Genomic DNA, 56,255 nt, shown 5'->3' with positions numbered 1-56,255 from the left:
GAATCGAGAAGCCGGCACGCCCCTCGAGGAAGCCGAAGCCGGTCTGGATACCGCGGGCTTCGAGGTTGTTCAAGGTGTTGTGGATAAGATAACCGATGAAGAGCGCCAGGATCAGAAACAGCACGGCCTGGACGATCAGCGCACGAATGGTGGGATTCCGCCACAGCGGCCCCTGCCCTCGGCGAGGTAGCGAGGTGGATGGACGCAGCATGAGAAGTCGGGTCTCTACTCGAGCGGTGAGCGGCAACGGCTCCCGGCGCACAGGCCGGGAGACGACGTCGGGAAACGTCTGCTGGCCGCCCGCCGCAAGCGCCCTATCGGGCACGCGCGGCGGGCGGCTTCACGCACTCAGCGAACCGGCGGCGCGTACTGGATACCGCCCTGGTTCCACAGCGCGTTGATGCCACGCTCGAGACCCATCGGCGAGTCCTTGCCCACGGTGCGATCGAACATCTCGCCGTAGTTGCCCACCATCTTGACGATGTTGTAGGCCCAGTCGTTACCGATGCCCATCTGCTCGCCGAAGTTGCCATCCTTGCCCAGCAGGCGGGCGACATCCGGGTTGGGCGGGTTGTCGCGCATCTGATCGACGTTCTGGCTGGTTACCCCCAGCTCCTCGGCGTCGAGCATCGCGAACAGCGTCCACTTCACGATATCGAACCACTGATCGTCGCCCTGGCGCACTACCGGGCCCAGCGGCTCCTTGGAGATACGCTCGGGCAGAATCTCCACGCTGGAGGGGTCGGCGAGCTGCAGGCGCAGCGCCGCCAGCTGCGAGGAGTCGGAGGTGAGCACGTCACAGCGGCCGCTGTCGAAGCCCTGGGCGGTCTGGTCGGAGGTATCGAAAGCGACCTGCTGGAACTGCATGTCGTTGGCCTTGAAGTAGTCGGCCATGTTGAGTTCGGTGGTGGTGCCGGACTGCACGCAGATCGAGGCCCCATCCAGCTCCTTGGCGCTCTTGATGCCGAGGTCCTTGCGCACCAGGAAGCCCTGGCCGTCGTAGAAGTTGACCCCGGTGAAGTTGAGGCCCAGCGAGTTGTCACGGGTCGCGGTCCAGGTGGTATTGCGCGAGAGCACATCGATCTCGCCGGACTGCAACGCGGTGAAACGCTCCTTAGCGGTCAGCGGCGCGAACACCACCTTGGTCGGGTCGCCCAGCACGGCGGCGGCGATGGCACGGCACACTTCGACATCGATGCCGGTCCACTTGCCGTTCTCGTCGGGGGAGGAGAAACCGGTGAGCCCGGTGCTGACACCGCACTTGAACTCGCCGTTGCTTTTCACGTTGTCCAGGGTGGCAGCCTGAGCCTGCGACGCCGCCAGGGCAGTCAGTGCAGCGGCGGAGAGAAGAGACAGGCTTTTGTTCTTGTGGCGCATGGTGGAATCCACTCCCTTGCGTTGTCATTTGAGTGCATGTCGAAGCATGCCCAGATGAAATTAGCAAAGTCCGTTCCACTTTCGCGCTAGCGCCTGAAAATCCTGGATTCAACGCTCGCCTAGGAGGCTTACGATCTCCACCTGCACTCACCACGTGGCGCAAACTGCGAAAACACGGGCAACATTCTGTTTCAAAAGCGTGCGTGAGATACCGCCGCGCACCAAAAGGAGGCGCCGCACCATGGCGCTAGCGTTGAATCGAGCCACCGGTGGCGAAGACGATGCCACCAATGGATAAGGAAAAAACGATCGACTCGTGGGAAGCCGATGATCGTCGGCCATAGCGTCGGCGGTCGGCCCCGTCGCGACAAAGCATGGACGCGCAAAGCGTGGACGGGAAAAGGCGAAGCGTGCAGGACGACACGGCGCGCAGGAAAAACGCACGCCGGACTCGGGAAGACAAAGGCGAGAGCGAGCGCACGAACGGATGGATAAGTGTACGGACGGATGGGTAAGTGTACGGGCGAGTGAGCAGGTGAAAGATCGCAGCGCCGCGGCCCCCCGGTTCAGGCCGCGCCAGCGCGCCGCCGGGCGAGCCAGGTCGCACCCAGGCCCACCGCCAGCGCGCCCAACGTATTGGCCAGGATATCGGCCCAGTCACCGCCGGCGCGGCCGGGCACCCCCAACTGCAGATACTCGATGAGAATTCCGTAGGCCAGCGCCGCCAGCGCCGACCACCACCAGCGCCGGCTGGCCAGGCCCAGCCACAGGGTCAAACCGGCGTAGCCGAGCAGGTGGTTGAACTTGTCCCACGGCAGGTGCGAGGGCATCTCGGCCGCCGGCGTCAGGCTGCCCCAGGCCACCGCGCCGGCCCAGATCAGCGCGGCCAGTGCCGCCAGGGCCCGCCACGTCGCGAGCCGACGCCCGTTCGCTGGCCGAGTCATCGCGCCCCCTCGGCCAGCGTCGTCGGCAATCCCAGACATGTGCAGAGGCCGGCATCGAGACGTTCGCGCCAGCGTGGGTCATCCTCAAGTCGCGCGTCGTTATCCGGTGCCAGACGCCGACGGTAGCGTCCGATACCGCGGTAGACGGCGTTGCGCAGCGGCGCCGGCACCCAGCGCAGCCACGCCAGTAGCCGCCAGCCTGCTCGCAGCCGGCATCCCAGCCGCCACAGCGCCTCGCTCTCCTCGTAAAGCTCACCGCCGGTGACATAACGGATCGTATCGCAGCGCGCGAGCTCGCGGCCCAAGTGGCGCGCCACGCACTGCCCCAGCGCGCTATCGAGACCGCTCAGCGCCAGCGTCGCACCCGCATCACGCTCATGCGCCAGCAGCCAGCGCACCGCACGTCGGCAGAACGGGCAGTCGGCATCGAACAGCAGCAGGCCGTCGATGCCGCGGGCGCCTGCTTCAGCGGTGATAGGCCGGGCTCGCGGCATGCAAGGCGTCGAAGAAGGCCGTGACGTGATCGGGATTGGTGAACTGGCTGATACCGTGACCCAGGTTGAAGACGTGGCCTGGGCCATGACCGTAGCTGGCCAGCACCCGCTCGACCTCGGCACCGATCCGCTCGGGCGGCGCGAACAGCACGTTGGGGTCGAGATTGCCCTGCAGCGCCACGCGCTCGCCGACCCGCCGCCGCGCATCGCCCAGCTCGGTGGTCCAGTCGAGACCGACGGCATCGCAGCCGCTGTCGGCGATCGACTCCAGCCACTGCCCGCCGTTCTTGGTGAACAGGATCACCGGCACCCGGCGGCCGTCGTGCTCGCGGATCAGCCCACCCACGATGCGCCGCATGTAGGCCAGCGAGAACGCCTCATAGGCCGGGGTCGACAGCGCCCCACCCCAGGTGTCGAAGATCTGCACCACCTGGGCGCCAGCACGGATCTGGGCATTGAGGTAGTCGGTCACCGCGGTGGCGAGCAGGCCCAGCAGGGTGTGCAGCGTCTGCGGGTCGCCGTAGAGCATCGCCTTGATATGGCGGAAATCCTTGCTCGACCCGCCCTCGACCATGTAGGTCGCCAGGGTCCAGGGGCTGCCGGAGAAGCCGATCAGCGGCACCCGGCCATCGAGCTCGCGGCGGATGGTGCGCACCGCATTCATCACGTAGTCGAGATCGTGCTCGGCATCCGGCGCGCTGAGCGCCGCGACCTCGGCAGCGGTGCGCACCGGATGGCGGAACTTGGGCCCCTCGCCGGTCTCGAAATAGAGCCCCAGCCCCATGGCGTCGGGGATGGTGAGAATATCGGAGAACAGGATCGCGGCATCGAGCGGGTAGCGCGCCAGCGGCTGCAGCGTCACCTCGCAGGCCAGGTCGGCGTTGCGGCACAGGTCCATGAAGCTGCCGGCATCGGCGCGGGTGGCGCGGTACTCCGGCAGATAGCGGCCGGCCTGACGCATCATCCAGACCGGCGTGCGGTCCACCGGTTGGCGAGCCAGGGCCCGCAGCAGGCGATCGTTTTGCAGTGTCATAGCGCTCTTCGCACGGGAGATTTGCCTGCAGTGTAACGGATACACGCGCAAGCCTGATATAATGCCGCCCCTCAACGTCCTAGGGGTGAGCCCGCGCCTTACCCGCAGGGCCCGTTTCGCGAGGTCAACGTGTCGATCCGTTTCATCGCCGCATCGCAGCTGCCCACACCCTGGGCGACCTTCACGCTGCACGGCTTCCAGGAAGAGTCCACCGGCAAGGAGCACGTGGTGCTCACGCTCGGCGATGTCACCACGCCGGAGCCGGTGCTGGCTCGCGTCCACTCCGAGTGCCTGACCGGCGATGCCCTGTTCTCGATGCGCTGCGACTGCGGCTACCAGCTGCAGGAAGCGCTCAAGCGCATCGCCGACGAGGGGCGCGGTGCACTGCTCTACCTGCGCCAGGAGGGGCGCGGCATCGGCCTGCTCAACAAGATCCGCGCCTATGCCCTGCAGGACACCGGCGCCGACACCGTGGAGGCCAACGAGCGCCTCGGCTTCGGCGCCGACCAGCGCCGCTACGATATCTGCGTGCCCATGCTCGACCACCTCGGCATCTCCGCGCTGCGCCTGATGACCAACAATCCGCGCAAGGTCGAGGCGCTCAGCCGCGATGGCGTGCGTATTGACGAGCGTCTCGCGATCACCACCGGGCGCAACCCCTTCAACGAGCACTACCTGACCACCAAGGTCGGCAAGCTCGGCCACATGATGGCGCTCGACGACTTCACCCCCGCCAGCGACGTCGACATCGAGCGCGATGCCTGACCCGGCGCCGCCGGGCCTTCCGGCGGCGTCATCGTTGCGTCATCATGACTCGGGAGACTGAACGTCGTCCCGGCGTGCGGGTCCAACCCACGTCTATGCTCACGATCCTGCCACGCATCCCGCAGGAGGCTCAGCCGTCATGCCCGATTCCGCTTCGCGCCCTCTCACGTCTTCTCGATATCCGACATCACACCCCGAGCACGCCTCGCCGTCCCAACCCGCAGAGGAGGAAGAGTACACCCGGCTGGAGGAGTGGCTGCACAGCATCAGCCACGGCATCGGCGCCGCGCTGAGTCTCGCCGGCATGATCGTGCTGATCGTGCTGGCCAGCATCGCCGCCGAGGTCGACCCGTGGAAGATCGTCAGCGTCTCGCTCTACGGCAGCTGCCTGCTGGCGCTCTACACCGCCTCGACGCTCTATCACGGCTTTCGCAGCCAGCGCCTGAAGCGCGCCTTCCAGGCCTTCGATCACTGCGCCATCTATCTGCTCATCGCCGGCACCTACACCCCCTTTTTGCTGGTCAACCTGCGCGGGCCCATGGGCTGGGCGCTGTTCGGCGTGATCTGGGGGCTGGCTCTGGGCGGCATCGCCCTGCGCCTGATCTGGCCGCAGCGCTTCAACCTGCTGCGCGTGTTCATCTACCTGATCATGGGCTGGCTGATCGTGATCGCCTCTGACAGCCTGACCACGCAGCTATCCCCCACCGGCCTCGCGCTGCTGGTCGCCGGCGGCATCACCTACACGGTCGGCGTGCTGTTCTACGCCCTGCGCGCAATCCCCTTCCACCACGCCATCTGGCACCTGTTCGTGATCGGCGGCAGCGTCTGCCACTTCCTCGCCATCTATAACGCGGTGCTGCCGTTCGAGACATGATCCGAGCCCAGCCGCTGCGCGCCTTCGCCGTCGCCGCCGAGCACGTCACCGGGGTTGCGTAGCGGGCACTGCGCCAGAGACAGACAGCCGCAGCCGATACAGCCATCGAGCTGGTCGCGCAGCAAAGTGAGCTGAGTGATGCGCTCGTCCAGGGCCGCTCGCCAGCGCTCGGACAAGCGCCGCCAATCCGCCGCCGTCGGCGTGCGCGAATCGGGCAGCGTGGCCAGCGCCTGCTGGATCTCCGCCAGCGGCACCCCGGTGCGCTGGGCGATCTTGATCACCGCGACCCGGCGCAGCACGTCGCGGGTATAGCGGCGCTGATTGCCGGCGTTGCGCCAGCTATGGATCAAGCCCTTGGTCTCGTAGAAATGCAGCGTCGAGACCGCCACGCCGCAGCGCCGGGCGACATCGCCCACGCTGAGCGCCTGCTTGGTCGCGGCGAGCCGGCGGGGCCGGGTGTTGGAACTCTCCATTGGGCTTTACCTCAACCATACTCGAGGTCTTACGCTGGCGGAAAACGTCCGCCGCGGCAAGCACCGACGGCGGTACTCGCGACGACACCGACGTACAATGAGCTCAGGCTTCCACCGGCCAGCGCCACGCGTCGCCGGTACCGCCACGCTCTTCCTCAGTGATTGCAGGTTTGCCATGTTCCAATGGTTCGAAAAACGTCTCGACCCCTTCCCGTCGGCGGAGCCGCAGCGCCCGCCGGATACCCTGATCGCCTTCTGCCTGCACTATACCCGTGGGGCCTGGCCCTACCTGCTGGCGGCGACCACGCTGATGGCGCTGATCGCCGGCGTCGAGGTGTGGATGTTCGGCTTCCTCGGCAATATCGTCGACTGGCTCGCCGACCAGAATCGCGCCACCTTCCTCGCCGACCAGGGCTGGAAGCTCGCCGGCATGGCGCTGGTGGTGCTGGTGGCGCTGCCGGGGATGGTATGGCTGCACTCGCTGTTCCAGCAGCAGACGATGATGGGCAACTATCCCATGCGTATCCGCTGGCAGGCGCACCGCTATCTGCTGCGCCAGTCGATGGGCTTCTATCAGGACGAGTTCGCCGGACGCATCGCGACCAAGGTGATGCAGACGTCATTGGCCGTGCGCGAGTGCGTGATCAAGCTGTTCGACGTGCTCAACTACGTCAGCGTCTACTTCCTGGGCACGCTGTTGCTGGTGGGCAGCGCCGACTGGCGTCTGGCCATACCGCTGGTGGTGTGGCTGGCCGGCTATCTGGTGCTGCTGCGGGTGTTCGTGCCAGTCATGGGCCGGGTGTCGGAGTCCCAGGCCGACGCCCGCTCGCGCATGACCGGGCGCATCGTCGACAGCTACAGCAATATCCAGACGGTCAAGCTGTTCTCCCACGCCAGCCGCGAGGCGGCTTTCGCGCGTGAAGGCATGGCCGGCTTCCTGGTCACGGTCTACCGCCAGATGCGCCTGGTCACCGGTCTCTACGGGCTGCTCTATCTGCTCAATGCGCTGCTGCTGTTCAGCGTCGGCTGGCTGTCGCTGTCGCTGTGGCTCGACGAGGCGGTGAGCGTGGGCGCGGTCGCCGTGGCGCTGGGCCTGGTGATGCGTCTGTGGGGCATGTCGCAGTGGATCATGTGGGAGGTCTCGGCGCTGTTCGAGAACATCGGCACGGTGCAGGACGGCATGTCGACGCTGTCACTGCCGCATCAGATCGAGGATCGCGACGACGCCACCCCGCTCGAGGTCTCTCGCGGCGAAATCGTGTTCGACCATATTCGCTTCCACTACGGCAAGGGCAGCGGTGTGATCGACGATCTGGCGCTGACCATCCGCCCGGGCGAGAAGATCGGCCTGATCGGCCCCTCCGGCGCGGGCAAGTCGACCCTGGTCAACCTGCTGCTGCGCTTCTACGAGCTGGAGGATGGGGCCATCCGCATCGATGGCCAGGACATCGCCACGGTCACCCAGGAGAGTCTGCGCGCCAAGATCGGCATGGTCACCCAGGATACCTCGCTGCTGCATCGCTCGGTGCGCGACAACCTGCTCTACGGCCGCCCGGACGCCAGTGACGAGATGGCCTGGCGCGCCGCCCGCGAAGCCCACGTGGCCGAGTTCATCGAGGGGCTGAGCGATATCCAGGGGCGCACGGGCTTCGATGCGCATGTCGGCGAGCGCGGGGTCAAACTCTCCGGCGGCCAGCGCCAGCGTCTGGCGATCGCCCGGGTGATGCTCAAGGACGCGCCGATCCTGATTCTCGACGAGGCGACCTCGGCGCTGGACTCCGACGTCGAGGCTGCCATTCAGGAGAATCTGGACCGGCTGATGCAGGGCAAGACGGTGATCGCCATCGCCCACCGCCTCTCCACCATCGCCGCCATGGACCGGCTGGTGGTGATGGAGCAGGGGCACATCGTCGAGCAGGGCACCCACGCCGAGCTGATCCGCGCCAACGGCCTCTACGCCCGGCTGTGGCAGCGCCAGTCCGGCGGTTTCCTGGAGAGCGAGGCGCTCGACGCCGAGGCGTGATCGAGGCTCAGCGCGACGGCACACCCTCGACGCCGGCCAGCGCCGAATCGCTGCTCCCGGCGTCGGGGATCACGCTGAAAGTGCCGTCGGTCTCCAGCACCACGGCGTGCACGCTCTCGATGTCGGCGATGCCGCGCTCGCGCAGCGCGGCCAGGATCTCCACCGCCACCACCCGCTCACGGGCCATCGCCGCGTGGCGCAGGGTGCCGTCGTAGAGCAGCAGGGTCGGGCGCGACTTGACCAGATCCTCGACCCGCTTCGAGCGCACCGAGGTGAAGGTGATCACGAACTGCAGCGCGACGATCAGCACGAACGCCACAACGCTCTGCGCCAGCGACACCGTCGGCGTGATCAGCGCCGTGGAGAGGGTCGAGCCCAGGGCGATGGTGATCACGAAGTCGAAGGCGTTCCACTTCGACAGCGTGCGCTTGCCGGAAAGCCGGATGATCACGACCAGCGCGACGAAACTCAGAAAGCCGACGATGAGGGTATGGGCAATCGGGGACAAGGGCAGGCTCCGCTGAAGACAAGAACCCTCAGGCTAGGCGCCAGAATGGCGCCGCGCGAACCGCCCCGCCCCTAGCTCGCCAGCTTCAACCCGATCACCGCGACCACGATCAGGCCGACGAAGGCGAGCCGCAGCGGCCGGCGCGACTCTCCCCACAGCCACATGCCCAGAAGCGTGCTGCCGAGGGTGCCGATACCGGTGAAAATGGCGTAGGCCACGCCCATATCGATCGAGCGCATGGCGATGGATAGCAGCCCCAGCGAGCAGCCGAAACCCATCACGAGCAGCGCCACACCGCTGGCACGCTGGCCGCGATGCAGGCGTGCGAAGCCGCTCACGCCGACGATCTCGCAAGCGCCGGAGGCGAGCAGCGCCAGCCAGTGCCAGGTGGTGATATCGAGCGTCATGCGCTCACCTGCTGCAGCCCGATCACGCCCACCATCAGCAACACCAGAAAGCCCAGCACCGGCCACTGGAACGCCACCCCGAACAGCAGCCAGTCGGCGATCACGGTACCCGCCGCGCCCATGCCGACGAACACCGTGTAGACGGTGCTGGTGGGGAGATAGCGCACGGCGCGGGAGGCCAGCCACAGACTGGCCACCGCCAGGCCGACCGTGAGCCCCCACTCGAGGCGGCTGTCGGCGTGCTTGAGCCCGCTGGCCCAGCCCACCTCGGCGAGCCCGGCCAGCGGCAGAAGCCCCCAGCGGGCGCGCAGACGGAAACGTCGAGTTCGATGTGTTCGGCTCATGCTGGCTCTTCCCTGCTCGTCTCGGTCGGGTGACCGGACCAAGAACACCTTTCACAACCGCTATACGACGTGGGCTTATCCGGCGGCAGGGCGTCGCGAGGGCGCTGTGAACCCCTCCCTGGGCGCTACCTTTGCCATCCCTGGCAAAGGACCCTCGCTTAGCCCTGCCCCCGGCGCCCATCGTCAGATGGGTTTGGAAACGGGTTCTAACCGTGGATCGGCGATACAGTCTTTGTCGCTGTCGCCGTCGTCGCTATAGCCTTACTAACTAACGGTCGTTAGTTTATTGATACCCATCAACTCTGGCAAGCTCTCGCTTTTCCTCGCCCCCTCGCCCAGGAGTGCCGCTTGGACACCCGCAGCCATCTCAAGCAGATCGCCCTGACGCGCTTCGCCCGCCACGGCTACGAGGGCGTCAGCCTGGCCCAGATCGCCACCGATGCGGGAATCAAGAAGCCCTCGATCTACAACCACTTCGAGAGCAAGGCCGCACTCTTTCTCGAACTCGCCGACGACGCCGAGAACACCCTCCTGGCGCTGGTGACGGAGAGCCTGGCCAGCCAGCGCCAGGCGCCCTTCGAGCAGCGCCTGCGCCATCTGGTGGAGTGCTGCTGCACCATCTCCTACCGTGAGCACCAGGGGGTGTTCTACAAGCGCTTTCTGCTCTTTCCCCCCAGGAGCTCAGCCGCGAGGCGCGCGACATCAGCGCCCGTGCCGAGCAGCGTCTCGACCAGCGTCTGGGCGAGATCTTCCACGCCGGCCAGGCGGATGCCGCCCTCGACCCGACGCTGGACGAGGCGGCCTTCATAGCCGCCTTCTACTGCCTGGTGGATGGGCTGCTATCGGAGACCTTCATGTACGACAAGGCCGCGCTGGCGCGGCGCTTCGAGAGCATATGGCAGGTCTTCTGGCGCGGCGTGCGCGCGGGCTGAACGGCGCCGCTCACGCCGCCAGCGGTTTGCGCCAGGCCTGATAGCAGTGGCGGTTGCGCGCCTGGGCCACCACCGAGTGGGCGCGCAGGCCGGGAATATCGATGGCTTCCAAGCCGTCGAGCGCGGCGATGGTACCCGGCGGGCAGGCGTTGCGCGGGGCGATGTCGTTCCAGCCGAGCAGGAACAGCCCACCCGGGCGCAGGCATCGGCTGGCACCGATGAAGGCGGCTTCGATCGCCGCCGGGTCGTCGAGCCCCCAGCCCAGCACGCCGTTGCAGATCACCGCATCCAGCGAGGCGGGGGCGAGATGCGCTTCCAGATGAGCCATGTCAGCGACGATATGGCGAGCGCCGCCGAAGACCGCCTTGGCCGGGTCGATCTCCATGGTGATCACCTCGGCCGAGGGCAGTAGCGCGGGGTAGTGACGGGTGTACCAGGCGCAGCCGACCAGCAGCACGTCTGCCACCGCCGGGTCGGCGTCGAGCGCCGGCAGCACGCACTCCTCGAGCAGGCGACGATCGCCGTAGCGGTAACGCAGGACCAGGCCGCGCCGGTCGATGGCGCCGAGCAGTCTGGCGGTGGTGCGATAGAAACCGGCTTTCCCTGGCATGCAGGACGTCCTGTGAGCGCAGATCCGGTTCGATCCTATCCAAGCCGGGGCACGGCGTCGATGCCGGCCGCGGCGGGCGGTGTCAGGCGCGACTCTCGCGCTGCTTGCGGATCACTTCGTAGGCGTTGCTGATCTCGGCGGTGCGCTCCTTGGCCATCTCGCGCATGCTCTCCGGCAGCCCCTTGCCGGCCAGCTTGTCCGGGTGGTTCTCGCTCATCAGCTTGCGATAGGCGCGCTTGACCTCGGCATCGCTGGCCTCCTCAGAAATGCCCAGCACCCGGTAGGCGTCCTCCAGGCTCTGGCCGCTGCTCGCCTGGCTGCCACCGGCCTGGTGCGGGCCGCCGCGCAGCATCGCCTCGATCTGCTGGATCTCGGCCTCCGAGAAGCCCAGACCGCGGGCCACCCGCAGCAGCATGGTGTGCTCGGCTTCGTGCATCTGGCCGTCGGCGGCGATCGCCGCCAGCTGCACCTGCAAAAAGACCTGCAGCAGCGCGCGCTGGCCGCCGGTGACCCGGCGGATGGTGGCGACCTCGGCGTCGAGATCGAACTCGGGGCTCTTGCCCCGGTTGAACGCCGCCTTGGCCCGCTCGCGCATTTCGCCATTGAGGTGCAGGCGATCGAACAGCATCTCCGCGGTGCGAATCTCGTCGCGGGTGATATGGCCGTCGGCCTTGCAGATACAGCCCATCACCGCAAAGGTGGATTCGAGAAACTGGTGCTGGATGCCCACCACCCGCCCCACCACGGACTGGCGCAGCTTGCGGCTGATCCACCAGCCGATACCGGCCCCGATCAGAAGGCCCGGCAGCTTGCCGGCGAGGTAGCCGATGAAGGCGCCGATCAGAATGGCAATAGACATGGAAGTCCCATCAGTTGTCGTTGAGGTTCAGGCGAGCGCGGATCGCCGCCTCGATCCCGGCGGCATCCAGGCCGCAGTCGCGCAGCAGTTCGGCGGGCTTGCCGTGCTCGATGAAGGCATCGGGGATGCCCAGATTGAGCACCGCCGGCGTCAGCCCCTCCGCCGCCAGCAGCTCGTTGACCCCGCTGCCGGCGCCGCCGGCGACCACGTTCTCTTCCAGGGTGACCAGCAGCTCGTGGGTCTGCGCCGCGGCGACGATGGCGTCGCGATCCAGCGGCTTGACCGAGCGCATGTTGAGGTGTGTCGCCCCGAGCCGCTCGGCGACCTCGGCCGCTGGCGTGTTCAGGCTGCCGAAGGCGAGCAGCGCCACACGCTCGCCCTCGCGCCGGGTCTGCGCGCGGCCGATCGGCACCTGCGCCTCGAGGTCCTGGGGCAGCTCACTGCCGGGGCCGGTACCCCGGGGGTAGCGCACTGCCGCCGGGCCGGAGTGGTGATAGGCGGTGGTGAGCATGGCGCGACACTCGGCCTCGTCCGCCGGCGCCAGAACCACCAGACCGGGCACACAGCGCAGGAAGGAGAGATCCAGCGCGCCGTGGTGGGTCGGGCCGTCTTCGCCCACTAGCCCGGCACGGTCGATGGCGAAGGTGACATCCAGGTGCTGCACCGCGACGTCGTGCACCAGCTGATCATAGCCGCGCTGCAGGAAGGTCGAGTAGATCGCCACCACCGGCTTCATCGCCTCGCAGGCCATGCCGGCGGCCAGGGTCACCGCGTGCTGCTCGGCGATCGCCACGTCGTAGTAGCGCTCGGGATAGGTCTGCGAGAAACGGATCAGGTCGGAGCCTTCGCGCATCGCCGGCGTGATACCGATCAGGCGCGTGTCCACCGCCGCCATGTCGCACAGCCAGTCGCCGAAGACGTTGCAATATTTGCGCGGCTTCGGGCGCAACATCTCTTCGCTGCGCGGCTTCGGGCGCAACATCTCTTCGCTGCGCGGCTGCGGGCGCGATGCATCGTCGGGCTTGGACGTCGAGGCTGCCGCGGCGGGCGGGCGCTCGGCGTCGACCCGCGGCGGCGCCGACGGCTTGCGCTCGAGCTTGGTGATGGCATGAAAACCGATCGGGTCGGCCTCGGCGGGCCGGAAGCCGCGCCCCTTGCGCGTGCGCACGTGAAGAAACTGCGGCCCCTCCTGATCACGCAGCGCCTCCAGCGCCTGGTTGAGCGCCGCCAGGTCGTGGCCGTCAATGGGGCCGATGTAGTGAAAGCCCATCTCCTCGAACAGCGTGGCCGGGCTGATCATGCCCTTGACGTGTTCCTCGGTGCGCCGCGCCAGCTCCAGCGCCCCGGGCAGGTGCGAGAGTACCCGCTTGCCGTTCTCGCGCACCGCCGCATACGGCTTGCTGGTGAGAATGCGGGTCAGGTAGCTGGCCATGCCGCCGACGTTCTCGGAGATCGACATCTCGTTGTCGTTGAGCACCACCAGAAGGTTGGCCTTGACGTGGCCGGCGTGCGCCAGCGCCTCGAAGGCCATCCCGGCGGTCAGCGCGCCGTCGCCGATCACCGCGCAGGCGCGGCGCTTCTCGCCCTTGGCACGCGCACTCAGGGCCATGCCCAGCGCGGCCGAGATCGAGGTGCTCGAGTGGCCCACGCCGAAGGTGTCGTAAGGTGACTCCTCGCGCCGCGGAAAGGCCGCCAGGCCGCCGTACTGACGAATCCCGGTGAGCGCGTCGCGGCGCCCGGTGAGGATCTTGTGCGGATAGGCCTGGTGGCCGACATCCCACACCAGGCGGTCGTGGGGGGTCTGCAGCGCGCGGTGCAGCGCCACCGTGAGTTCGACCACGCCGAGCCCGGCGCCGAAATGGCCGCCGCTGACACCGACGCTGTAGAGCAGGTAGGCGCGCAGCTCGTCGGCGACCTGGCGCAGCTGCGCCAGCGTCATCCGGCGCAGCCCGGCCGGCGCATCGAGCGTGTCGAGCAGCGGCGTCAGCGGGCGCTGCGTGGGGATCTCGTCGAACAGCTTCATAGAATAGGTCGTTACCGGTCAGTGATCGCGATCGATCATGAAACGGGCCAGCCACGCCAGCGGCGCGCCCGCGTCACCCAGCGGCGCCAGCGCCGCGAGGGCTTCGTCGAGGAGCTCGCGGGCCCGCGCCTGGGCACGCTCAAGCCCCAGCAGCGCAGGATAGGTCGGCTTGTCGCGGTGCGCATCGGCGCCCGAAGTCTTGCCCAGGGTCTGGGTATCGCCGGTGACGTCGAGCACGTCGTCGTGGATCTGAAACGCCAGGCCGATGGCCGCGGCGTAGCGGTCGAGCGCCGCCACCCGCGGGTCGCTCTCGGCCACCGCCACCAGCGCCCCCAGACGCACGCCGGCGCGGATCAGCGCGCCGGTCTTGTGCTGGTGCATCGCCTGCAGCGCGGCGAGGTCGAGCGGTGTGCCCACCGCGGCGAGATCGATCGCCTGCCCCGCCGCCATGCCGTCACGGCCGGCGGCCTGGGCCAGGGTCGTGACGAGCGCGGCGAGGCGCGGGTGCTCGCGCGAGGCGAGCACCTCGAAGGCCAGCGACTGCAGGGCGTCGCCGGCGAGAATCGCCAGCGGCTCGTCGAAGGCGCGATGCACCGTGGGCCTGCCGCGGCGCAGGTCGTCGTCGTCCATCGCCGGCAGATCGTCGTGGACCAGCGAGTAGGCGTGGATCATCTCCAGCGCGGCGGCGGCGGGGTCGAGCGCCTCGCTCTGCGCCCCCAGCGCCTGGCCGGCGAGATAGACCAGCACCGGGCGCAGCCGCTTGCCGCTGCCGAGCACGCTGTAGCGCAGCGCCTCGTCGAGTGCCGCCGACACCCCCGGCGAGCGCTCCAGCCAGGCCGCCAGCACCTGCTCGCTGCGCGCCCGCGCGGCGGCAACGGCGGCTTCCGGCAAGGTCTGCTCGTGCACGTGCTCAGGGCTCATGCGGCGGCTCTCCAGCAGTCTCGAACGGTACCGACTGCAGCGTGCCGTCGGCCTGTTCGAGCAGCGCCTGCACCTTGAGTTCGGCGCCATCGAGGCGGCTCTGGGCGTCGCGGGTCAGACGGATGCCGCGCTCGAAGGCGGCCAGTGAGGCTTCCAGCGTCAGTTCGCCGGATTCGAGCTGCGCCACCAGCCGCTCCAGTTGGGTCAGCGTGGTGGCGAAGTCCTGGGGAACGTCCTGTTCGGCCATCTTGTCAGACATGGTGCACTCATAGCGTCGCTCCCAGTGCCTCGCGCGGGCGCGGGCGGGAGCCGGGTCGAGGGCGCGGCGGCCAAGCCACCGGCACCAAGCGAAAACGGTCTTCGAGTATACACCGCCGCCCCCGGGGGTCGTCTGCCCTCGGGGTGAAATCGTCGCGCGGTTTGCGCATTGTCGGCATCGATTCGGCCCAGTTCCGGGTGCCTGCCACGACGCGCCCACGATTGCACGGCATTCATGTCTGCGTGCGTCATTTTCATCCTCACCCGCGACGTCTGTGTTACGCTATGCGCCCGCTGGCGGCGGCCTCCCGACACTGTGTGAGCTCGCGCGACGTCCGCTTTCGCCGACGGATTTCCCATCACCGCGACGCGCTCGCGACAAGCCGATGAAGAAAGGTTGATCCCCCAATGGCCAAGACGTCTCTGGACAAGAGCAAGATCAAGTTTCTGCTGCTCGAGGGCATTCATCAGTCCGCCGTGGATTCGCTGCTCAACGCGGGCTACACCAACATCGAAACGCTCTCCACGTCACTCAGTGAAGAAGAGCTGATCGACAAGATCCGTGACGTCCACTTCATCGGCATCCGCTCGCGCACGCAGCTCACCGAGCGGGTCTTCGCCGCCGCCGAGAAGCTCACCGCGGTAGGCTGCTTCTGCATCGGCACCAACCAGGTCGACCTCGACGCCGCCCTGGCACGCGCGATCCCGGTATTCAACGCGCCCTTCTCCAATACCCGCTCGGTGGCCGAGCTGGTGCTGGCCGAGACCATCATGCTGCTGCGCGGCATCCCCGAGAAGAACGCCCGCGCCCATCAGGGCGGCTGGCTCAAGTCGGCCAAGAACTCCCACGAGGCGCGCGGCAAGACCCTGGGTATCGTCGGCTACGGCAGCATCGGCGCACAGCTCTCGGTGCTCGCCGAGTCCCTCGGCCTCGACGTGATCTACTACGACGTGGTCACCAAGCTGGCGCTGGGCAACGCCCGCCAGGTGGGTAGCCTCGAAGAGCTGCTGGCACGCGCCGACGTGGTCAGCCTGCACGTGCCCGACCTGCCCGCCACCCGCTGGATGATCGGCGCCGAACAGATCGCGCTGATGAAGCAGGGCGGCATCCTGATCAATGCCTCGCGCGGCTCGGTGGTCGAGATCGAGCCGCTGGCACAAGCGCTCCAGAGCGGCAAGCTGCTGGGCGCGGCGATCGACGTCTTCCCGGTCGAGCCCAAGGGCAGCGACGAGGAGTTCGTCTCGCCGCTGCGCGGTCTGGAGAACGTGATCCTGACCCCGCACATCGGCGGCTCGACGCTGGAAGCCCAGGAGAACATCGGCATCGAAGTGGCCGAGAAGCTGGTCACCTACTCCGACAACGGCACCACCATCACCTCGGTCAACTTCCCCGAGGTGGCACTGCCCTCGCACCCGGACAAGCATCGCCTGCTGCACATCCACGAGAACGTGCCCGGGGTGCTCTCGGAGATCAACCGCGTGCTGTCGGAGAACGGCATCAACATCGCCGGCCAGTTCCTGCAGACCAACGACAAGGTCGGCTACGTGGTGATCGACGTCGACAAGGCCTACGGCCCGCAGGCACTCGATGCGCTCAAGCAGGTCAACCACACCGTGCGCCTACGCGTGCTCTACTCCGAGACCGACTATCGCGCCTGATCCCGGTCATCGCGCCCGAGGCGCGGCACTTGTTGCCAGACCTTCTGAGGAGGAGCGCAGGCTAAGCCCACCTCTTCAGATCCGAGGCCCGCGCTACCCGGCGCGGGCCTCGGCGTATCTGGCCGACGGATCACTGTCTGACCACCTCTCACCGTCTGACCATCTCTCACCATCAGGGGTCACTGATAGCGCATGACCGCAGCGTGCTGCGCCGCCAGGCGTTTGAGCAACTGGTTGCGTGCAGAAGCGGAGATCGGCTGGTCGAGCAGCGTCGCCTGGAGCGCATCGACCAGACGATTGAAGTCGGCCTCATGGATGCCCATGTGCTGGTGCGCCTTGTCCATCGGCGCGCCACGGTAGACACAGGGGCCATCGCTGATCACGCACAGGTAGTCCTGCAGCGAGCCGACGAAGTAGTCGATGTTGGTGTTGGCGAAGAACGCCACCAGCTCGGGATCATCGGCGAGACGATAGGTGAAGTCTTCGACGATGGCGTGAATGCCCTGCTCGCCGCCGAGCTTTTGATAGAGGGTCGGCGCGGGCTTTGGCGGCGAGGCAGCACAGCCGCTCAGGAGCAGCGCCAGCAGCGCCGCGGCCCAGCGCCCACGTGAGTGAATGGGATACATCACAGGCTCCCCGTCAAAGCGCGAGTTGCAGCGAGAGATAGCCGCCGCGCTGGTTGTCGAGCCCGGCGATATCGCCGAGATCGAGCCAGGCACCGGTCAGCGAGAGGTGGCGGGTCAAGAACAGCGCGGTGAAGACATCCTGCCACGCCTGCTCCTCGGCAAAGCCGAGGTTGTCGGGCTTCTGCCGATACTCCACCCCGACCACCCAGGCCGGGGTCAGGAACAGCCCCAGCGAGCCTTCGGCCACCAGCGAGCGCCCGCTGTCGCGATCGCCGCCGAAGCCGAGCAGCCCGCCCTGGTTGGCGCGGGTCGAGCGCAGCGTCAGGTTGGCCAGCAGGTTGCGCCCGGCCACGGCGTCGAAGAACAGCTTGCTGCCGGCCAGATAGAGATCGTTACCCTGGGTCGCCTCGGCGCCCACGGCGCGCGCCAGCGCCTGCCCCTGATCGAGCCGCTTGTGCTGCACGCCAATGCTCCAGCTGCCCCAGGGGTGGTAGAGCGGATCACCGAACAGGCGCAGCTTGGCGCCGTAGATCTCCTGCTCGAGCACGCCGCCCAGGGTGTCGAGCGCCAGCCGCTGGCGGGCGTAGGAGAGTTCCACCCGGTCATGCCAGTTGAGCCCGATCCCGCGCACGCGCAGGCCGTAGTCGTCCAGCCACGCCTCGCTGGCGGCCACGCTCATCGCCACCTCGGTATCGCTGGCGGTGCCGGCGAGCACGCCCCAGGGCGAGAGCCCCCCACCGGCGGCACCCTCGATCTGGGTCACGCCACCGGTGCCCAGCAGACGGCTCCCCGCCTGTGCCGGCGTCGCCAGCGTGGCAGCCGCGGCCAGCGCCGTGGCACCCACCGACAGGCGCCGCAGCCAGCGGCGTAGGCGTCTCGCCATCAGGTGTCTCCTCGTAAGGTCATGGTGTCGAAGGCTCGAGCGGGCGCAGAGGCCGGCGCACGCCGGGCGGATAAGCGGCGATCCAATCTGCCACGGCGGCCGCGGGCAGCGGACGTGAGATGCCGTAGCCCTGCAGATAGTCGCAACCCAGCTCGACCAGCAGCGCCCGGGCGGCGTCGGTCTCGACGCCCTCGGCGACCACCTCGAGCCCCAGGTTGTGGCCGAGCTCGATGGTCGAGTGCACGATGATGCGGTCGTCGGAGTGCTGATCGAGCTTGAGAATGAAGGATTTGTCGATCTTGAGCTGGCGTACCGCCAGACGCTTGAGCTGGCCCAGCGAGGAGTAGCCGGTGCCGAAGTCATCGATCGCGGTGCTGGCGCCGCGCTGCGACAGCTCGGCCAGCACCCGGCGCGACACCTCCGGGTCGGAGATGATAGCGCTCTCGGTCACCTCCAGCCCCAGCCGGGACGGGTCCAGACCATACGCGGCCAGCGCCTGATCGAGCCGCTGCGGCAGCGCCGGGTCGATCACGTCCTGGGCCGAAAGATTCACCGCCACCGCCAGGCACAACCCCGCCTCGGCCTCCCAGGCGGCCAGTTGCCGGCACACCGTGTCCAACATCCAGCCGGTCAGCTGGGAGATGATCCCGGCACTCTCGGCCAGGGTGATGAACTCGTCCGGCGGGATGAAACCGAACTCCGGATGCTGCCAGCGCATCAGCGCCTCGAGCTCGACCAGCGCGCCATCGGCGGCGGCGATCTTGGGTTGGTAGACCATGCTCAACTGCCCCCGCTCGGCCGCCAGTTGCAGATCACGCACCAGCGTCATTTCGCGCAGACGCTTCTCGTCCTGCCCTTCCACGTAGCGCAGATAGCCGAGCCGTTGCTGCTTGGCCATGGCCATGGCGACCTCGGCCCGCCGCAGCAGCAGCGGTGCGCTGCGCCCGTGTGCGGGGAAGTTGACCTCGCCGTAGACGAGCTGCAGGCGCAGCGGCGAGTGGTCGAGTTCGATCGGCCGCGCCAGCTCCTCGCGCAGCGACGCCAGCCAGCGCGACTCGATGGCCGCCGAGTCGACCAGCAGCAGGAACTCATCGCCGCCCAGGCGGTAGGCGTGACACACCGGCGCCGGGCAGTCAGCGAGACGTTTTGCCAGCTGGCGCAGGGCCTGATCGCCGACGGCGTAGCCGAAGGTGTCATTGATATGGCGAAAGCCGCAGATCGACAGCCGCAGCAGCGTGAACGGCTCCCCCACCGCGACCGCCTCGGCGATGTCCTGCTGTACCGAGTGGCGATTGGCCAGCCCGGTGAGTTGATCACGCCGCACCTGCTCGCGCTGCTGGCGCTCGCGGCTCTCGATATCGCGCTGCATCGCTACCAGAGTGCGCCCGAGCAGGCCGATCTCGCCGCCTCTGTCGGCCGGCACCTCGGTGACCTCCTCGCCGCGCCCGATCTTCTGGGCCACCTGGGCCAGGCGGATCAGTGGCCGTGACATGCTGCGCGCACTGAAGGCGGCGACCAGCGCTGTCAGCGCCAGCGTCACCGCAAAGATCGCCGCTAGCCGCCAACCGAGGGCCTGGAATACCGCCAGCAGATCCGCACGCGAGTGCTCCACCACGGCATAGACCTGGCCCCGATCTGCATCCGCGGGGATCTCGGAGGTCATCAGCGGCGAGGCGAGCAGCAGCGCGTCCAGCCTGGCGTCGACGCCACTGTGGTGCAGATACTCGCCGCGCGCCAGATCCGCGCGCAGCGCGCTCACCGCCGCGGGCGGCATCTGGGCCAGCGCGCCGGCGACATAGCCCTTCATATCGCCCGCCGTATCGCCCGGCACGCCCGAGGCCCGGTGCGCGCCACTCACCAAAAAACTGACCTGCAGCCGGGTCAAGCGGCTTATCTCCTCGGCCAGCGGCGTATCGAGCAAAAACCCCATGCCGACCCAGCCGATCAGGTTGGGCGCGCGCACCGGGAGCATGACGAACTGATAGGGGCGCTGGCCCTGCAGCACCACACCGGTCGCCTCGCCGGCCTGACGTACCTGTCGCCATAGTCGCGGGAACGGCATCGGCGTACCGGGGGCGTGATGGCTACTGGCCACGATGGTGCCGTCCGGCGCCGCCAGCAGCACCATATCGGCGCCCACCCGCTGGCCATGGTTGGCCAGAACGCTGGCCAGCGTGCCCACATCCTGAGAGGCGATCGCGCTCTTGAAGCCGAAGTCCGAGGTCAGGATGCCGACACTGTCGCGCAACTGTTTGCCGCGCTCGTCGAGCAGCTGGCGCATCACCCCGAGCCCCACCTCCAGCTCGCGCCCGCCCTTGTGCATGACATCGCGATGGATGGTGCCCAGGGTGGCGATGGCGGCGACCAGCTGGGCCACGACCATCACCGCCAGCATGATCAGCAACAGACGTCGGCGGAACGACACTCAGCGGGCCTGCGTCTGTTCGAGCGCGTGCCGAAAGCGCTGCTGCAGAGCCGAGGGCTCGGGCACCGAGGGCAGGCTCGCCGCGAGTTCGAGCGCCACTTGGCGCGTCTCATCGGCGCCGATCTCGCCTTCCCACCACACGAGATGCGTGTCTTCCAGGCGTGGGTGCCACACGCGCAGCCGGTGCCGCCCTGGCGGCAGCGCGAACGCGGCGCGGCCATCGTCAGCGGTGAGTGCGCGGTAAGGTGCCTCGCTGACCACGATGAAGGCCTCCATGGCGTCATGGATATTACAGCCGAGCACGACCACCCCGGCGCGATCGAAGCGCACCGGCGGCGGCGTTTCCTGCAGGTAGAGATCGAGGCTGAACGGGTGCGCCGGCGAGAAGGAGTAGACCTGATGGCGAGTGGTATCGCGATTGGGAAAGCTGACCTCGGCACCCACCGGCACCAGCAGCACGTGCGGAATGAACGTGGCATGGCGCTGAACGATCTGGTAGCCATCGGAGGCGGCGCGGGTCGCACCCGCTGTGGACGGCGCGTAGACCTCGATCACCGCCTCACTCAGCGGCGCGCCGGTAGCGGCGTCGGTGATCTGCAGCTGGGCGCTGACGGCGGGGGCCGCCCACGCCAGCAGCATCAACGCCAGGGCCGCCAGCGGTGCGCTCAGGGTCCAGCGGTGCGAAGGGGTCGGGCACATCTCGGCGCTCTCGCTCGGCGGCAGTGCGCGGACGTCGCGGCCAGCCGCCGATCATGCCCGCGCACCGCCCACCTAAAGGGGGTGGCAGTACGTAGAACGTCTATCGGCGGCTCGATCTCGAACTTTACTTCATCCCCGTGATATGCAGCGCAAACACTCGCGCTCCCAGGTGGGATGAACGGCAGGCGTTCAGGGCAGCTCGCCGCTGCCCTGCTGGCCGCGGGTGGCATCCGCCGGATTGGCGGTGGGGCCATCCTGAGGGACGCCGGGCTGAACCTCGCGCTGGCCATCGGCGTAGGTGTTGACGGTACAGCCGGCGAGCAGCGACAGCAGCAGTGCGGCTAGAGCAAAAGAGAGCAGATGACGCATGATGAGTTCCTCGTGATCCCGCCGGGCACCCTGTGGACGGCCCGGTGTCGTTATGATGGCGCTCGAAAAGCGCTGAATGGATCGCCGAACGCGATGCCTTTACGGCGCCCGTGTCGTGACACCCTAAAAATCGATGCCGATACCAGCATAGACCGTTCGCCCTGGCGCTGGCTCGAAGTAGCGCGCGTTGCTGGCGTTGATGCGCACGTTGGCATAGTGCTCCACCGCGAACAGATTACGCACGCCGACATAGGTCTTGAGCCAGGTATCGCCACCCAGATGCCAGCCGTCGCCACCGCGCAGATTGACCAGCCAGTAGTCGCCGACGCTCACCTCGCCGGCGTTGTCCGCCACCATATCGCCCACGTACTGGGTCTCGACGCTGGCGAAACGCTGGCCTACCCCCTCCCAGCTCAGGCGGTTGACCCAGGTCTGCTGCGGCAGGCCGGGGATGCGCTTGCCATCGTAGCGACCCTGGGTATCGGAGAAGTGATCGAAGTGGTAGCGCGCCAGCGTCAGGGCGCTGTCGAGGCGCCAGCCGGGGGTGAACTGCCAGCCGAGCGCGACCTCGAGGCCATCGCGCTCGCTGTCACCGGCGTTCTGGTAGAAGGTACGCCCGGATTCGCCCTCGTAGGGCACCAGCTCGTCACGCACCCGCACCGAGAACAGCGCGACGTCGTAGTCGACGCCATTGGTGAAGCTGCCGCGCGCGCCCAGCTCGCGGCTCCACGCCTTCTGCGGCTCGATATCGCCGTTGAAGCCGCCAGCGCCGCTGGGATTGGCGAACTCGGAGAAGGTCGGCGTCTCGTAGGCGGTGGCGGTATTGGCATAGAGCTGATGGTTGGCGCGGTAACGGTAGCTGATACCCGCGCTGGTACTCCATTGATCGAAGGTCCGCTCGCCGCTGTCATCGCCGTCCTCGTTGGCGGGGTCGATATAGGCGTCGTCGATCTTCATTTTGACCCGGTCGTAGCGACCGCCGAGGGAGAGCGTCCAGCGCTCGTCGAGGTCGAGATCGCCCTGCACGAAGGCCCCCAGCGAGGTCGCCGTCTGGGTCTCGTCGGCCGCCGTGCCGGTGACCTCGCCGCTGAAGGCGACGCTCTTACGTCCACGATCGTCGCGCTGATGCGCGACATCGACCCCGGCGACATAGCGCAGCGGCATCTGCGCCAGGTGCACGGTCTGGTGATACTCGGCGCTACCACCATAGTAGTCACGCTGATAGTCGATCAGGCTGTCGCCGGGATAGGGCAGTTGCTGCTCGAAGTCGCGGCGCAGATAGAAGCCCTTGAGATAGAGCGCCCCGGGCCCCGCCGAGAGATCCTCGTACTGCAGGCCGAATACCTGCTGATCGACGTTCTGGCCGGTGTCGTACTTCTCGGTGAAGGCCCCGGCCTGATCGCGGTCGGCATGCACCTGTGCCCGGGTCAGTCCGCTGGGGTCTTCGGAACGCGGGTTGTCGAGCAGATTGACGATGGCGGTGAGCGCACGGTCGCTGCCCAGCTCGCGGCGCAGCTTGGCATTGAGCAGATACTTCTCGGTGGCGCTGTGGTCGCGGTAGCCCGAATAGTCGAGGGCGGAGAGGCTGACATGGTGCGACCAGGGGCCATTGACCCCGCCGTTGCTCACCGCGTACTTGCGATAGCCGTGGCTGCCCCCCTCCATACGAATGTGGCTACCCGGATCGTCGCGCCCGTCCGCCGTGGTCACGCTGATCACCCCGCCGGCGGCATTGCCGTACTGCACCGCGGCCGGCCCGCGGATCACCTCGATGCGTTCGGCGCTGTCGAGATCGATGGCGTCGAGCTGGGCCTGACCGTCGGGCAGCGTATAGGGGATACCGTCGACCATCACGGTGATACCGCGTACACCGAACGGCGCCCGCGCGCCGAAACCGCGGATGGCGATGCGCTGCCCCTGGGCGAAGTTGTTGCGGTTCTGCAGATAGAGGCCAGGAACGAGGTCGAGCGACTCGTCCAGCCTGACCCGCTGCTGGCCCTGCTGGATCGCTTGGCGGTCGACCACGGAGACGGCCGCCGGCGTGGCGTAGAGCTCCCGCGCCAAGCGTGGCGCGGTCACCTCGATGACCGGCTGGGCCTCGGGCGCGGCACTGCCCGTCTGGGCCAGCGCACCCAGCGGCGCGAGCAGCACCCCGGCGCCGAGCGCCCGGGAGAGAATTCGGATTGTCATGGCGTTCCCTGCGAGATCCCCCGTCATGGCGCGACGACGGCGCCGCCTGCGGACGACGCCTGGCGGCATCGAGGTGCGGGGGTGTCCGGTGATGATGGCGAGAAGCGCCCACTATGCCGCAGCCAGCCAGGGCTGACAAAACCGAGTTGGCGCCGCGCGCCAATCGTGACCATGCTCAAGGCTCGGGTGTCATCGCCCCTGCGGCGGCGGCGCCATCTTCTGCAAGCTCATTCCGTGTAAGTTCATCGTCTGCAAGGAGGCAAACGCATGGATCTCGCCATCAGCGGCAAGACCGCACTGGTGACCGGCGCCCAGGGCGGCATCGGTCTGGCGACCGCGCGGCGGCTCGCCGCCGAGGGCGTCAATCTCGTCCTCAGCGACATCGACGCCGAGGCGCTCGAGGCGGCGGCGGCCGATCTCGACGGCGCGACGCTCTGCGTCACCGCCGATGTCACCGATCAGGCCCAGGTCGATGCCCTCGTCGCCCGCGGCCGCGAACGCTTCGGCCATATCGACATGGTGGTCCACGCCGCCGGCATCACCGGCGCCAAGGGCGACCCGCTGACGCTACCGGACGCCGATTACGAAGAGGCGTGGCAGATCGACTTTTTCTCCGCGGTGCGTCTGGCACGCGCGACCATCCCGGCGATGCGCGAACAGGGCTGGGGGCGCTTCATCTGTCTCACCTCGGAAAACACCGTACAGCCCTACTGGGAGGAGGCGGTCTACAACACCGCCAAGGCGGCGCTGAGCGCCTTCATCAAGAATCTCTCCTACCGCGAGGCGGCGCACGGGGTGCTGTGCAACACCGTGGCACCGGCGTTCATCGCCTCGCCGATGACCGACGGCATGATGCACCAGCGCGCCAAAGCGCTGAACTGCTCGTTCGACGAAGCGGTGGAGAGCTTTCTCGACGAGGAGCGCCCGGGCATCGTCGCCAAGCGCCGCGGCGAGGCGGACGAAGTCGCCTACATCATCGCCATGCTGCTCTCCCCCCACGCCTCCTTCGTCAACGGCAGCAATCTGCGCGTCGATGGCGGAGCGGTGATGTCGGTACAGAACTGACATCCGAACCCTCTGACGATGGGCGCAGGATGAGCCCACGTCGCCTGGCGGCTGTGAAGGGTGCTCTTGATCACATGTGGTAGACCAGCGACACCCCGGTGGTGGTGTCGGTCTGGCTGGAGGCTCCCGGCGGCGGGTTGTCGTTGAAGTCGGCCTCGTAGGAGAGCTTGAGCGCCAGGTCTTCGTTCATCGCCACGACCAGCGCCGTCTCGGAGCGCCCGATGATGTTCTCGCGCGACGACTCGGTGGCCAGCGTCTGCGTGAAGCGCGAGTTCTCGGAGAACTGCCAGCCGTAGTCCAGTCCGGCGTAGAACAGCGCCAGATCGTCACTGCCGTCGCCGGTGTATTCGTCGTGACGCACCCCGGGGCCGACCTCGACCGAGAGCGAATGCGGCGGCCCCTCCAGGAGTTGGCGGCCGTAGCCACCGATCAGCGTGCTCTGCGAGTCATAGCCGGAGAAACGGTCCTTGTCCCAGCGCGCCAGCCCGAACAGATAGTTGGCGCGAGAGAGGTTGTAGCGCGTGCGACCCTGGACGAAATACTCCTCGGCGGAGGTCTCGTCATCGTCGCTGGCGCTCTTGGCCCCCAGCTTCAAGTTGTAGGACCAGGGCGCATCGAACCAGGTCATGTCGGCGCCGGCCAGCAGGCTCTCGCTGTGGCTGTTGCCGCTGATCTTGTGATAGCCCAGTTCGGCCTGCCCTTCGAACGGCTTCTCGGCCTCGGCCGGATTGTCCAGCGCCTCGAAATCCTCGAGCTGGGCCTGGGCACCGCCGGCCAGCGCCAGCAGCCCGGCGCCCAGCAGCCACTGCCGGGCCCGCATCAGCATCTTCGCTCTTCCTTGATGAATCACGTACACCTCCTTATCTACCTGCCATTAACGCTACTGCCGTTCCGCATCCGGCCGGGCGACAGGAAGCGCGCCCCGCCGCGGCGCGGTCGGGCGAAAACGGGGGATATAGACCACTAGTGCTTTAGAAGGTGCGGCAGAAACCAGGGTGTGTACGAAAAACCAACGCGCGTAAACCGTTCTCGTACAAGGCGGGCGTGAACGGCGCGGCAAGCCGGCCGTGGGATTGGGGCAAAAAAATGGCGAGCCAATGGCTCGCCAAGCTTCCGTCTGTGAATAAGGTCTCTTACCCGACGGAAGAGCGCTCGGGTGGGCCACCACCGCCGCGGGCGATGGCCGCAAGTAGAGAGGCGTCGACGTCGGGCAGGGGGCACCCGCATCGCTCACCGGATGCCAAGTTAAGCGAGCGGGATGCCGGCGTCAATATTTATGGAAAGGATTTCCAATTTCGTGATGCGGCATGTCGGCATGGCATCAGAAGCAGGTTTCCAGGGTCTGCTCGACATTCAGATCGGCATCCACCAGCAGCAGGCGGCGCCACTTGTCGAAGGTCAGACAGGGGTGCGAGGTGCCGAAGGCGATCACGTCACCCACCGCGACCTCGGCCCCGGCGGGCAGCTCGAGAAACAGGTGCTGATCCATGATGTGCACGCTGCGCCAGCCGTCGACCTCGCACGGCGTCGCCTGACCCTGGGGATAACGGCGCAGGGCAATGGGCAGATCCGGCTCGTGACCGATATCGCGCTTGCCCAGGGCGACGATCGCGCGCCCCGGCTCGGGCAGCGACTGCACCTGGGCAAATACTTCCAGCGCCGGCTGCAGCTCGCCCGCCAGCCCGGGGTGGCGCGACTTGATCTCGGCCATGGCGCCGGCATAGAGCTTGTGGTCGTGGACCACGTAGCAGCCGGGGCGCAGCACCGGAGTGTAGTGCTGGCGCAGCTCGGCGCGGTCGAAGCCCTCGGCGATCAGGTCGAACCACTTGGAGCCCGAAGCGGTGACGATCGGCGCCTCGCGCGCCAGCGCCCCGCTCTCGCGCAGGCTGCGCACCGTCTCCACCAGCCGCGCGGCGTAGGCGCGCACTGCCGCGACCTCGTCGCCGCCGTGGATCAGTCCTTCGTAGCCCTCGACCCCCACCAGCGCCAGCGCCGGCTCGGCGGCGATCGCCGCCACCACCGCCGCGACCTGATCAGCGTCGCGACAGCCACAGCGCCCGCCGGCGACACCCAACTCCACCAGTACCTGCAGACGCAGCCCGCGGGTGGCGAAGAAGGCACCCAGCGCGCGCACGTTGTCGACCCCGTCCACCACGCAGTAGTAATCCAGCCCCGCGGCGATGGCATCCGCCACCAGCGCCATGTTGGGCTCGCCGATCAGCTGGTTGACCATCAGCACACGCTCGATGCCGTGGGCGTGGGCCGCCGCCGTCTGCACCGCGGTCGCCAGGGTGATCCCCCAGGCCCCCGCCGCCAGCTGACGCTTGAACAGCTCAGGCGCCATGGTGGTCTTGCCGTGGGGCGCCAGCTCGGCGCCGTGGTCGGCGGCGAAGCGCTGCATCCAGGCGATGTTGTGGGCCAGCGCCGGCGCCAGCACGGCTGCCGCCGGCAGCGGTACGTCGCGCAGCAGCTTGGCCGGCGTCGACGCGCCGTAGGGCGTGCCCTTCTCGATCACGGGGACACTGCGGGTCACGGAAACATTACTGGGCGAGTGGTGCATGACGGGCCTCCGGAGGCAGAGCGAAAGCTGCCAGAGAAAAAGATGACGGCACGGGAGAGAACCAGCGGCGAATGCCGCAGGAAGAGCCTCGCGCCGCCGGATTGTCGACCAACGAGTTATTTACTAACACGAAACAGAAGAATATGTTAATTACTAACACAGCGACGCCAATCGGCGATGTCAGGCTCGGCCTGCTGGCCGGGCCCTTCGCGTTACCCAGGCCGTTACCTTTACAGAGGAGTTTCGCTTGAGCCAGCAGATCGACATCCTGTCGTTGATCACCGCCCGTCTCCCCAGCCTGCGCGCTGCCGAGCGCAAGGTCGCCGGGCTGATCTTCGACGATATCGATTTCGTCGCCGAGGCGAGCATCGGCGAAATCGCCACCCGCGCCGGGGTCAGCGACGCCACGGTGACACGCTTCGCCCGGGCGGTGGAGTGCCGCAACGTACGCGACCTCAAGACCCGCCTGACTCGCGCTCTGGCCGCAGGGCGCCGCTTCATCCAGGAGGCGAACGAGGAGGATGGCCTCGGCGTGATCTACGACAGCGCCACCCAGACCCTGGCGCTCAACCGCACGCTGATGGAGCAGGCCGACGTCGAGGGTGCGGTGGCGATGCTGGATAGCGCGCGCCAGATCCTGGTCTTCGGCGCCGGCGGGGGCTCCACGGTGATGGCCCAGGAGCTGCAGTTCCGGCTGGTGCGCCTGGGCTATGCGATCAGCGCCTATCCGCAGGCGCTGCTGCCGCGCATGGTCGCTGCCACCCTGGAGCCGGAAGACGTGGTGGTGGCGATCTCGGCCAGCGGCTACACCCCCGAGATCAACGATGCCGCCGAGCTGGCCCGCGAGTACGGCGCGCGGGTGGTCGCGATCACCGCGGTCGGCTCGCCGCTGGCCGGCATCGCCGACCTGGCGCTGCCGCTGGCCTCACGGGAGACCGACTTCATCTATTTTCCGTCGTCATCACGCTACGCCATGATGGCCGCCGTCGACATGCTGGCGCTGGGCCTGGCACTGCGCCACCGGGCGCGGACCCGCGACAAGCTGCGGCGGCTCAAGATCACCCTCGATGCCCATCGCGGCGGCGACGATCGCCAGCCGCTCGGCGACTGAGACGCCAGGAGCGCCCATGTCCCACCTCTATGATCTGCTGATCCGCCGCGCCAGCATCATCGATGGCAGCGGCCGCGATGCCTTCGTCGCCGATGTCGCCATCGACGGCGAGCGCATCGCCGCCGTAGGCGACCTGGCCGAGGCCCATGGCCGCGAAGAGATCGCAGCCGCGGGGCTGACCCTGACCCCCGGCTTCATCGACGTTCACACCCACGACGACACCAACGTCATCCGCACCCCGGAGATGCTGCCCAAGCTCTCCCAGGGGGTGACCACGGTGGTGGTCGGCAACTGCGGCATCAGCGCCAGCCCGGTCAGCCTCGATGGCGAGGTGCCGGACCCGATGAACCTGCTCGGGCGCGCCGAGGATTTCCGCTACCCCACCTTCGCCGCCTACGCCGAGGCGGTGACCGCGGCGCGTCCCAGCGTCAACGTCGCCGCACTGATCGGCCACACCAGCCTGCGCAGCCAGGTGATGGACCGCTTCGACCGCCCCGCCAGCCCAGCCGAGATCGCGGCCATGCGCGCCCAGCTCGAGCGCGCCCTGGCCGAGGGCGCCCTGGGGCTCTCCTCGGGGCTCGCCTACCGCAACGCCTTCCACGCACCCAGCGCCGAGATGAACGCGCTGGTCGAGGCGGTGGGTCATGCCGGCGGCGTCTATACCACGCATCTGCGTGACGAGTTCGCGGGACTGCCCGCGGCGATGGAGGAAGCCTTCGCCACCGCCGCCCACGGCCAGGCGCCGCTGGTGATCTCGCATCTCAAGTGCGCCGGTGCCGGCAACTGGGGCAATGCGCCGCTGGCGCTGGCCAAGCTCGACGATGCGGCGCGCCGCCACGGCGTGCACTGCGACTGCTACCCCTACACCGCCGGCTCCTCGACGCTGGACCTGGGCCAGGTCACCGACGAGATCGATATCTTCATCACCTGGTCCGACCCGCACCCCGAGATGGCGCGTCAACCGCTGAAGACGATCGCCGCGCAGTGGCAGCTGTCGCTGGAGGACGCCGCGCGGCGGCTGCAGCCGGCCGGGGCGGTCTATCACAACATGAGCGAGGCGGACATGCGCCAGGTGCTGGCGCATCCGCTGTCGATGGTGGGTTCCGACGGTCTGCCCAACGATCCGCATCCGCACCCGCGTCTGTGGGGCGCCTTCCCGCGGGTGCTGGCGCACTACAGCCGCGATCTGCAGCTGCTGCCGCTGGCCGCGGCGGTGCACAAGATGACCGGGCTTTCCGCCGCCAACTTCGGCCTCACCGACCGCGGCGAGATCCGCCCCGGCGCCTTCGCCGACCTGGTGCTGTTCGACCTCGACACCCTCGAGGACACCGCCACCTACAGTGCACCGATCGCCAAGGCCCGCGGCATCGAGCTGGTGGTGGTCAACGGTGCGATCGGCTATCGCCACGGCCAGGCCAGCGCTACCCGTAACGGGCGCCTGCTGCGGCGCGAGGTGCGGCTGTCACCGCGCCCCTCGCGGCCCGCCGCCTGATATTTCGCATCGGCCCCGCGCGCCGCGTGGGGCCTTCCCTGACCCAGAAAGGAGATTTTGCATGAGCATCAAGCGTTATGGCGTCGAAGGCGGCGTCGGCACCGGCGGCCAGAAGCTGCCCTTCGCCCGCGCCACCGAAGCCGGTGGCTGGCTGTTCGTCTCCGGCCAGACGCCGATGACCGATGGCGAAGTGGTCGAAGGCAGCATCATCGAACAGTCGCGGCTGGCCTTCGCCAACTGCCTGAAGATCGCCGAGGAGGCCGGCTACGGCGTGGAGGACGTGGTCCATGTCACCGCCGTACTCACCGACGCGCGCTACTTCAGCTCGTTCAACAAGGTGTTCAAGGAAGTGTTCGGCGACCACCCGCCGGCGCGGATCTGCAGCGTCCAGGACCTGGTGGTGGACTGCAAGGTGGAGGTCGACATCAAGTGCTATCGCGCCGATCGCGCCTGACAAGCGCCTAAGCGGCGGTATAGCGAGGCGCAGGCCAACGCTGCGATGGGCCCACTCCGCAGGATCGCAACAGACGTCAGCAGAGCGCAAAGATTAGAAGAACGGAAACATTAGAAGAACAGAAAGAAAGGTGGCCGCGCCCCGGCAAGGGCGCGACCGCAGTGAAAAACCCCACGGGACATGACATTTCACACTGCTCCGGTCGCGGCAACGACCGGGACGACAATTATAAGAGGTAGCCATGAACAGCCAAGTCTTCCTCGGCACCTTCGTCGCCTACGTGATCGTGATGATCGCCTTCGGCTGCTGGGTATCACGCCACAGCCGCGGTAATGGCGACGACTTCCTGCTCGGCGGGCGCAGCCTGCCGCTCTTTCTGACCATCGGCACTACCGTGGCGACCATGGTCGGCACCGGGTCGAGCATGGGCGCGGTCGGTTTCGGCTACGCCAACGGCTGGGCCGGCGCCCTCTACGGTATCGGCGGGGCGATCGGCGTGCTGCTGCTGGCGTTCTGGTTCGCCCCGGTGAGACGCCTGCGCTTCATGACCATGAGCGAGGAGCTCTCCTACTATGTCGGCGCCAACCGCCTGGTGCGCAACGTCGTCGCGGTGCTGATCTACATCGCCTGCATCGGCTGGCTCGGCGCGCATATCCTCGGCGGCGGCCTCTACCTGTCGTGGATGGCGGGGATCGACCTGACCACGGCGCGCATCCTGGTCGCTCTGGGCTTCGGCATCTACTGCGTGATCGGCGGCTACATGGCGGTGGTATGGACCGACACCGTGCAGGCGGTGGTGCTGTTCGTCGGCTTCATCGTGATGGCGATCATCGCGCTGGTCGAGGTCGGTGGCTTCTCCGGCCTAGGCGCCAACATGGATGCCAGCGCCATCACCTTCCTCGGGATCGGCAAGATCGGCCTGGTGCCGGCGCTGTCGCTGGCGGCGGTGATCGCGGTCGGCGTGCTGGCGACGCCCTCCTACCGCCAGCGCATCTACTCCGGCAGCTCGGTGGCCTCGGTGCGCAAGTCGTTCGTGATCACCGGCGTGCTCTACCTGTTCTTTTCGATCATTCCGGCGATCATCGGCATGGCGACCCATGCCCTCAACCCGAACCTGGACAACAGCAACTTCGCCTTCCCGTTCCTCGCCACCGAGATCCTCCCGCTGTGGCTGGGCCTGCTGCTGCTGGTGGCGGGGCTTTCGGCGACCATGTCCAGCGCCAGCTCCGACGCCATCGCCGGGGTCTCGATCCTGCTGCGCGATATCTACGTACTGTTCACCGGCCACACGCCGTCTGCGCGCAAGGTCGTGGGGCTCTCCCGGCTGGCGCTGGTCGTCACCATCGGCCTGGCGCTGCTGTTCGCGCTCACCTCCAACAACGTCATCAGCTATATCACCAGCATGATCGCCACGGTGATGGCAGGGATGTTCGTCTGCGGCGTGCTCGGGCGCTTCTGGCCGCGCTACACCTGGCAGGGGGCCATCGCCACCCTGATCGCCGCGTCGGCGACCTCGCTGACCGTGATCAATGTCGATGCCTGGGCGGCGTTCTGGGGCAACCCCAGCATTCCCGCCGTGCTGGTCGCACTGGTCGTGGGTGTCGTCGTCAGCCTGGTCACGCCCGCCTCGAAGGTGACGCCGCAACAGGCGCTCGAGATCATCGACGCCGAGCGCGAACGCATGGAGCGGGCAGAAGACCCCGCCAGCGCCCTCAGCGGCAAGCCGGTCTGATAGAACCGCTGCGGCAAGCTTCTCGCTGCCCCGCCTTGGCGGGGCAGCGTCGCTTTAGACGACGACCCGAATCCTCATCTCGCGCTCGTCGAGATTGTCGGCACCGCCACGGTCGACGACCAGAAACTCCCCCTCGCGCTCCAGCACCGAGTGGATCGCATGCCAAGTCCCGGCCCGGTAGTTGACCCCCTGGCGGCCGTCGGTGACGAAGGCGCGAATCGCGCTCGGATCGATGTCGTCGCCCGGCGGCGCCACCACGACCACGAAGCGCTCTTCGTGCAGCGGCATGAACGCCTGACTGCCCAGCGGATGACGCTCGAGCAGATCGACCTCCAGCGGCAGCGCCACCGGCTGGCTGACGAAGAGACTGATCAGTGGCGGCGTGGCGGCATCGCGGATATCGACCTTGGCCAGCGCATGGTGGCGCTGGGTGCGGCCGGCGTTGATCGCGAACGACTCGCCGATACGCGCATCGATCACCTCACCGAAAGGCGCGAAGGCCGCCGCGGTCAGCGGCTGCGCGTTGAGTTCCTGCATCTGCTCTGCTCCTGTCATCGTTCGAGGTCATGTTCCGTCTTCGGTTTTACCCCATGAGGCCGCGCGCGTCGCGCCGTTTCAGGATCCGTTGACGCGGTCATCGTATACAAACGCGGTCACTGCGCGTGCCATCAGGGGGCGTGCTGACGATGCCGAACATCCCGCCATCTATCGCCACGGCCAACCCACCCACTTCTCACGACTCCCAGCCACCCCTTCCCTTATCGCTCCGGGGATTGTATAAAATATAAAATAATTCGATCACAGCCGCTCTTTTCTGTCCTCTGAGCACGGGAGCCCCCCATGCAGCGTATCCACGTCATCGACTCCCATACCGGCGGCGAGCCGACCCGGCTGGTGATGTCGGGTTTTCCGGCGCTCACCGGCGACATGGCCGCCCAGCGCGAGCTGATGCGACGCGAGCACGACCAGTGGCGGCGAGCGTGTCTGCTCGAACCGCGGGGCAACGATGTGCTGGTGGGGGCGCTCTACTGCGAGCCGGTCTCACCGGACGCCAGCTGCGGGGTGATCTTCTTTAATAACACGGGCTATCTGGGCATGTGCGGCCACGGCACCATCGGGCTGGTGGCCTCGCTTTATCACCTCGGCCGGCTGGCGCCGGGCACCCATCGCATCGACACCCCGGTGGGGCAGGTCAGTGCCATTCTCCACGACGACGGCGCGGTCACCGTGGGCAACGTGCCCGCCTACCGCTACCGCCAGCAGGTGCCGGTCGAGGTGCCGGGCTACGGCGTGGTGCATGGCGATATCGCCTGGGGCGGCAACTGGTTCTTCCTGGTAGGCGAGCACGACCAGGCGCTGACGCTGGCCAACGAGGAGGCGCTGACGGCCTTTACCTGGGCGATCCGCCAGGCGCTGGACGCGCAGGCCATCACCGGCGAGAACGGTGGCCACATCGACCATATCGAGCTGTTCGCTGCGGATACCCACGGCAACCCGCCGGCCGACAGCCGCAACTTCGTGCTCTGCCCCGGCAAGGCCTACGACCGCTCCCCCTGCGGCACCGGCACCAGCGCCAAGCTGGCCTGCCTGGCAGCGGACGGCAAGCTCGCCCCCGGCGAGACCTGGGTCCAGGCCAGCATCACCGGCAGCCGCTTCGAGGGGCGCTACGACTGGCAGGGTGATCGCATCCTGCCCTTCATCACCGGCACCGCCCACGTCACCGCCGATGCCACCCTGCTGATCGATGACAACGACCCGTTCGCCTGGGGCATCACTGCCGACCACGCATGACTTGCGAAAACAATGCCAGAGGACACCATGACCGACTCCATTTTCAGCGGCTGCATTCCCGCACTGATGACCCCCTGCACCGCACAGCGCACCCCCGACTACGACGCCCTGGTCGCCAAGGGGCGCGAGCTGGTCGATCTCGGCATGCGCGCGGTGGTCTACTGCGGCTCCATGGGCGACTGGCCGCTGCTCAGCGAGACCCAGCGCCAGGAGGGCGTGGCCCGTCTGGTCGCCGCCGGCGTCCCTGTCATCGTCGGTACCGGTGCGGTCAATTCCAAGGAAGCGGTCGCCCACGCCGCGCATGCGGCCAAAGTCGGGGCTCAAGGCTTGATGGTGATTCCCCGCGTTCTCTCCCGCGGTACCTCCAGCCAGGCCCAGCGCGCACACTTCTCCGCCATTCTGGCCGCCGCACCCGAGCTGCCGGCGGTGATCTACAACAGCCCCTATTACGGCTTCGCCACCCGCGCCGAACTGTTCTTCGCACTGCGCGAGGCGTTTCCCAATCTGGTCGGTTTCAAGGAGTTCGGCGGCGCCGAGGATCTGCGCTATGCCGCCGAGCACATCACCTCCCAGGACGACGACGTCAGCCTGATGGTGGGGGTCGATACCCAGGTGGTGCACGGCTTCGTCAACTGCAACGCCAGCGGCGCCATCACCGGGGTCGGCAACGCTCTGCCACGGGAGGTTCTCAAGCTGGTCGAACTCAGCCGCCAGGCCGCCAGCGGCGACCCCGAGGCGCGGCGCCTGGCGCTGGAGCTGGAGCGCGCGCTGGCGGTGCTCTCCTCGTTCGACGAGGGCGCCGATCTGGTGCTCTACTACAAGCACCTAATGGTGCTCAACGGCGACACCGAGTACCGCCTGCACTTCAATGAGAGCGACGCCCTCACCCCGGCCCAGCAGCGCTACGCCGAGACCCAGTACGCCCAGTTCCGCGAGTGGTATGCGCGCTGGTCGCAGGCACTCGATGCCTGAGCCACGGCCAGGCCGGGACGACGCTCCTTTCCGGTGATGCTCCCCTGCATCAGACGTTTCAGCGGCCCCCACGGGGGCCGCGCCCGCTTTCCCTCCCCCGCATCTTTTCCCCTACGTTTCATCTCCCCACATTTCTTCCCCACACTTCATCCCCGACTCGCATTCAACACGCGCCCACCATCTAAGTTCAGTGAGCGATAACCTTTTTAAAATCGACTCGACCAAAGCGTGATTGGTTTTCAATGACTTTCGTCGCTCAATAAAAAGCCAAGAGATATCTCGTCATAAAAGGCGAAGTTTTTTAAAACGCACTCATCACGCAATAAAACAGTGGTGTACGAGCCTGTATCTCATGCGCCACCGGCAGGATCGAGCAATCGAATAAATACCGCCGACAGCGTGTCGAGAACGGTCTTCGCGACAACGACCCCAGGGTCTGAATCCGCCAGACCGATAGCCCCACACCGACACCCTCGCGGCCGATCAATCGCCTCATTGGCGCGCATCGCCTGCCACGAAGACGGGCAAAACCGGCGCCATCACGGGAGACCACCGATGAAGAAATCACTCGCCCTCAGCCTCGCGTTGATGGGGTTCAGTGCCACCGCGTCCGCGGCACAGGTCGTCGGCTTTTCACAGATCGGCTCGGAGTCGGGCTGGCGCGCGGCGGAAACCACCATTACCCGCAAGCAGGCCGAGCAACGCGGGATCGATCTCAAGTTCTCGGATGCCCAGCAGCGTCAGGAGAACCAGATCGCCGCGCTGCGCTCGTTCATCGCCCAGGGGGTGGATGCCATTCTGCTCGCCCCCGTGGTGGCCACCGGCTGGGACAACGTGCTCAAGGAGGCCAAGGAGAGCGAGATCCCGGTGATTCTGCTCGACCGCCAGATCGATGCGCCCAAGGATCTCTACATGACCGCGGTGGGCGCCGACAGCGTGCACGAGGGTGAAGTCGCCGGTCAGTGGCTGGTCGACAAGGTCGCCGGCAAGCCGTGCAACGTGGTCGAGCTGCAGGGCACCACCGGTTCGTCGGTGGCGATCGAGCGCAAGCAGGGCTTCGGGAAGGCGATCGCCGACCACCCCAACCTCAAGATCGTGCGCAGCCAGACCGGTGACTTCACGCGCTCCGGCGGCAAGGAGGTGATGGAGAGTTTCATCCGGGCGGAAAACGGCGGGCACGATATCTGCGCGCTGTTCTCGCACAACGACGATATGGCGATCGGCGCCATCCAGGCGATGAAGGAAGCCGGCCTGCACCCCGGCAAGGAGATTCTGACCATCTCCATCGACGCCGTGCCCGACTACTTCAAGGCGATGGCCAACGGCGACGCCAACGCCACGGTGGAGCTGACGCCCAACATGGCGGGCCCCGCCTTCGACGCGCTCGAAGCCTACTGGAAGGATGGCACCCAGCCGCCCAAGTTCATCCAGACCGACTCCAAGCTCTACACCCAGAGCGACGACCCCGAGGGCGAATACCAGCGGCGCAAGGATCTGGGCTACTGATCGTCCATGTCCAAACTCTCTGACCATGGGCGCCGGGGGCAGGGCAAAGCGAGGGTCCTTTGCCAGGGATGGCAAAGGTAGCGCCCAGGGAAGAGTTCATAGCGCCCTCGCGACGCCCTGCCGCCGGACAAGCTCACGTCGTCTGGCGGTTGTGCCATGCGTTCTAAGCCACGCCTGCGGCCGGCATCGCACACTGCCGGCCTTCCGGCCCTTCCCCGCGGCGCTCTCGACGCCGCCGGGTCCGCTCACTCGGGGTGACCGACCATGCTGCTTGCCATCCAGTCACTGACCAAGACCTTCGTCGGCATGAAGGCGCTCGATGCGGTCGACTTCGAGCTCGCCCGCGGCGAGGTGCACGCACTGCTGGGCGAGAACGGCGCCGGCAAGTCGACCCTGATCAAGTGCCTGACCGGCGCCTATCGCCGCGACGCCGGCACGCTCTTGCTGGATGACGCACCGATCTCACCGGATTCCACCGCCCAGGCCCAGGCGCTGGGCATCGGCACGGTCTACCAGGAGGTCAATCTGCTGCCCAACCTGACCGTGGCCCAAAACCTCACCTTCGGCCACGAGCCGCGCCGCTTCGGCATCGTCGACACCCGAGCCCAGCGCCGCCAGGCGGCGGCGATGCTGGATGGCTACGGGCTCGCCATCGACCTCGACCGCGATCTCGGCAGCTATTCGGTGGCAGTGCAGCAGCTGGTTGCGATTGCCCGCGCGGTGGCGCTGTCGGGCAAGGTGCTGATTCTCGACGAGCCCACCGCGAGTCTCGACGACCGCGAGGTGCAGATGCTGTTCGCGGTGGTGCGCCGGCTGCGCGACCAGGGTCTGGGCATCCTCTTCGTGTCGCACTTCCTGGACCAGGTATATGCGCTGTGCGACCGCATCACGGTGCTGCGCAACGGGCGCAAGATCGTCACCGCGCGCTGCGACGAACTCGACCGGGTGCGGCTGATCGAGCACATGCTGGGGCGCGAACTGGCAGCGGAGGAGCATGCCGCCAGGCGTGCCGAGGGCCACACGCAGGCTGCCGGGGAGCCGCTCGTCACCTTCGAGCAGGTGGGCCGCCGCGGGCATATCGAGCCGTTCGATCTCAGCGTCCAGCGCGGCGAGGTGATCGGCATGGCCGGCCTGCTGGGCTCGGGGCGCACCGAGACCGCCGAGATGATGTTCGGCATCAAGCGCGCCCATAGCGGCCGCGTTCGCGATGTCGAGGGCGCAGGCGCGGACGAACTGCACCTGCGCGGCCCGCGCGACGCCATCGCCGCCGGCTTCGGCTTCGCCCCGGAAGACCGCAAGACCGAGGGTATCGTCGCCGAGCTGACGATCCGCGAGAACATCATCCTGGCGCTGCAGGCCCGCCGCGGCTGGATGCGGCCAATACCCCGCGCCGAGCAGCAGCGCATGGCCAACGACTACATCGCACGCCTGGATATCCGCACCTCGGGGCCGGAGAAGGCGATCGGCGAGCTCTCCGGCGGCAATCAGCAGAAGGTGGTGCTGGCGCGCTGGCTGGCGATGAACCCGCGCTTTCTGATTCTCGACGAGCCGACCCGCGGCATCGATGTCGGCGCCCACGCCGAGATTCTGAGCCTGATCCGCGAGCTGACCGCCAAGGGCATGGCCGTGCTGGTGATCTCCTCCGAGCTGGACGAGCTGATCGCCGTGTCCGACCGCGTGATCGTGCTGCGCGACCGGCGTCAGGTCGCCACTCTGGTGGGCGCGGAGATCGGTCTGGAAGCGGTGGTGCAGGCGATCGCCAGCACCGACACCCGCGCCGAGGAGACTCCCGCATGATGCCCGCCGGCGTGAAACGCGTGCTGCCGCAACTGATCACCCTGGCCGTGCTGGTGGCGCTGGTCAGTGCGGTCTTCCCCGACTTCCTGCAGCTGCACTACAGCGACGGGCGGCTGATCGGCCCGGTGATCGACGTGCTCAAGCGCGGTGCGCCGGTGGCGCTGCTGGCGATCGGCATGACCCTGGTGGTCGCCACCGGCGGTATCGATCTCTCGGTGGGCACGGTCATGGCGATCACCGGTGCGGTCGCCGCGGCGGCCATCGTCGCCGGCCACGGGCTGCTCTGGGCGCTGGGCCTGGCGCTGGCCGCCGGCCTGTGCGCGGGGCTGTTCAGCGGCTGTCTGATCGCCTTCCTCGGCATCCAGCCGATCGTCGCCACCCTGATCCTGATGATCTCCGGGCGCGGTATCGCCCAGCTGATCACCGAAGGACGCATCCTGACCTTCAACCTGCCGGGGTTCAGCTTTCTCGGTTCCGGCCACCTGTTCGGCATCCCGGTGCCGGTCTGGCTATGGCTGGCGGCGGCGACGCTGACCGTGGTGGTGGTGCGGCGCACCGCGCTGGGGCTCTTGATCGAAGCGGTGGGCATCAACCGCCGGGCCAGTGCACTGGCCGGCATCAATGCCCGTGTCATCCTGCTCGCGGTCTACATGATCTCGGGGCTGTGTGCGGCGCTGGCGGGGATCGTCACCACCGCCGACATTCGCGGGGCGGATGCCAACAACGCCGGGCTATGGCTGGAGCTGGACGCCATCCTGGCCACGGTGATCGGCGGCAACTCGCTGCTCGGGGGGCGTTTCTCGATCCCGGCGGCGGTGATCGGCGCGCTGATCATCCAGACCATCAATACCGGCATCCTGCTGGCGGGCTTCCCGACCGAATACAACCTGGTCATCAAGGCAGCGCTGGTGGTCGCCATCCTGGTGCTGCAGTCGCCCCTGCTGGCAGGCGATCTGAAGCGGGTGGCCGCGCGCCTGACACGCCAGCGCCACGCCGCCCCGGCGGCGAACAAAGAGAGGGCGAGCCCATGATCAATCCCCGGCGCTATCCGCTGCTGGCGACCATCGCGATCTTCGTCATCGCCTACGCCATCTGCTATGTGCAGTTTCCCTACATGCTCTCCACCCGGGTGGCCGGCAATCTGCTGACCGACAACGCCTATCTGGGCATCGTCGCGGTCGGCATGACGGTAGTGATCCTCTCCGGCGGCATCGACCTCTCGGTGGGCGCGGTGATCGCCTTCTCCGGCGTTTTCATCGCGGTCATGCTGCGCGACACCGGGCTGCACCCGCTGCTCGTCTTCGCTCTGCTGCTGGCCCTGACCACCGCTTTCGGCGCGGCCATGGGTGCACTCATCCACCGCCTGGGCATGCCGCCGTTCATCGTCACCCTGGCCGGGATGTTCCTCGCCCGCGGCGTGGCCTACATGCTGACCATCGACTCGGTGGCGATCGATCACCCCTTCTTCGACACCCTCCAGAGCACCTACTGGCTGATGCCCGGCAAGGGGCGGCTGACGCTGATCGGGGTGATCATGCTGCTGGCCTTCGTGGTGGGCTACGTGGTCGCCCACCGCACCCGCTTCGGCGCCAATGTGTTCGCCCTCGGCGGCGGCCAGCAGACCGCGCGGCTGATGGGCAGCCGGGTCGGGCGCACCACGGTGATGATCTACGCCTTCTCGGGGCTGATGGCGGGCCTCGGCGGTATCGTCTTCGCGCTCTATACCGGCTCCGGCTATCCACTGGCGACGGTCGGCACCGAGCTGACCGCGATCGCGACCGTGGTGATCGGCGGCACCCTGCTCAGCGGCGGCGCCGGCTATGTGTTCGGAACCCTGTTCGGGGTGCTGACCATGGGGCTGATCCAGACCTATATCGTCTTCGATGGCACGCTCTCGAGCTGGTGGACCAAGATCGCCATCGGCGTCCTGCTGCTGGCCTTCATCGTGCTGCAGAAGGCGCTACTGCGACTGGGCACGCCGCGCGGCGCGGCGCCGGCCTGATATCTCGCGCGCCAGCACGCTCGCCTCCGCGCACGCACCAGGAACCAGGAACCAGGAACCCGGGAACGGATGGACGCCATCGGAGCATTTGTACACAATATGCAAAATTCCCACACAGTCTCCACATCATGGCATTCAAGACCCGGGCCCAGTACGTCGCCGACGACCTGCGCCGACGCATTCTCGGCGGCGAATTCAGCGGTGGTACCCAACTGCGCCAGGATGCCCTGGCCAAGGATTACGGCGTCAGCCGGATTCCGGTACGCGAAGCACTGCTGACCCTGGAAGCCGAGGGGCTGGTCGAGTTCCACGCCCACCGCGGCGCCTTCACCACCGAGCTGTCGGTGGCCAAGATCCGCGAGCTGTTCGACCTGCGCGTGCTGGTCGAGGGCTACGTGCTCGAACGTGCCATCCCGCGCCTGACCCCGGCGGACCTGGCACAGGCCGAGACCATCCTGAGCGACTACGACGCCGCCCTGAATGCCGGCCACCAGATCGATCACTGGAGCGATTTCAACTTCGCCTTTCATCGCGCCCTTTACGCCCCCGCCGAGCTGCCCGAGGCGATGGCGATGATCGCGCAGCTCAACACCAAGTCGGATCGTTACATCCGCATGCAGCTGCTCTATACCCGCCAGATCGAAAAGGCCGAGCGCGAGCACCACGCGCTGCTCGATCTCGCCCGCCAGGGGGACGCCGCGGGCGCCTGCCAGGTGCTCGAGCGGCATATCCTCGACGCCTGCGAGGGGATCGTCGCGGTACTCGAGCGCCACCTGGCCAGCCAGGCTTGAGCGCGAGCCGCCCCGCGCATTCACCGGCGACAGCCTCGACGAGGTTGCTCGCCGTCTCTGTGCGCCGCGCGTGATCCCCGCGCACCGCCGGCAATAGCCATCGACAAGCGCCCCGGCGGCGGGCATGATGGATTTTATACAATCTACAAAGCCATCATCGTGATGCGCGCCAACACGAGTCATCGGCGCGCTACCCAGCGCGAGACGCCTGCCCATGCCCACTCTCTCCACCGCCCCTGCCTCGCCGAATGCCCGGGGCTCTTCGGACGCCCGAAGCGCTTCAGATGCGGATATCGCCGTGGTCGGCGCGGGCATCGTCGGCGTCTGCTGCGCGCTGGCGCTGGCTCGCCAGGGTCAGCGCGTGCTGGTGCTCGACCCGCAGCCACCGGGAATGGGGGCCTCCTTCGGCAATGCCAGCCATCTGGCCACCGAGCAGGTTTTCCCCATCGCCGATGCCGGTATCCTCAAGCGCCTGCCGTGCATGCTGCTCGACCCGCTGGGCCCGCTGCGCCTGGACTGGCGCCACCTGCCGCGCGGGTTGCCGTGGTTCGCGCGCCTGCTGTGGAACCTGCGCCCGGCGCCCTATCGCGCCAGCGTGGCCGGGCTCGGCGCGCTCAACGGCGCCAGCCTGGGCGCCTGGCAGCGGCTGCTGGCCTCGGTGGACGCCGCCCCCTTGCTGCACCAGCAGGGCTCGGTACTGGCCTACGAGAAGCCGGAGTCGCTGGCGCTGCTGACAGCGCTGGCCGAGCGCACCCGCGCCCAGGGCGTGCCGGTGGAGCCGTGGGACGCCGCCAAGCTCCATGCCGCGGCGCCGACACTCTCGCCACGCCTGCGCGGCGGGCTCTTCTTTCCCGCCACCGGCCACTTCCTCAATCCGCTGCGGGTGGTGGAAACCGTGGCCGAGGCGGCGCGGCGCGAAGGCGTGCGCTTCGTTCGCGAACGGGTGCAAGACGCTCACACATCGGCGGATGGCGTCACGCTGACCACCGCGCAGCGCACGCTGCGGGTCGACCGCGTGCTGATCGCCTGCGGCGCCCACTCGGCCGCGCTGACAGAGGCGCTGACCGGCGTCCGCGTGCCGCTGGACACCGAGCGCGGCTACCACCTGATGCTGCCGCGGGAGCCGGAGCGGCTGCCGTTCGCGGTCACCGCCTTCGAGCGCCGCTTCATCATGACGCCACTGCCCGACGGCCTGCGCCTGGCCGGCACGGTGGAGTTCGCCGGGCTCGAACGCCCGCCCAACCTGGAGCGTGCCTGGCAGTTGCATCGTCTCAGCAAGGGGCTGTTCACGCACGAGCTGGACATCACCGATGCCAGCACCTGGATGGGCTTTCGCCCCTCGCTGCCGGACTCGCTGCCGATCATCGACCGTGCCCGCGGCGGTCGCGTGCTGCTGGCGTTCGGCCACCAGCACCTGGGGCTGACCCAGGCGGCGATCAGCGCCGAGATGATCGCCGCGCTGGCGACTCCCGGCGATGCTCCCCTCGCCCCCAGCAACCCGGACGCAGCCCACGACCTGCCGGCGTTCGCACCCTATCGCCTGACGCGCTTCGGCCGCGAGCGCTGACGATGGGCGCTCAGTCAATCGGCGCTAAAGTGATGAACGCCAGGCCCGGGCCTTGGACTCAGCGGCGTGACAGCCGCAGCGGCATCTGCCGATTGACGTCCTTATAGAGCAGATAGCGGAACGGCCCCGACCCGCCGGCATAGCAGGACTGCGGGCAGAAGGCGCGCAGCCACATGAAGTCGCCGGCCTCGACCTCGACCCAGTCCTGATTGAGGTGATAGACCGCGCGCCCCTCTAGCACATAGAGGCCATGCTCCATCACATGGGTCTCGTCGAACGGAATCACCCCACCCGGCTGGAAGGTGACGATGGTCACATGCATGTCGTGGCGCAGGTCGGCAGGGTCGACGAAGCGTGTGGTCGCCCAGCGGCCGTCGGTATCCGGCATCGGCGTCGGCGCGATCTCCTGCTCGTTGGTGACGAAGGCCGGCGGTACCTCCACCCCCTCGACGACCTCGTAGGCCTTGCGGATCCAGTGAAAGCGCACCGCCTCGGCGGCGTGATTGTAAAGCTGCCAATCGCACCCCGGCGGCAGGTAGGCGTAGCCCCCCGGGGTCATGACATGCGTCTGGTCGGCCAGGGTCAGGGTCATCTCCCCTTCGACCACGAACAGCACGCCCTCGGCCTCCGGGTCCGGCTCGGGGCGCTGGCTGCCGCCGCCGGGAGCGACCTCCATGATGTACTGGGAGAAGGTTTCGGCGAAGCCGGAGAGCGGGCGCGCCAGCACCCACAGCCGGGTCTTCTCCCAGTGCGGCAGGTAGCTGGTAACAATATCGCTCATCACCCCTTTGGGGATCACCGCATAGGCCTCGGTGAACACCGCACGGTCATGGATCAACTGGCTCTGCGGCGGCAGACCGCCATGCGGGGCGTAATAGCGGCGTGGCGGCTGGACGCCGCGGGGAGCATCGGATTGCGACATGGGTCCTCCTCGGTGAAGGCGCGGTGTCACCCGGGCGACTCGCGATCGAGCCCCGGGCCGGCACAGGCCCGTGAAACATCAAGCAAAGTGCATGAAACGCCAATGAAACCAGCGTAACGGAAGAGGGCTTTTCGCGGCCATCGAGTTGTGAAACTATCGATCGGGTCCGAACGGCCCCGCGTCTCGGACGCGCCCAGGGCGTCACCACAAGGATAAACAGGGGGCGGCGTCATACGCCGCAGGCACGCGCTCTCCGCCGGCTCGTCCGGCCATCACAACAGCAACACGACAGAGAGGACGAAGCGTCCATGAGCCCATCATCCGAGGCGGATCTTGACCGTTCGCACAAGAAACGATCGTTTCATATACCGCATATCTACGCCATTCTTTTCCTCTTCATCATCCTCGCGGCCATCGCCACCTACCTGATCCCCGCCGGCGTCTACGAGCGCGTGCCGGGGCCAGCGGGACGCACCACCATCGACCCGGCCTCGTTCCATTACGTGCCCGCCACGCCGACCGGGCTGACCGACTTCCTGCTGGCGATCCCCAACGGCCTGATGAGTGCCGGTCAGGTGGTGTTCTTCACCCTGATCATCGGCGGCATGTTCGCGGTGCTGCGGCGTACCGGCATCATCGAACTGGGTGTGGATAACCTGACGCGCCACTTCGCCGGACGCAGCCTGTGGGTGATTCCGGTACTGATGACGCTGTTCGCCGTCATCGCCACGCTGATCGGCACCCAGGAGCTGTCGCTGGTTTACGTGCCGGTGATCCTGCCGCTGATGATCGCGCTGCGCTTCGACTCGGTGGTCGCCGCCGCGGTCGCGCTGTGTGCCACCACCGCCGGCTTCACCGCCGGCGTGCTCAACCCGATCAACACCGGGCTCGGCCAGCAGCTCTCTCATCTGCCGCTCTATTCGGGCTTCGGCCTGCGCCTGGTGGCACTGGTCGCCATGCTCGCGGTGGCCGTGGCGTGGGTGCTGCGCTATGCCCGCCGCGTGCGTGACGACGCCAGCGCCAGCCTGCTCGACGACGACGCCGGCGAGCACGCCAAGCGGCACCACTACCAGCATGCGCTGGATGCCGACAAGCCGCGCGCCAGCGGACGCCAGAAGGCCGCCATCCTGGCCGCCCTGGGCTTCTTCGCCGCGCTGGTCTACGGCGTGCTCGGGCAGGGCTGGTTCATGCTCGAGATGGCGGGGCTGTTCATCGTCATGGGTATCGTCGTCGGCCTGATCGCCGGACTTAAGGTCGATGCCATCTGTGAAGGCTTCAACGAGGGCTTCCGCGACGTCATGGTCGGCGCCATGATCGCGGGTATCGCCCGCGCCGTGGCCGTGGTACTGGAAGATGGCCAGGTACTCGACACCATGGTCCACGGCCTCGGGGTCGCGGTGGGCGGGCTGCCCACGCTGTTCTCGGCGCTGGGCATGTATCTGGCCCAGCTCGGCTTCAACTTCGTGGTCCCCTCCGGCAGCGGTCAGGCGCTGGTGACCATGCCGATCATGGCACCGCTCTCGGACCTGCTCGGGGTGACCCGCCAGACCGCGGTCCTCGCCTATCAGCTTGGCGATGGCATCGGCAATATCCTCTACCCCACTTCCGGCTACTTCATGGCCACCCTGGCCCTGGCCGGCGTGCCGTGGCAGCGCTGGGTGCGCTTCTTCCTACCCCTGTTCGGCGCCTGGGTGGCGATCGCCGTGACCCTGTTGCTGTTTGCCCAGGCCAGCGGCTGGCAGGGTTAGGCGCGCTACGAAAACGGCCTGCGCTCGTGAATGGAGCGCAGGGTTCCGGGCAGCCCTTCAGGGGCCCAGCTCGTCGAGCGACTCATACAGGTCGGTGATGCCATCGATCCGCGCCCGTCCCGATGCCAGCCGGCGGTGCAGCAGGGCGTTGACCAGTAGGCAGATCAGGCTCATCGGCGCGGCGTAGCTGTCGAAGGCCGAGACGCTGTCCAGCGGGCACTCGAGCCGCCAGGTGACGCGCTCGGCGTAGCGCGCTGTGGTGGCATCGCCGATCAGCACACAGCGCTGCCCGCGCGCCGCCAGGGTCTCGACCAGCGCCTCGAACACCCGCGGCCGGCGGCGGAAGCCGAACAGCACCACCAGGGTCTCGGGATCGAGCTCGGCGAGCTCCTCGGCCAGCGACTGATTGGGCGCCGGCCACAGCGCCACGCCGGGGCGGCACTGCAGTAGCTGCTGGCGTAGATGCAGCGCCAGCGGGTAGCTGTTGCGATAGCCCACCACCGCCAGCCGCGGCGCGGCGTCGAGGGCGTCGATCACCGCCTCGAAGCTGGCCGCCGAGAGCCCGTCGAGGCAGCGCTGCAGATTCTCCTGCTCGCGGGCCAGGTGCCGGGCACAGCGCTCGGCGCCCTCGCCCAGGGCGTCGCTGCCCGCCGCCAGCGGCACGCCGAAGTGGCGCAGCTCCCGGGCGTGGGCCTTGACCGCCTTGAAGTCGGCGTAGCCCAGGCGCCGGAACAGCCGCGTCACGGTGGCCTTGGAGACCCCCGAGAGACGCGCCAGATCGGCGGCGCTGTAGATCGCGAGATCCTCGAAGTGATCCAGAATGAAGCTGGCGACGCGCCGCTCCTGCGGCGCCAGTTCGCCGAAGCGCTGCTGGAGCTGACGTCCGATATGGCCCTGCATGGGTGCTGTCCCTGCCTCTCGTTCCCTGACTCTCGTTACCTGACTTACCTTCCCTGGCTCACACTCCCTGACTCACACTCCCGGGCGCATCATGTTCTGACCAGAGCTGCGGCCACTCTATCATCGATATCCCCCGCCGCCGCGTCCGGGGCCACGAGCCGTATCCCCCCGACACCGGCTCATAGCACCGAGGCGATGAAGTGGGCGAGCTCCGGCGTCTGCGGCCGGGTGAATAGCGTCTGCGGGTCGCCGGATTCATGGATCCGCCCCTGATGCATGAAGACGACGCGGTCACTGACGTCGCGGGCGAACTTCATCTCATGGGTGACCAGGATCAGTGTCATCCCTTCACTGGCCAGGTCTTCGAGCACGCGCAGCACCTCGCCCACCAGTTCGGGGTCGAGCGCCGAGGTCACCTCGTCGCACAGCAGCACCTTGGGATGCATCGCCAGGGCCCGGGCAATCGCCACGCGCTGCTGCTGGCCGCCGGAGAGCTGGGCAGGATAGGCGTCGACCTTCTCGGACATCCCCACCTTGTCGAGCACCTCCTCGGCGATCTTGCGGGCCTCGGCGCGGGGCGTCTGCTTGACCACCACCGGTGCCAGCATCACGTTCTCGACCACCGTCTTGTGCGGGAACAGGTTGAAACTCTGAAACACCATGCCGACGTTCTGGCTCAGCTCGCCCGGCGACATCGCGCTGCCGTCGAGGCGCTGATCGGCCAGATGGATGGTGCCCCAGTCGTGTTGCTCGAGCTGGTTGAGGCAGCGCAGCAAGGTACTCTTGCCCGAACCGCTGCGACCGATGATCGACACCACCTCGCCGGCCTCGATCTCCAGATCGATGCCCTTGAGCACCTCCAGCTCGCCGAAGGATTTATGCAGGTCTTTAACGGATACCAGCGCCATAGAGCTTTTTCTCCAGATGACGGGCGTAGCGGGACAGCGGATAGCAGAGGATGAAATACCCGAGCGCCACCAGCGCGAAGATGGTGAAGGGCGCGAACGCCGCGTTGTTGAGCATGGTGCCGGCCTTGGTCAGCTCGACGAAGCCGATCACCGAGGCCAGCGCGGTGCCCTTGATGACCTGTACCGAGAAGCCGACGGTGGGCGGCACCGCCAGGCGCAGCGCCTGCGGCAGGATGACGTGGCGCATCGACTGCAGATAGTTGAGTCCGAGCACCCGGGAGGCCTGCCACTGGCCGCTGGGTACCGCCTCGACGCAGCCGCGCCAGATGTCGCACAGAAAAGCGCTGGTGAACAGCGTCAGCGCCACGCTGGCCGCGGTCCAGGCGGAGACATCGAGCCCCAGTGCCGCGGCACCGAAATAGGCCAGGAACAGCTGCATCAGCAGCGGCGTGCCCTGGAACAGATCGACGTAGAGCCGGATCGACCAGCGGATCGGCTTCAGCCCGCCCATGCGCAGCAGGGTCAACATCAGCCCGACGGCGGCTCCGCCGATGAAGGCGATCAACGACAGGACCACCGTCCAGCGCCCTGCCAGCAGCAGGTTGCGGACGATGTCCCACAGCGTGAAATCGGTCATGCCGCCCCCCTGGCGAAACGCGAACAGGCGGCGCCCGGCGAACTCGAACGCCAGCCGCAGCCCCACCGCCAACAGCAGATAGATCAGCGTCACCACCAGATAGACTTCGAAGCCGCGGAAGCTGCGCGACTGGATGAAGTTGGCGGCGTAGGTCAGGTCGAAGACCGAAATCTGGGACACCACCGCGGAGCCCAGCATCACGATGATGCACTGGCTGATCAGCGACGGATAAACCCGCGAGAACGCCGGCACCAGGACCACGTGCCGGAAGCTCTGCAGACGCGATAGCCCCAGCGCGCGGGCGGCTTCATGCTGACCTCTCTGGGTCGAGTCGATCCCCGCACGCAGAATCTCGGCGGTATAGGCGCCGAGATTGAGGATCATCGCCAGTAGCGCCGCGACCGTGGCGCTGATCGGAACGCCCAGCGCCGGCAGGCCGAAGAACAGAAAGAACAGCTGGACGATGAACGGCGTGTTGCGGATGACCTCGACATAGCCGCCCAGCAGGCGGCCAATGAGGCTCGGCCGGCCGTTGACGGCAGCGTCCCGCAGGTAGGCGACGACGATCGCCAACGCGATCCCGGCCATCGTCGTCACCGCAGTCAGCCACAGCGTCGTCATCAAGCCGTGGAGGATCTGCGCCGTGTAGGGCAGCAGCGTGGAGAAATCCAGCGTCATGACCGCTTACCCACTCAGGAGGAGAGATCGTCGGGCAGCGTGGTGTGGAACCACTTCTGCGACATCGATTCCAGCGTGCCATCCTGCTTGGCCTGCTCGATCAGCGCATTGACGCGTGCCTTGAGCGCCTCGTTGCCCTTGGCCAGGCCGATATAGCAGGGCGAATTCTTGATCCGCAACACCGTGGTCGGTGCCCGCTCGGTATTACGCTCAGCGATCTGTGCCGCGACCACGTTACCGGTGGCGATGTAGTCGACCTGGCCGGAGAGAAAGGCGGAGATCGTGGTGGCGTTGTCCTCGAAGCGCTGGACGGTGGTATCGCTCGGCACCAGATCGGAGAGTTCCATGTCCTCGACCGAGCCGCGGGTCACGCCGATGGTCTTGCCGGCGAGCCCGGCGGCGTCTGCGACCGTTGCGGCAGCGGGCGTGCCGAACACGCCGAGGAAGAACGGCGCATAGGCCTCGGTGAAGTCGATCACCGCAGCGCGCTCGGGGTTCTTGCCCAGGCTCGAGATCACCAGATCGACCTTGTCGGTCTGCAGGAACGGGATGCGATTGGCACTGGTGACGGTCACCAGCTTCAGATCGACACCCATCTGGTCGGCCAGATAGTGCGCCATGTCGATGTCGTAGCCCTGCGGTTGCAGGTCGGTGCCCACCGAACCGAAGGGCGGGAAGTCCTGCGGTACCGCCACCCGCAGTGTGCCGCGCTGTTCGATGGTGGCCAGGTCGCTGGCCTGGGCCGATAAAGCCGTGAAGCCGGCGACGACGGTGCAGCAGAGCGCCAGCACGAGTTGACGCGAGAATCGATTCTTGACGCAGGCGAACATGCCATACCTCCCCGAGAGAGCTTGTCAGTTGTTATGCCGATAGCGTGATGCCGATAGAGAAACGATTGACGACTTCTCTATCGGAGGAGAAACGTTGGTTTCACATCACGTCTTAGCAAGCTCGGCGCCAGATCGGTTATCTGCGCTGTCGATTCAGGGAGTTAGCCAGTGAAAAAAGCCCGACATCACGGTCTCGACGGCCCGACCAGGGAGAGAGAGTGGTCGAAACGGGGGCAAGGGAGCGCGCCCACGCACCACGAAGAGGCGTCGGGGGTGCCGGGTTCGATTCAGGTGAGCCGAACCCGGCGCGAGCGGCCCGTTAGGCGGGCGGGTGCTGGCTGGCCCAATGGCGGGCGATATCCACACGCCGGGTGATCCACACCCGGTCGTGGGCCTCGAGATGATCGAGGAAGCGCTGCAGCGCACGGAAGCGCCCGGGGCGCCCGATCAGCCGGCAGTGCAGGCCGATCGAGAGCATCTTGGGCGTCTCCGCCCCCTCTGCATAGAGCACGTCGAAGGCGTCACGCAGATACTGGAAGAACGGCTCGCCGTGATCGAAGCCGGTCGGCGAGGCGAAGCGCATGTCGTTGCTGTCCAGGGTGTAGGGCACGATGAGGTGGCGCTGGCTGCGCCCCTGACTGTCGTCGACATCGCGCCAGAACGGCAGATCGTCGCCGTAGTAGTCGCTGTCGTAGAGGAAGCCACCTTCGTCGACCAGCAGACGTCGCGTGTTGGGGCTGTCGCGGCCGGTGTACCAGCCCAGCGGGCGCTCGCCGTAGAGCGACTCGAAGATCGCCAGCGCGCGCTGTAGATGCGCCCGCTCCACCGCCTCCGGCACGTGCTGGTAATGGATCCAGCGATAGCCGTGGCAGGCCACTTCGTGACCCAGCTCACGGAACGCCTGGGCGGCTTCCGGATTACGCTCCAACGCCATCGCCACGCCGAACACCGTCAACGGCAGGCCGCGTCGTTCGAACTCCTTGAGCACCCGCCACACCCCGGCACGGGAGCCATATTCGTAGATCGACTCCATGCTCAGATGACGATCGGGGTAGGCCTCGGCCCCGGCGATCTCGGAGAGAAACTGTTCGGAGTGGCTGTCGCCATGCAGTACGCAGTTTTCCGCGCCCTCTTCGTAGTTGAGCACGAACTGCACCGCGACACGCGCCTGGCCGGGCCAGTTGGCCTGGGGCGGGTTACGGCCGTAGCCGATCAGGTCGCGGGGATAGCCGTCATGCGCGGGAGACGTCATTGCAGAATTCCTTGTTCTAGTACCGGGTGCAGTGCCGGTATCCGCTGCCGGTGTCCACTCGGCGCGCGATCGGCGGCACGAAAATGTATGCATACAAGGGAAACATGAATTGTATCCAGTCACGCTGCAAGCCTGCCCATGATGCGCCGACACGAGCCGACTGTCTCGCGCTCAGGCATCGCGCCAGATGCTGTATACGCAAGCGCCCGGCGAAAAATCATTCGATGGCAGGTGACAACCTACTGACATGGCTTGAAAAGCTCGATGATGGCCGCCCAGACGACGTCTGCAGGGCGGCGTTGACGAGGTCATCCTGCTTGCGTTGCGCCGCCATCTCGCTTAGATTTTTTTGTATACAAAGACTATAGCTCACCGCCCATACCGCCAGGCCTCGATGCCCTGCTGCTGCGCCGCGTCGAGCCTCGTTCAGGAGTCACTCCCCGATGCGGATTCGCGTCATCAATCCCAACACCACCACCAGCATGACCACGACCATCGGTGAGGCGGCCGCACGCATCGCGGCGCCGGGCACCGAGATCGTGGCGACGACCCCCAAGAGCGGCCCGGTTTCCATCGAGAGCCACTTCGATGAAGCCATCAGTGCCGTCGGCGTGCTCGAAGAGGTCATGGCGGGGGAGCGCGAGGGCGTGGATGCCTACATCATCGCCTGCTTCGGCGACCCGGGGCTGCTGGCCGCCCGCGAGCTGACCCGTGCCCCGGTCATCGGCATCGCCGAGGCAGCCTTCCACATGGCCACGCTGATCAGCACCCGCTTCTCCATCGTCACCACTCTGGGTCGCACCGGCATCATCGCCGAGCACCTACTCGACCAGTACGGCTTTCGCCACCACTGCCGCCGCGTGCGCGCGGCCGAGATTCCGGTGCTGGACCTGGAGAGTGACGGCGACGCGGCGCTGACCCGCATCATCGAGGAGTGCCGGCGCGCCCGTGACGAGGACGGCATCGGCGCCATCGTCCTGGGCTGTGGGGGCATGGCCGACCTGACCGCTGAGATCAGCAACGCCGTCGGCCTGCCGGTAGTCGAGGGTGTGACCGCCGCGGTCAAGCTCAGCGAGGCCCTGGTGGGGCTGGGCCTGGGCACCAGCAAGGTCGGCGATCTGGCCTTCCCCCGGCCCAAGGCCTTCACCGGGCGCTTCGAGCATCTGTCTCACATGACGCGTACCTGACGCTTCCAGGACACTCACGAGACTCTCGCAAGTCACTCTCGCAAATAACTCTCACAAATAACTTTCGCACCTAACTCTCACAAGACATCGAGCGAGTGATACGAGCCACGAGGGCCGAACCCTGTTGGACAGGCCGCCCCGGTCACACAGCCATCAGCCAGGATAGCGCCACATGAAACCCTAGAGCCCGAGCAGCACGCCGCAAGAGTTCGCCCGGTTCACGGCCGGGACAACAACAACAGTGATCCCTTCTTGCGAGGACGACAGCATGCGTCATGATTCCAATGCGGCTCGGACCCTATCGGCCGAGCCAACCGACACGGCCACCAAGGCCGCCGGCCAGGAGTCGCTGGCCCCACAGCAGACCCGCATCATGGGTCGCACCTCCTATCTACTGGCCTGGTTCGGCGGCTGCGTGTCGATCGGCACCTTCACCATGGGCTCCAGCGTGGTCGGCACGCTGAACCTGGTCCAGGCGACGCTGGCGATCGCCATCGGCTGCTTCGTGATCGGTATCGCCCTGGCCCTGAACGGCGCCGCCGGCTACAAATACGGCATCCCTTTCATGGTCCAGGCGCGCAGCGCCTTCGGCTTCAGCGGCACCCGCCTGCCGGGGCTGGTGCGCGCCGTGCCCGCCATCGTCTGGTACGGTTTCCAGAGCTGGATCGGCGCCGGCGCGCTGAACATGGTCTCGGCGACCCTGTTCGGCTTCGACAACCTGATCTTCTACTTCATTGCCTTCCAGTTCCTGCAGATCGCCCTGTCGGTGACGGGCTTCCAGGGCATCAAATGGCTGGAGAACATTGGCAGCGCCTTTATCCTGGCCTCGCTGGTCTACATGTTCTACAGCACCACGCAGCGCTACGGCGACGAACTCTCGGCCAGCCTGCTGACCATGAAGGGCTCCTGGGGCATGCCCTTCTGGGGCGCGACCATGCTGTTCCTGGGCATCTACAGCACCATGATGCTCAACGTCAGCGACTATTCCCGTGAGCACAAGGCGGGCAGCGGCCCGGGGTTGTTGACCACTATCTACGCCATGTCGATCCTGCCCTGCACGCTGTTCATGGGGCTGATCGGCTATATGGTTTCCGAAGCCACCGGCGTCGCCGATCCGATCAAGGTGTTCGCCAATGCGGTCGACAATACACCGCTTCTGATGACCACTCTGCTGTTCATCGCCTTCGCTCAGGTCACCACCAACGTGCTCAACAACGTGGTGCCGCCGACCTACGTGCTGATGGATACCTTCAAGCTCAAGTACCGCACGGCCGCGGTGGTCGTCGGCCTGCTGGCCTTCGCTACCTTCCCCTGGGAGCTGGTCAAGGATGAGTCCGCCGCCGGCCTGCAGGTCTTCGTGCAGACCTACTCCGCCTTCCTCGGTCCCATCTTCGCCATCCTGGTGGTCGACTACTACCTGATCCGCCGCCGCACCCTGGATCTCGACAAGCTGTACGACTCGAGCGGGCCCTACCGCGGCGTGAACCTCGGGGCCGTGATCGCCACCCTGGTGGGTGTGGTCTCGGCCTTCAGTTTCTCCACCGTCTCCTGGTACGCCAGCCTGCTTCCGGCCGGGCTGACCTACTTCCTGCTGATGAAGTACTGGTCTCCATGCCAGCGCTTTTGCGACTGAGGCCACGGCATCGAGGGCATCGAGGACATCGGGAACGACGACAGGGCGGGCAAGGATGCTCTCCGAGAGCGGGCGCTGCGCAGCACAGGGCCTGGCATCAATCACAATGACAACTGGCCTTCACCATGACCGACCAAGAATTGAACATCCGGCATATCGACCGGACGCTCTTCAACGAAGACCTTGCCCCTCTGCCGAAGCACAAGCGTAGCTGGGGCTGGTTCGAGATATTCAATGTCTGGGCGAACGACATCCAGAGTCTGTTCGGCTACACCCTGGCCGCTTCGCTGTTCATCTCCTACGGCCTCAACGGCTGGGCGGTGATGGCGGCGATCATCCTTGCCGGCTTCGTGGTGATGTGGCTGGTCAATCTGAGCGGCAGGCCCAGCGTCAAGTACGGCATTCCCTTTCCGGTAATGATCCGTGCCAGCATGGGCGTGCGCGGCGCCAACCTGCCGGCCATGCTACGCGCGATCATCGGTATCTTCTGGTACGGGGTGCAGACCTACTTCGCCTCGACCGCCCTGACGCTGCTGCTGACGGCGCTGTTCGGCGACCCCGGCGGGCAGTGGCTGGGCTTGTCGGCCATCGGCTGGCTGTCGTTCGTGGTCGTCTGGCTGTTCCAGATCACGCTGTTCTGGCAGGGCGTCGACAAGATCAAGCACTTCCTCAACTGGGCGGGGCCGCTGGTCTATGTCGTCATGCTCGTGCTGATGATCGTCGTCTGGTTCCAGGCCGGTAGCGACCTGCTGCCCGCGGTCAGCACCATCTTCAGCACCAGCAGCGACTATCAGGGCAGCGCCATGGGCGCCTTCCTGACGATCACCGGCACCATGATCGCCTACTTCGCGGCGGTGGTGATCAACTTCGGCGACTTCTCGCGCTTCGTCAGAAGCGAACGCGACATGAAGCTCGGCAACCTGCTGGGCCTGCCGCTCAACGTGGCCATCTTCTCCTTCATCGCCCTGATCATCACCGCCGGCACCCTGGTGCTGTTCGGCGTACCGCTGACCAACCCCTCCGAGATCATCGAGCGAGTCGACTCACTGCCGCTGACGCTGCTCGCCGCGGTCACGTTCTTCGCCGCGACCGTCGGTATCAATCTGGTGGCCAACTTCATTCCGCCGGCCTATGACCTGGCCAACCTCTTCCCGCGCCGGATCAGCTTTCGCGTCGGCGGGCTGATCACCGCGGTGATCGCTTTCTTCGTCGGTGCGCTGTGGGTCGCCGTGATCAGCCACATCGGCATCCCCGGCTTCGTCAATGCGCTCGGCGCCGTGATCGCGCCCTTCTACGGCATCATCGTGGTCGACTACTACCTGGTGCGGCGCCAGCGGCTGGATATCCAGGACATGTTCTCGAGCGACCCCGGTGGCGCCTACCATTACGTCAAGGGCTGGAACCGGCGTGCCCTGTTCGCCTTCGGCCTGGCCGCGCTGTTCTCCATCGCCTCGGTGTGGGTACCGGCACTACAAGTGCTGGGCGGCTACGCCTGGCTGATCGGCGCCGCCCTGGGCGGCGGGCTCTACTACCTGCTGATGATGAAACAGCCCGAACGCAAGGCGGTGGCCACCTGATCGGTGAGCGCGACCCTGCCACAAAAAACCCCGCCATCGGCGGGGGTTTGCGTGTCGACGATGCCTCGGCAGGGCACCTGTCAGGATGAAAATATCGTATAGAAATCCGGTGCCTCATCCGCTTCGTCATGAATGGAGAGCGAGGCCTCGATCGCCTTGAGATGGCGCTGCATGAAGGCCACCGCGCGCTCGCCGCGGCCGCTCTCGAGTAGCGTCACCAACTCGTCGTGGTCATGGGATTCACAGCCCAGATGACCACGCCCGCCGTAGACCGCCAGGATCAGCGACGAACGCGAGCAGAGACGCTCGATGAACTCCGCCAGCGGGGCGTTGCCGGCCAGCTCGGCGAGACGCTGATGGAAGCGCGCCGAGAGCTGGATCGCCTGGCTCTGCTCCCCGGCGCGCAGTGCGCGCCGCTCGCTCGCCGCCAGCTCGCGCAGCGCCGCGACGTCTGCCGGCGTCAGGCGCCGGGCGGCCCACGGCATCAGCTGACACTCCACCAATTGGCGCGCGGCGAAGACATCGCGCGCCTCCTCGATGCTCGGCCGGGCGACGCTGGCGCCGCGGCGCGGGGTCAACGTGACCAGGTGCTCCAGCGCCAGACGCTGCAGGATCTTGCGGATGCCGGTGCGGCTGACGCCAAAGACCTCGGCCAGGGCATCCTCGCGCAGGCGCGCCCCCGGCTTGAGCCGGTGTTCGACGATCGCCTCGCGGATACGCCGGTAGATCTCCTGATGCCGCTCGGCACCGTCGCCGGCCTTGCCCGCCCCGCGACGGCGCGCGGGCTTGGCCGCAGGCGTCTGCCTCGCCGCCGTGGTGGCATCGGCGCGTTTCCCCATGCTGTCAGACTCCTTGAGTGCATCCTTGCGATTGTATTGGCCGGGCCGTGGGCTGCCCACGCCGCGGCAGATCAGCTGCCGCGGTAGGTCGAGTAGCCGAAGGGTGAGAGCAGCAGCGGCACGTGGTAGTGCTCGCCGGGGGCATCGACCGTGAAGCGGATCGGGATGAGATCGAGAAAGCCCCCCGGCGCGCCGCTGGCGGCGAGATAGTCGCCGGCGTGGAAGATCAGCTCATAGCAGCCGGCGCGGAACTCGGCGCCGGCCAGTAGCGGTGCGTCGCTGCGCCCATCGGCATTGGTCCGGAGCGTCGACAGCCGGGTACGGCGCTCGCCGTCGAGGCGATAGAGCTCGATGCGAAGATCCACGGCCGGGCAACCGCGGGCGGTATCCAGCACGTGGGTAGTCAGGTAACCAGAGTCGGTATCGCTCATGCACGCCTCGCGATCGAAAGCGGAGAAAGGGGCGCCAGCGCGCGTCGACAGCCCGCTGCCGGGAAAGGCTGGATCGACCCGAGCGCTTGGCGGTAGCTTAGGCTTTGTACGAAAACTACCTGCGCTCGGCAATACGGCGTTAAAAATCGGCTGGAACGCCAGCCCGGTCAAAATGCT

At 67.1% G+C, this 56,255-nt stretch carries 53 protein-coding genes (1 of these 53 cut by a window edge); 22 read left to right on the top strand and 31 right to left on the bottom strand.

Annotated features, from left to right (window positions below; all coding sequences use genetic code 11):
• From QO259_RS19565 to hemE, 5 genes are all read right to left on the bottom strand, one after another.
• Positions 1 to 211 carry the 5' end (the start) of an amino acid ABC transporter permease gene (locus QO259_RS19565; protein ID WP_285951273.1) on the bottom strand. 980 nt of this gene lie to the left of the window's left edge, so 211 of the gene's 1,191 nt are visible here — the first part of the coding sequence; the start codon lies at positions 209 to 211; the stop codon falls past the left edge of the window.
• Between the two features lie 137 nt (positions 212 to 348).
• Positions 349 to 1,377, bottom strand: a complete 1,029-nt coding sequence (locus QO259_RS19560; protein WP_106418880.1) for an amino acid ABC transporter substrate-binding protein — start codon at positions 1,375 to 1,377, stop codon at positions 349 to 351.
• Positions 1,378 to 1,943: 566 nt separating this feature from the next.
• Entirely contained in the window at positions 1,944 to 2,321 is a 378-nt protein-coding gene (locus QO259_RS19555; RefSeq protein ID WP_285951272.1) for a VanZ family protein, read from the bottom strand.
• Positions 2,318 to 2,815 carry a thiol-disulfide oxidoreductase DCC family protein gene (locus QO259_RS19550; protein ID WP_285951271.1) on the bottom strand — a complete coding sequence of 166 codons (498 nt, stop codon included), beginning with the start codon at positions 2,813 to 2,815 and terminating at the stop codon, positions 2,318 to 2,320. The genes QO259_RS19555 and QO259_RS19550 overlap by 4 nt, the downstream gene beginning before the upstream one ends.
• The gene (gene hemE / locus QO259_RS19545; protein WP_207036342.1) at positions 2,787 to 3,848 is read right to left on the bottom strand and encodes a uroporphyrinogen decarboxylase; all 1,062 of its coding nucleotides are present in this window, start codon (positions 3,846 to 3,848) and stop codon (positions 2,787 to 2,789) included. Before hemE ends, QO259_RS19550 begins: the two co-directional genes overlap by 29 nt.
• Positions 3,849 to 3,977: 129 nt before the next feature.
• Between hemE and ribA the strand changes: the two genes are divergently transcribed.
• Together ribA and trhA are read left to right on the top strand one after the other, a co-directional pair.
• A complete protein-coding gene (gene ribA, locus QO259_RS19540) occupies positions 3,978 to 4,613 on the top strand; it encodes a GTP cyclohydrolase II (RefSeq protein ID WP_035476335.1) in 636 nt (211 codons plus the stop codon).
• 139 nt (positions 4,614 to 4,752) lie between these two features.
• Complete coding sequence (gene trhA, locus QO259_RS19535; protein WP_285951270.1) at positions 4,753 to 5,487, top strand: PAQR family membrane homeostasis protein TrhA; 735 nt, start codon at positions 4,753 to 4,755, stop codon at positions 5,485 to 5,487.
• Here trhA and soxR read toward each other — a convergent pair.
• Positions 5,457 to 5,960, bottom strand: coding sequence for a redox-sensitive transcriptional activator SoxR (gene soxR, locus QO259_RS19530; protein WP_285951269.1), 504 nt, complete (start codon positions 5,958 to 5,960; stop codon positions 5,457 to 5,459). The two genes, trhA and soxR, sit on opposite strands and share 31 nt — an antisense overlap.
• 175 nt (positions 5,961 to 6,135) lie before the next feature.
• Between soxR and QO259_RS19525 the strand changes: the two genes are divergently transcribed.
• Positions 6,136 to 7,983: an ABC transporter ATP-binding protein gene (locus QO259_RS19525; RefSeq protein WP_285951268.1), complete on the top strand. Its 1,848-nt coding sequence runs from the start codon at positions 6,136 to 6,138 to the stop codon at positions 7,981 to 7,983.
• Between the two features lie 7 nt (positions 7,984 to 7,990).
• Here QO259_RS19525 and QO259_RS19520 read toward each other — a convergent pair whose 3' ends face one another.
• The 3 genes from QO259_RS19520 to QO259_RS19510 all read right to left on the bottom strand — a co-directional run bounded on the left by QO259_RS19520 (position 7,991) and on the right by QO259_RS19510 (position 9,242).
• Positions 7,991 to 8,491, bottom strand: a complete 501-nt coding sequence (locus QO259_RS19520) for a DUF421 domain-containing protein (protein WP_207036349.1) — start codon at positions 8,489 to 8,491, stop codon at positions 7,991 to 7,993.
• A 71-nt stretch (positions 8,492 to 8,562) separates the two neighbouring features.
• Positions 8,563 to 8,898, bottom strand: coding sequence for a DMT family transporter (locus QO259_RS19515; protein ID WP_285951267.1), 336 nt, complete (start codon positions 8,896 to 8,898; stop codon positions 8,563 to 8,565).
• Entirely contained in the window at positions 8,895 to 9,242 is a 348-nt protein-coding gene (locus QO259_RS19510) for a DMT family transporter (RefSeq protein ID WP_207036364.1), read from the bottom strand. The genes QO259_RS19515 and QO259_RS19510 overlap by 4 nt, the downstream gene beginning before the upstream one ends.
• Before the next feature lie 348 nt (positions 9,243 to 9,590).
• Between QO259_RS19510 and QO259_RS19505 the strand changes: the two genes are divergently transcribed.
• Positions 9,591 to 10,052: a TetR/AcrR family transcriptional regulator gene (locus QO259_RS19505; protein WP_285951266.1), complete on the top strand. Its 462-nt coding sequence runs from the start codon at positions 9,591 to 9,593 to the stop codon at positions 10,050 to 10,052.
• Positions 10,053 to 10,184: 132 nt separating this feature from the next.
• On the opposite strand, the gene QO259_RS19500 is transcribed toward QO259_RS19505, so the two are convergent.
• The 5 genes from QO259_RS19500 to QO259_RS19480 form a co-directional block, all read right to left on the bottom strand.
• Positions 10,185 to 10,784 carry a class I SAM-dependent methyltransferase gene (locus QO259_RS19500; RefSeq protein WP_285951265.1) on the bottom strand — a complete coding sequence of 200 codons (600 nt, stop codon included), beginning with the start codon at positions 10,782 to 10,784 and terminating at the stop codon, positions 10,185 to 10,187.
• Between the two features lie 82 nt (positions 10,785 to 10,866).
• Positions 10,867 to 11,643, bottom strand: coding sequence for a co-chaperone DjlA (gene djlA / locus QO259_RS19495; RefSeq protein WP_035476322.1), 777 nt, complete (start codon positions 11,641 to 11,643; stop codon positions 10,867 to 10,869).
• Between the two features lie 10 nt (positions 11,644 to 11,653).
• Positions 11,654 to 13,666: a 1-deoxy-D-xylulose-5-phosphate synthase gene (locus QO259_RS19490; RefSeq protein ID WP_285951264.1), complete on the bottom strand. Its 2,013-nt coding sequence runs from the start codon at positions 13,664 to 13,666 to the stop codon at positions 11,654 to 11,656.
• An 18-nt stretch (positions 13,667 to 13,684) separates the two neighbouring features.
• The gene (locus tag QO259_RS19485) at positions 13,685 to 14,587 is read right to left on the bottom strand and encodes a polyprenyl synthetase family protein (RefSeq protein WP_285951263.1); all 903 of its coding nucleotides are present in this window, start codon (positions 14,585 to 14,587) and stop codon (positions 13,685 to 13,687) included.
• Positions 14,577 to 14,846 carry an exodeoxyribonuclease VII small subunit gene (locus tag QO259_RS19480; RefSeq protein WP_207036368.1) on the bottom strand — a complete coding sequence of 90 codons (270 nt, stop codon included), beginning with the start codon at positions 14,844 to 14,846 and terminating at the stop codon, positions 14,577 to 14,579. The genes QO259_RS19485 and QO259_RS19480 overlap by 11 nt, the downstream gene beginning before the upstream one ends.
• A gap of 407 nt (positions 14,847 to 15,253) precedes the next feature.
• On the opposite strand from QO259_RS19480, the gene serA reads away from it, so the two are divergent.
• Positions 15,254 to 16,504, top strand: a complete 1,251-nt coding sequence (gene serA / locus QO259_RS19475; RefSeq protein ID WP_207036369.1) for a phosphoglycerate dehydrogenase — start codon at positions 15,254 to 15,256, stop codon at positions 16,502 to 16,504.
• Between the two features lie 179 nt (positions 16,505 to 16,683).
• Here the strand turns inward: serA and QO259_RS19470 are convergent, their stop codons facing one another.
• The 6 genes from QO259_RS19470 to QO259_RS19445 all read right to left on the bottom strand — a co-directional run bounded on the left by QO259_RS19470 (position 16,684) and on the right by QO259_RS19445 (position 23,696).
• Complete coding sequence (locus QO259_RS19470) at positions 16,684 to 17,130, bottom strand: group I truncated hemoglobin (protein WP_285951262.1); 447 nt, start codon at positions 17,128 to 17,130, stop codon at positions 16,684 to 16,686.
• A 13-nt stretch (positions 17,131 to 17,143) separates the two neighbouring features.
• Positions 17,144 to 18,013 (bottom strand): DUF3034 family protein, encoded by an 870-nt coding sequence (locus QO259_RS19465; RefSeq protein WP_285951261.1) that lies wholly within the window; start codon positions 18,011 to 18,013, stop codon positions 17,144 to 17,146.
• Between the two features lie 19 nt (positions 18,014 to 18,032).
• Positions 18,033 to 20,438, bottom strand: a complete 2,406-nt coding sequence (locus QO259_RS19460; protein ID WP_285951260.1) for a bifunctional diguanylate cyclase/phosphodiesterase — start codon at positions 20,436 to 20,438, stop codon at positions 18,033 to 18,035.
• Positions 20,439 to 21,137, bottom strand: coding sequence for a cupredoxin domain-containing protein (locus QO259_RS19455; RefSeq protein ID WP_207036375.1), 699 nt, complete (start codon positions 21,135 to 21,137; stop codon positions 20,439 to 20,441).
• A gap of 189 nt (positions 21,138 to 21,326) precedes the next feature.
• Complete coding sequence (locus QO259_RS19450) at positions 21,327 to 21,506, bottom strand: hypothetical protein (RefSeq protein WP_207036377.1); 180 nt, start codon at positions 21,504 to 21,506, stop codon at positions 21,327 to 21,329.
• 123 nt (positions 21,507 to 21,629) lie between these two features.
• A complete protein-coding gene (locus QO259_RS19445; protein WP_285951259.1) occupies positions 21,630 to 23,696 on the bottom strand; it encodes a TonB-dependent receptor family protein in 2,067 nt (688 codons plus the stop codon).
• A 267-nt stretch (positions 23,697 to 23,963) separates the two neighbouring features.
• Between QO259_RS19445 and QO259_RS19440 the strand changes: the two genes are divergently transcribed.
• Positions 23,964 to 24,761 (top strand): SDR family NAD(P)-dependent oxidoreductase, encoded by a 798-nt coding sequence (locus tag QO259_RS19440; protein WP_285951258.1) that lies wholly within the window; start codon positions 23,964 to 23,966, stop codon positions 24,759 to 24,761.
• Positions 24,762 to 24,831: 70 nt separating this feature from the next.
• On the opposite strand, the gene QO259_RS19435 is transcribed toward QO259_RS19440, so the two are convergent.
• On the bottom strand, positions 24,832 to 25,587 hold the full coding sequence (locus QO259_RS19435) for a DUF481 domain-containing protein (protein WP_051896472.1): 756 nt from the start codon (positions 25,585 to 25,587) through the stop codon (positions 24,832 to 24,834).
• 495 nt (positions 25,588 to 26,082) lie between these two features.
• Entirely contained in the window at positions 26,083 to 27,321 is a 1,239-nt protein-coding gene (locus tag QO259_RS19430; protein ID WP_285951257.1) for an amino acid deaminase, read from the bottom strand.
• 247 nt (positions 27,322 to 27,568) lie between these two features.
• Between QO259_RS19430 and QO259_RS19425 the strand changes: the two genes are divergently transcribed.
• The 4 genes from QO259_RS19425 to QO259_RS19410 all read left to right on the top strand — a co-directional run bounded on the left by QO259_RS19425 (position 27,569) and on the right by QO259_RS19410 (position 32,110).
• Positions 27,569 to 28,432, top strand: coding sequence for a MurR/RpiR family transcriptional regulator (locus QO259_RS19425; RefSeq protein ID WP_207036394.1), 864 nt, complete (start codon positions 27,569 to 27,571; stop codon positions 28,430 to 28,432).
• Between the two features lie 16 nt (positions 28,433 to 28,448).
• Positions 28,449 to 29,924: an N-acyl-D-amino-acid deacylase family protein gene (locus QO259_RS19420; protein ID WP_285951256.1), complete on the top strand. Its 1,476-nt coding sequence runs from the start codon at positions 28,449 to 28,451 to the stop codon at positions 29,922 to 29,924.
• A 61-nt stretch (positions 29,925 to 29,985) separates the two neighbouring features.
• Positions 29,986 to 30,378: a RidA family protein gene (locus QO259_RS19415; protein WP_285951255.1), complete on the top strand. Its 393-nt coding sequence runs from the start codon at positions 29,986 to 29,988 to the stop codon at positions 30,376 to 30,378.
• A gap of 241 nt (positions 30,379 to 30,619) precedes the next feature.
• Positions 30,620 to 32,110 carry a sodium:solute symporter family protein gene (locus QO259_RS19410; protein WP_285951254.1) on the top strand — a complete coding sequence of 497 codons (1,491 nt, stop codon included), beginning with the start codon at positions 30,620 to 30,622 and terminating at the stop codon, positions 32,108 to 32,110.
• 54 nt (positions 32,111 to 32,164) lie between these two features.
• Here the strand turns inward: QO259_RS19410 and QO259_RS19405 are convergent, their stop codons facing one another.
• The gene (locus QO259_RS19405; protein WP_285951253.1) at positions 32,165 to 32,647 is read right to left on the bottom strand and encodes an ureidoglycolate lyase; all 483 of its coding nucleotides are present in this window, start codon (positions 32,645 to 32,647) and stop codon (positions 32,165 to 32,167) included.
• 303 nt (positions 32,648 to 32,950) lie between these two features.
• Between QO259_RS19405 and QO259_RS19400 the strand changes: the two genes are divergently transcribed.
• From QO259_RS19400 to QO259_RS19365, 8 genes are all read left to right on the top strand, one after another.
• Positions 32,951 to 33,901, top strand: coding sequence for a 4-hydroxyproline epimerase (locus QO259_RS19400; protein WP_285951252.1), 951 nt, complete (start codon positions 32,951 to 32,953; stop codon positions 33,899 to 33,901).
• A 27-nt stretch (positions 33,902 to 33,928) separates the two neighbouring features.
• On the top strand, positions 33,929 to 34,873 hold the full coding sequence (locus QO259_RS19395; protein ID WP_285951251.1) for a dihydrodipicolinate synthase family protein: 945 nt from the start codon (positions 33,929 to 33,931) through the stop codon (positions 34,871 to 34,873).
• A 555-nt stretch (positions 34,874 to 35,428) separates the two neighbouring features.
• A complete protein-coding gene (gene ytfQ / locus QO259_RS19390) occupies positions 35,429 to 36,379 on the top strand; it encodes a galactofuranose ABC transporter, galactofuranose-binding protein YtfQ (protein ID WP_207036405.1) in 951 nt (316 codons plus the stop codon).
• A gap of 264 nt (positions 36,380 to 36,643) precedes the next feature.
• On the top strand, positions 36,644 to 38,176 hold the full coding sequence (locus tag QO259_RS19385; protein ID WP_285951250.1) for a sugar ABC transporter ATP-binding protein: 1,533 nt from the start codon (positions 36,644 to 36,646) through the stop codon (positions 38,174 to 38,176).
• Positions 38,173 to 39,207, top strand: a complete 1,035-nt coding sequence (locus QO259_RS19380; protein WP_285951249.1) for an ABC transporter permease — start codon at positions 38,173 to 38,175, stop codon at positions 39,205 to 39,207. The genes QO259_RS19385 and QO259_RS19380 overlap by 4 nt, the downstream gene beginning before the upstream one ends.
• A complete protein-coding gene (gene yjfF / locus QO259_RS19375; RefSeq protein ID WP_285951248.1) occupies positions 39,204 to 40,178 on the top strand; it encodes a galactofuranose ABC transporter, permease protein YjfF in 975 nt (324 codons plus the stop codon). The genes QO259_RS19380 and yjfF overlap by 4 nt, the downstream gene beginning before the upstream one ends.
• 128 nt (positions 40,179 to 40,306) lie before the next feature.
• Positions 40,307 to 40,969, top strand: a complete 663-nt coding sequence (locus QO259_RS19370) for a GntR family transcriptional regulator (RefSeq protein WP_285951247.1) — start codon at positions 40,307 to 40,309, stop codon at positions 40,967 to 40,969.
• 214 nt (positions 40,970 to 41,183) lie between these two features.
• Entirely contained in the window at positions 41,184 to 42,536 is a 1,353-nt protein-coding gene (locus tag QO259_RS19365; protein ID WP_285951246.1) for an NAD(P)/FAD-dependent oxidoreductase, read from the top strand.
• 58 nt (positions 42,537 to 42,594) lie between these two features.
• On the opposite strand, the gene QO259_RS19360 is transcribed toward QO259_RS19365, so the two are convergent.
• Entirely contained in the window at positions 42,595 to 43,458 is an 864-nt protein-coding gene (locus QO259_RS19360; protein ID WP_285951245.1) for a bifunctional allantoicase/(S)-ureidoglycine aminohydrolase, read from the bottom strand.
• 308 nt (positions 43,459 to 43,766) lie between these two features.
• On the opposite strand from QO259_RS19360, the gene QO259_RS19355 reads away from it, so the two are divergent.
• Positions 43,767 to 45,206, top strand: coding sequence for a YfcC family protein (locus QO259_RS19355; RefSeq protein WP_285951244.1), 1,440 nt, complete (start codon positions 43,767 to 43,769; stop codon positions 45,204 to 45,206).
• 57 nt (positions 45,207 to 45,263) lie between these two features.
• Here QO259_RS19355 and QO259_RS19350 read toward each other — a convergent pair whose 3' ends face one another.
• From QO259_RS19350 to puuE, 5 genes are all read right to left on the bottom strand, one after another.
• Positions 45,264 to 46,106 (bottom strand): MurR/RpiR family transcriptional regulator, encoded by an 843-nt coding sequence (locus QO259_RS19350; protein WP_207036415.1) that lies wholly within the window; start codon positions 46,104 to 46,106, stop codon positions 45,264 to 45,266.
• A gap of 179 nt (positions 46,107 to 46,285) precedes the next feature.
• Positions 46,286 to 47,014, bottom strand: a complete 729-nt coding sequence (locus QO259_RS19345) for an amino acid ABC transporter ATP-binding protein (RefSeq protein WP_285951243.1) — start codon at positions 47,012 to 47,014, stop codon at positions 46,286 to 46,288.
• Positions 46,995 to 48,329: an amino acid ABC transporter permease gene (locus QO259_RS20410; RefSeq protein ID WP_502949122.1), complete on the bottom strand. Its 1,335-nt coding sequence runs from the start codon at positions 48,327 to 48,329 to the stop codon at positions 46,995 to 46,997. Before QO259_RS20410 ends, QO259_RS19345 begins: the two co-directional genes overlap by 20 nt.
• Positions 48,330 to 48,343: 14 nt before the next feature.
• Positions 48,344 to 49,159, bottom strand: a complete 816-nt coding sequence (locus QO259_RS19330) for a transporter substrate-binding domain-containing protein (protein WP_285951242.1) — start codon at positions 49,157 to 49,159, stop codon at positions 48,344 to 48,346.
• Positions 49,160 to 49,478: 319 nt separating this feature from the next.
• Positions 49,479 to 50,411, bottom strand: coding sequence for an allantoinase PuuE (gene puuE / locus QO259_RS19325; RefSeq protein WP_207036423.1), 933 nt, complete (start codon positions 50,409 to 50,411; stop codon positions 49,479 to 49,481).
• A 443-nt stretch (positions 50,412 to 50,854) separates the two neighbouring features.
• Here puuE and QO259_RS19320 point away from each other — a divergent pair, with 443 nt between their 5' ends.
• The 3 genes from QO259_RS19320 (at position 50,855) to QO259_RS19310 (ending at position 54,808) form a co-directional block, all read left to right on the top strand.
• Positions 50,855 to 51,598, top strand: coding sequence for an aspartate/glutamate racemase family protein (locus tag QO259_RS19320; protein WP_285951241.1), 744 nt, complete (start codon positions 50,855 to 50,857; stop codon positions 51,596 to 51,598).
• Between the two features lie 268 nt (positions 51,599 to 51,866).
• Positions 51,867 to 53,231: an NCS1 family transporter gene (locus tag QO259_RS19315; protein WP_285951240.1), complete on the top strand. Its 1,365-nt coding sequence runs from the start codon at positions 51,867 to 51,869 to the stop codon at positions 53,229 to 53,231.
• Positions 53,232 to 53,356: 125 nt separating this feature from the next.
• Positions 53,357 to 54,808 (top strand): NCS1 family nucleobase:cation symporter-1, encoded by a 1,452-nt coding sequence (locus tag QO259_RS19310; protein WP_285951239.1) that lies wholly within the window; start codon positions 53,357 to 53,359, stop codon positions 54,806 to 54,808.
• A gap of 80 nt (positions 54,809 to 54,888) precedes the next feature.
• Here QO259_RS19310 and QO259_RS19305 read toward each other — a convergent pair whose 3' ends face one another.
• Both QO259_RS19305 and uraH read right to left on the bottom strand, forming a co-directional pair.
• Positions 54,889 to 55,647 carry a GntR family transcriptional regulator gene (locus QO259_RS19305; RefSeq protein ID WP_285951238.1) on the bottom strand — a complete coding sequence of 253 codons (759 nt, stop codon included), beginning with the start codon at positions 55,645 to 55,647 and terminating at the stop codon, positions 54,889 to 54,891.
• 71 nt (positions 55,648 to 55,718) lie between these two features.
• On the bottom strand, positions 55,719 to 56,078 hold the full coding sequence (gene uraH, locus QO259_RS19300; protein ID WP_285951237.1) for a hydroxyisourate hydrolase: 360 nt from the start codon (positions 56,076 to 56,078) through the stop codon (positions 55,719 to 55,721).
• Positions 56,079 to 56,255 lie beyond the last annotated feature (177 nt).

Origin of the sequence: Salinicola sp. JS01 (assembly GCF_030284585.1) — a bacterium.
Classification (GTDB): Bacteria; Pseudomonadota; Gammaproteobacteria; order Pseudomonadales; family Halomonadaceae; genus Salinicola.
Note: the sequence above shows the minus strand (reverse complement) of the source record. Positions and strands in the feature narration are given on the sequence as shown.

Coding starts and splice junctions, on each gene's coding strand:
- QO259_RS19560 (WP_106418880.1), bottom strand. CDS start 1,377: ATGCGCCACAAGAACAAAAGCCTGTCTCTTCTCTCCGCCGCTGCACTG.
- QO259_RS19555 (WP_285951272.1), bottom strand. CDS start 2,321: ATGACTCGGCCAGCGAACGGGCGTCGGCTCGCGACGTGGCGGGCCCTG.
- QO259_RS19550 (WP_285951271.1), bottom strand. CDS start 2,815: ATGCCGCGAGCCCGGCCTATCACCGCTGAAGCAGGCGCCCGCGGCATC.
- hemE (WP_207036342.1), bottom strand. CDS start 3,848: ATGACACTGCAAAACGATCGCCTGCTGCGGGCCCTGGCTCGCCAACCG.
- trhA (WP_285951270.1), top strand. CDS start 4,753: ATGCCCGATTCCGCTTCGCGCCCTCTCACGTCTTCTCGATATCCGACA.
- soxR (WP_285951269.1), bottom strand. CDS start 5,960: ATGGAGAGTTCCAACACCCGGCCCCGCCGGCTCGCCGCGACCAAGCAG.
- QO259_RS19525 (WP_285951268.1), top strand. CDS start 6,136: ATGTTCCAATGGTTCGAAAAACGTCTCGACCCCTTCCCGTCGGCGGAG.
- QO259_RS19515 (WP_285951267.1), bottom strand. CDS start 8,898: ATGACGCTCGATATCACCACCTGGCACTGGCTGGCGCTGCTCGCCTCC.
- QO259_RS19510 (WP_207036364.1), bottom strand. CDS start 9,242: ATGAGCCGAACACATCGAACTCGACGTTTCCGTCTGCGCGCCCGCTGG.
- QO259_RS19500 (WP_285951265.1), bottom strand. CDS start 10,784: ATGCCAGGGAAAGCCGGTTTCTATCGCACCACCGCCAGACTGCTCGGC.
- djlA (WP_035476322.1), bottom strand. CDS start 11,643: ATGTCTATTGCCATTCTGATCGGCGCCTTCATCGGCTACCTCGCCGGC.
- QO259_RS19490 (WP_285951264.1), bottom strand. CDS start 13,666: ATGAAGCTGTTCGACGAGATCCCCACGCAGCGCCCGCTGACGCCGCTG.
- QO259_RS19485 (WP_285951263.1), bottom strand. CDS start 14,587: ATGAGCCCTGAGCACGTGCACGAGCAGACCTTGCCGGAAGCCGCCGTT.
- QO259_RS19480 (WP_207036368.1), bottom strand. CDS start 14,846: ATGTCTGACAAGATGGCCGAACAGGACGTTCCCCAGGACTTCGCCACC.
- serA (WP_207036369.1), top strand. CDS start 15,254: ATGGCCAAGACGTCTCTGGACAAGAGCAAGATCAAGTTTCTGCTGCTC.
- QO259_RS19470 (WP_285951262.1), bottom strand. CDS start 17,130: ATGTATCCCATTCACTCACGTGGGCGCTGGGCCGCGGCGCTGCTGGCG.
- QO259_RS19465 (WP_285951261.1), bottom strand. CDS start 18,013: ATGGCGAGACGCCTACGCCGCTGGCTGCGGCGCCTGTCGGTGGGTGCC.
- QO259_RS19455 (WP_207036375.1), bottom strand. CDS start 21,137: ATGTGCCCGACCCCTTCGCACCGCTGGACCCTGAGCGCACCGCTGGCG.
- QO259_RS19450 (WP_207036377.1), bottom strand. CDS start 21,506: ATGCGTCATCTGCTCTCTTTTGCTCTAGCCGCACTGCTGCTGTCGCTG.
- QO259_RS19445 (WP_285951259.1), bottom strand. CDS start 23,696: ATGACAATCCGAATTCTCTCCCGGGCGCTCGGCGCCGGGGTGCTGCTC.
- QO259_RS19440 (WP_285951258.1), top strand. CDS start 23,964: ATGGATCTCGCCATCAGCGGCAAGACCGCACTGGTGACCGGCGCCCAG.
- QO259_RS19435 (WP_051896472.1), bottom strand. CDS start 25,587: ATGCTGATGCGGGCCCGGCAGTGGCTGCTGGGCGCCGGGCTGCTGGCG.
- QO259_RS19430 (WP_285951257.1), bottom strand. CDS start 27,321: ATGCACCACTCGCCCAGTAATGTTTCCGTGACCCGCAGTGTCCCCGTG.
- QO259_RS19420 (WP_285951256.1), top strand. CDS start 28,449: ATGTCCCACCTCTATGATCTGCTGATCCGCCGCGCCAGCATCATCGAT.
- QO259_RS19415 (WP_285951255.1), top strand. CDS start 29,986: ATGAGCATCAAGCGTTATGGCGTCGAAGGCGGCGTCGGCACCGGCGGC.
- QO259_RS19410 (WP_285951254.1), top strand. CDS start 30,620: ATGAACAGCCAAGTCTTCCTCGGCACCTTCGTCGCCTACGTGATCGTG.
- QO259_RS19405 (WP_285951253.1), bottom strand. CDS start 32,647: ATGCAGGAACTCAACGCGCAGCCGCTGACCGCGGCGGCCTTCGCGCCT.
- QO259_RS19400 (WP_285951252.1), top strand. CDS start 32,951: ATGCAGCGTATCCACGTCATCGACTCCCATACCGGCGGCGAGCCGACC.
- QO259_RS19395 (WP_285951251.1), top strand. CDS start 33,929: ATGACCGACTCCATTTTCAGCGGCTGCATTCCCGCACTGATGACCCCC.
- ytfQ (WP_207036405.1), top strand. CDS start 35,429: ATGAAGAAATCACTCGCCCTCAGCCTCGCGTTGATGGGGTTCAGTGCC.
- QO259_RS19385 (WP_285951250.1), top strand. CDS start 36,644: ATGCTGCTTGCCATCCAGTCACTGACCAAGACCTTCGTCGGCATGAAG.
- QO259_RS19380 (WP_285951249.1), top strand. CDS start 38,173: ATGATGCCCGCCGGCGTGAAACGCGTGCTGCCGCAACTGATCACCCTG.
- yjfF (WP_285951248.1), top strand. CDS start 39,204: ATGATCAATCCCCGGCGCTATCCGCTGCTGGCGACCATCGCGATCTTC.
- QO259_RS19370 (WP_285951247.1), top strand. CDS start 40,307: ATGGCATTCAAGACCCGGGCCCAGTACGTCGCCGACGACCTGCGCCGA.
- QO259_RS19365 (WP_285951246.1), top strand. CDS start 41,184: ATGCCCACTCTCTCCACCGCCCCTGCCTCGCCGAATGCCCGGGGCTCT.
- QO259_RS19360 (WP_285951245.1), bottom strand. CDS start 43,458: ATGTCGCAATCCGATGCTCCCCGCGGCGTCCAGCCGCCACGCCGCTAT.
- QO259_RS19355 (WP_285951244.1), top strand. CDS start 43,767: ATGAGCCCATCATCCGAGGCGGATCTTGACCGTTCGCACAAGAAACGA.
- QO259_RS19350 (WP_207036415.1), bottom strand. CDS start 46,106: ATGCAGGGCCATATCGGACGTCAGCTCCAGCAGCGCTTCGGCGAACTG.
- QO259_RS19345 (WP_285951243.1), bottom strand. CDS start 47,014: ATGGCGCTGGTATCCGTTAAAGACCTGCATAAATCCTTCGGCGAGCTG.
- QO259_RS20410 (WP_502949122.1), bottom strand. CDS start 48,329: ATGACGCTGGATTTCTCCACGCTGCTGCCCTACACGGCGCAGATCCTC.
- QO259_RS19330 (WP_285951242.1), bottom strand. CDS start 49,159: ATGTTCGCCTGCGTCAAGAATCGATTCTCGCGTCAACTCGTGCTGGCG.
- puuE (WP_207036423.1), bottom strand. CDS start 50,411: ATGACGTCTCCCGCGCATGACGGCTATCCCCGCGACCTGATCGGCTAC.
- QO259_RS19320 (WP_285951241.1), top strand. CDS start 50,855: ATGCGGATTCGCGTCATCAATCCCAACACCACCACCAGCATGACCACG.
- QO259_RS19315 (WP_285951240.1), top strand. CDS start 51,867: ATGCGTCATGATTCCAATGCGGCTCGGACCCTATCGGCCGAGCCAACC.
- QO259_RS19310 (WP_285951239.1), top strand. CDS start 53,357: ATGACCGACCAAGAATTGAACATCCGGCATATCGACCGGACGCTCTTC.
- QO259_RS19305 (WP_285951238.1), bottom strand. CDS start 55,647: ATGGGGAAACGCGCCGATGCCACCACGGCGGCGAGGCAGACGCCTGCG.
- uraH (WP_285951237.1), bottom strand. CDS start 56,078: ATGAGCGATACCGACTCTGGTTACCTGACTACCCACGTGCTGGATACC.